This window comes from Alloalcanivorax mobilis, from assembly GCF_002864685.1.
GTDB classification, from domain to species: Bacteria; Pseudomonadota; Gammaproteobacteria; order Pseudomonadales; family Alcanivoracaceae; genus Alloalcanivorax; species Alloalcanivorax mobilis.
Genome location: NZ_NMQZ01000040.1, coordinates 1 through 53,847, shown reverse-complemented (window position 1 = coordinate 53,847; position 53,847 = coordinate 1). Strand labels below are relative to the sequence as shown.

General features: G+C 64.0%; 43 protein-coding genes. 24 read left to right on the top strand and 19 right to left on the bottom strand.

The features are described 5' to 3' along the window. Positions 1 to 107: 107 nt before the first annotated feature. Both CGS25_RS15990 and CGS25_RS15985 read right to left on the bottom strand, forming a co-directional pair. Complete coding sequence (locus tag CGS25_RS15990; protein WP_101676074.1) at positions 108 to 1,037, bottom strand: electron transfer flavoprotein subunit alpha/FixB family protein; 930 nt, start codon at positions 1,035 to 1,037, stop codon at positions 108 to 110. Next, positions 1,037 to 1,786 (bottom strand): electron transfer flavoprotein subunit beta/FixA family protein, encoded by a 750-nt coding sequence (locus tag CGS25_RS15985; RefSeq protein ID WP_089032391.1) that lies wholly within the window; start codon positions 1,784 to 1,786, stop codon positions 1,037 to 1,039. Before CGS25_RS15985 ends, CGS25_RS15990 begins: the two co-directional genes overlap by 1 nt. A gap of 635 nt (positions 1,787 to 2,421) precedes the next feature. On the opposite strand from CGS25_RS15985, the gene CGS25_RS15980 reads away from it, so the two are divergent. Then, positions 2,422 to 4,077 (top strand): electron transfer flavoprotein-ubiquinone oxidoreductase, encoded by a 1,656-nt coding sequence (locus CGS25_RS15980; protein ID WP_101676073.1) that lies wholly within the window; start codon positions 2,422 to 2,424, stop codon positions 4,075 to 4,077. Between the two features lie 142 nt (positions 4,078 to 4,219). On the opposite strand, the gene CGS25_RS15975 is transcribed toward CGS25_RS15980, so the two are convergent. From CGS25_RS15975 to CGS25_RS15960, 4 genes are all read right to left on the bottom strand, one after another. Further along, the gene (locus tag CGS25_RS15975) at positions 4,220 to 5,020 is read right to left on the bottom strand and encodes an alpha/beta fold hydrolase (RefSeq protein ID WP_157933855.1); all 801 of its coding nucleotides are present in this window, start codon (positions 5,018 to 5,020) and stop codon (positions 4,220 to 4,222) included. 174 nt (positions 5,021 to 5,194) lie between these two features. Continuing rightward, complete coding sequence (locus tag CGS25_RS15970; RefSeq protein WP_101676071.1) at positions 5,195 to 5,662, bottom strand: hypothetical protein; 468 nt, start codon at positions 5,660 to 5,662, stop codon at positions 5,195 to 5,197. Next, the gene (fdhF, locus tag CGS25_RS15965) at positions 5,662 to 8,631 is read right to left on the bottom strand and encodes a formate dehydrogenase subunit alpha (protein ID WP_101676070.1); all 2,970 of its coding nucleotides are present in this window, start codon (positions 8,629 to 8,631) and stop codon (positions 5,662 to 5,664) included. The genes CGS25_RS15970 and fdhF overlap by 1 nt, the downstream gene beginning before the upstream one ends. A gap of 193 nt (positions 8,632 to 8,824) precedes the next feature. Continuing rightward, positions 8,825 to 9,025 (bottom strand): hypothetical protein, encoded by a 201-nt coding sequence (locus CGS25_RS15960; protein ID WP_101676069.1) that lies wholly within the window; start codon positions 9,023 to 9,025, stop codon positions 8,825 to 8,827. 123 nt (positions 9,026 to 9,148) lie between these two features. Here CGS25_RS15960 and CGS25_RS15955 point away from each other — a divergent pair, with 123 nt between their 5' ends. Continuing rightward, on the top strand, positions 9,149 to 10,051 hold the full coding sequence (locus tag CGS25_RS15955; RefSeq protein WP_089032397.1) for a LysR substrate-binding domain-containing protein: 903 nt from the start codon (positions 9,149 to 9,151) through the stop codon (positions 10,049 to 10,051). Positions 10,052 to 10,089: 38 nt separating this feature from the next. Here CGS25_RS15955 and CGS25_RS15950 read toward each other — a convergent pair whose 3' ends face one another. Both CGS25_RS15950 and CGS25_RS15945 read right to left on the bottom strand, forming a co-directional pair. Continuing rightward, entirely contained in the window at positions 10,090 to 11,631 is a 1,542-nt protein-coding gene (locus CGS25_RS15950; RefSeq protein ID WP_089032398.1) for a bifunctional GNAT family N-acetyltransferase/carbon-nitrogen hydrolase family protein, read from the bottom strand. 19 nt (positions 11,632 to 11,650) lie between these two features. Further along, complete coding sequence (locus tag CGS25_RS15945; protein ID WP_089032399.1) at positions 11,651 to 12,025, bottom strand: hypothetical protein; 375 nt, start codon at positions 12,023 to 12,025, stop codon at positions 11,651 to 11,653. Between the two features lie 33 nt (positions 12,026 to 12,058). Here CGS25_RS15945 and CGS25_RS19320 point away from each other — a divergent pair, with 33 nt between their 5' ends. After that, complete coding sequence (locus CGS25_RS19320; protein ID WP_269800700.1) at positions 12,059 to 12,193, top strand: hypothetical protein; 135 nt, start codon at positions 12,059 to 12,061, stop codon at positions 12,191 to 12,193. On the opposite strand, the gene CGS25_RS15940 is transcribed toward CGS25_RS19320, so the two are convergent. Continuing rightward, the gene (locus CGS25_RS15940) at positions 12,190 to 14,373 is read right to left on the bottom strand and encodes an IgaA/UmoB family intracellular growth attenuator (RefSeq protein WP_157933854.1); all 2,184 of its coding nucleotides are present in this window, start codon (positions 14,371 to 14,373) and stop codon (positions 12,190 to 12,192) included. The genes CGS25_RS19320 and CGS25_RS15940 overlap by 4 nt on opposite strands. 160 nt (positions 14,374 to 14,533) lie before the next feature. Here CGS25_RS15940 and CGS25_RS15935 point away from each other — a divergent pair, with 160 nt between their 5' ends. Then, positions 14,534 to 15,607, top strand: coding sequence for a 3-deoxy-7-phosphoheptulonate synthase (locus CGS25_RS15935; protein WP_089032401.1), 1,074 nt, complete (start codon positions 14,534 to 14,536; stop codon positions 15,605 to 15,607). 277 nt (positions 15,608 to 15,884) lie between these two features. Further along, positions 15,885 to 17,132 (top strand): OmpP1/FadL family transporter, encoded by a 1,248-nt coding sequence (locus tag CGS25_RS15930; RefSeq protein ID WP_089032402.1) that lies wholly within the window; start codon positions 15,885 to 15,887, stop codon positions 17,130 to 17,132. A gap of 174 nt (positions 17,133 to 17,306) precedes the next feature. Here CGS25_RS15930 and CGS25_RS15925 read toward each other — a convergent pair whose 3' ends face one another. After that, a complete protein-coding gene (locus tag CGS25_RS15925) occupies positions 17,307 to 18,164 on the bottom strand; it encodes a peroxiredoxin family protein (RefSeq protein WP_157933853.1) in 858 nt (285 codons plus the stop codon). 174 nt (positions 18,165 to 18,338) lie between these two features. Between CGS25_RS15925 and CGS25_RS15920 the strand changes: the two genes are divergently transcribed. Next, positions 18,339 to 19,172 (top strand): ion transporter, encoded by an 834-nt coding sequence (locus tag CGS25_RS15920; RefSeq protein ID WP_101676066.1) that lies wholly within the window; start codon positions 18,339 to 18,341, stop codon positions 19,170 to 19,172. Positions 19,173 to 19,187: 15 nt separating this feature from the next. Here the strand turns inward: CGS25_RS15920 and CGS25_RS15915 are convergent, their stop codons facing one another. The 4 genes from CGS25_RS15915 to nirB are packed head-to-tail and all read right to left on the bottom strand — an operon-like array spanning position 19,188 to position 25,918. Further along, entirely contained in the window at positions 19,188 to 21,806 is a 2,619-nt protein-coding gene (locus CGS25_RS15915; RefSeq protein ID WP_101676065.1) for a nitrate reductase, read from the bottom strand. Further along, a complete protein-coding gene (locus tag CGS25_RS15910; RefSeq protein ID WP_101676064.1) occupies positions 21,803 to 23,020 on the bottom strand; it encodes an NAD(P)/FAD-dependent oxidoreductase in 1,218 nt (405 codons plus the stop codon). The genes CGS25_RS15915 and CGS25_RS15910 overlap by 4 nt, the downstream gene beginning before the upstream one ends. After that, positions 23,013 to 23,399, bottom strand: coding sequence for a nitrite reductase small subunit NirD (nirD, locus tag CGS25_RS15905; protein ID WP_089032407.1), 387 nt, complete (start codon positions 23,397 to 23,399; stop codon positions 23,013 to 23,015). Before nirD ends, CGS25_RS15910 begins: the two co-directional genes overlap by 8 nt. Further along, positions 23,396 to 25,918: a nitrite reductase large subunit NirB gene (gene nirB / locus CGS25_RS15900; protein WP_101676063.1), complete on the bottom strand. Its 2,523-nt coding sequence runs from the start codon at positions 25,916 to 25,918 to the stop codon at positions 23,396 to 23,398. The genes nirD and nirB overlap by 4 nt, the downstream gene beginning before the upstream one ends. A 344-nt stretch (positions 25,919 to 26,262) precedes the next feature. On the opposite strand from nirB, the gene CGS25_RS15895 reads away from it, so the two are divergent. Together CGS25_RS15895 and CGS25_RS15890 are read left to right on the top strand one after the other, a co-directional pair. Beyond that, positions 26,263 to 27,732, top strand: coding sequence for a NarK family nitrate/nitrite MFS transporter (locus CGS25_RS15895; protein WP_101676062.1), 1,470 nt, complete (start codon positions 26,263 to 26,265; stop codon positions 27,730 to 27,732). Continuing rightward, positions 27,732 to 29,399 carry a bifunctional protein-serine/threonine kinase/phosphatase gene (locus CGS25_RS15890; RefSeq protein ID WP_101676061.1) on the top strand — a complete coding sequence of 556 codons (1,668 nt, stop codon included), beginning with the start codon at positions 27,732 to 27,734 and terminating at the stop codon, positions 29,397 to 29,399. Before CGS25_RS15895 ends, CGS25_RS15890 begins: the two co-directional genes overlap by 1 nt. A gap of 30 nt (positions 29,400 to 29,429) precedes the next feature. Here the strand turns inward: CGS25_RS15890 and CGS25_RS15885 are convergent, their stop codons facing one another. Next, positions 29,430 to 29,990 carry a DUF1285 domain-containing protein gene (locus CGS25_RS15885; protein ID WP_101676060.1) on the bottom strand — a complete coding sequence of 187 codons (561 nt, stop codon included), beginning with the start codon at positions 29,988 to 29,990 and terminating at the stop codon, positions 29,430 to 29,432. 50 nt (positions 29,991 to 30,040) lie between these two features. Then, positions 30,041 to 30,673, bottom strand: coding sequence for a TetR/AcrR family transcriptional regulator (locus CGS25_RS15880; RefSeq protein WP_089032412.1), 633 nt, complete (start codon positions 30,671 to 30,673; stop codon positions 30,041 to 30,043). Between the two features lie 223 nt (positions 30,674 to 30,896). On the opposite strand from CGS25_RS15880, the gene CGS25_RS15875 reads away from it, so the two are divergent. Both CGS25_RS15875 and CGS25_RS15870 read left to right on the top strand, forming a co-directional pair. Further along, the gene (locus CGS25_RS15875; protein WP_101676059.1) at positions 30,897 to 32,009 is read left to right on the top strand and encodes an aminotransferase class V-fold PLP-dependent enzyme; all 1,113 of its coding nucleotides are present in this window, start codon (positions 30,897 to 30,899) and stop codon (positions 32,007 to 32,009) included. A gap of 119 nt (positions 32,010 to 32,128) precedes the next feature. Beyond that, a complete protein-coding gene (locus CGS25_RS15870) occupies positions 32,129 to 32,947 on the top strand; it encodes a hypothetical protein (RefSeq protein WP_089032414.1) in 819 nt (272 codons plus the stop codon). Positions 32,948 to 32,949: 2 nt separating this feature from the next. On the opposite strand, the gene CGS25_RS15865 is transcribed toward CGS25_RS15870, so the two are convergent. Beyond that, positions 32,950 to 34,563, bottom strand: a complete 1,614-nt coding sequence (locus CGS25_RS15865) for a serine protease (protein ID WP_232802446.1) — start codon at positions 34,561 to 34,563, stop codon at positions 32,950 to 32,952. A gap of 476 nt (positions 34,564 to 35,039) precedes the next feature. Here CGS25_RS15865 and proP point away from each other — a divergent pair, with 476 nt between their 5' ends. Then, positions 35,040 to 36,524, top strand: coding sequence for a glycine betaine/L-proline transporter ProP (gene proP / locus CGS25_RS15860; protein WP_089032416.1), 1,485 nt, complete (start codon positions 35,040 to 35,042; stop codon positions 36,522 to 36,524). Positions 36,525 to 36,581: 57 nt separating this feature from the next. On the opposite strand, the gene sodC is transcribed toward proP, so the two are convergent. Further along, positions 36,582 to 37,109 (bottom strand): superoxide dismutase [Cu-Zn] SodC, encoded by a 528-nt coding sequence (sodC, locus tag CGS25_RS15855; protein ID WP_255406644.1) that lies wholly within the window; start codon positions 37,107 to 37,109, stop codon positions 36,582 to 36,584. Between the two features lie 444 nt (positions 37,110 to 37,553). Between sodC and CGS25_RS15850 the strand changes: the two genes are divergently transcribed. From CGS25_RS15850 to CGS25_RS15790, 13 genes are all read left to right on the top strand, one after another. Next, on the top strand, positions 37,554 to 39,677 hold the full coding sequence (locus tag CGS25_RS15850) for a catalase (protein ID WP_101676057.1): 2,124 nt from the start codon (positions 37,554 to 37,556) through the stop codon (positions 39,675 to 39,677). A gap of 108 nt (positions 39,678 to 39,785) precedes the next feature. Beyond that, entirely contained in the window at positions 39,786 to 40,457 is a 672-nt protein-coding gene (locus CGS25_RS15845) for a cytochrome c3 family protein (protein WP_101676056.1), read from the top strand. Continuing rightward, positions 40,445 to 43,468 carry a TAT-variant-translocated molybdopterin oxidoreductase gene (locus tag CGS25_RS15840; RefSeq protein WP_101676055.1) on the top strand — a complete coding sequence of 1,008 codons (3,024 nt, stop codon included), beginning with the start codon at positions 40,445 to 40,447 and terminating at the stop codon, positions 43,466 to 43,468. The genes CGS25_RS15845 and CGS25_RS15840 overlap by 13 nt, the downstream gene beginning before the upstream one ends. Next, on the top strand, positions 43,465 to 44,850 hold the full coding sequence (nrfD, locus tag CGS25_RS15835) for an NrfD/PsrC family molybdoenzyme membrane anchor subunit (protein WP_089032421.1): 1,386 nt from the start codon (positions 43,465 to 43,467) through the stop codon (positions 44,848 to 44,850). The genes CGS25_RS15840 and nrfD overlap by 4 nt, the downstream gene beginning before the upstream one ends. Then, a complete protein-coding gene (locus CGS25_RS15830; protein WP_101676054.1) occupies positions 44,843 to 45,376 on the top strand; it encodes a DUF3341 domain-containing protein in 534 nt (177 codons plus the stop codon). The genes nrfD and CGS25_RS15830 overlap by 8 nt, the downstream gene beginning before the upstream one ends. Beyond that, the gene (locus CGS25_RS15825; protein ID WP_101676053.1) at positions 45,373 to 45,942 is read left to right on the top strand and encodes a c-type cytochrome; all 570 of its coding nucleotides are present in this window, start codon (positions 45,373 to 45,375) and stop codon (positions 45,940 to 45,942) included. Before CGS25_RS15830 ends, CGS25_RS15825 begins: the two co-directional genes overlap by 4 nt. Beyond that, a complete protein-coding gene (locus CGS25_RS15820) occupies positions 45,939 to 47,030 on the top strand; it encodes a hypothetical protein (protein WP_157933852.1) in 1,092 nt (363 codons plus the stop codon). Before CGS25_RS15825 ends, CGS25_RS15820 begins: the two co-directional genes overlap by 4 nt. Continuing rightward, positions 47,023 to 47,427 carry a hypothetical protein gene (locus tag CGS25_RS15815; RefSeq protein ID WP_157933851.1) on the top strand — a complete coding sequence of 135 codons (405 nt, stop codon included), beginning with the start codon at positions 47,023 to 47,025 and terminating at the stop codon, positions 47,425 to 47,427. Before CGS25_RS15820 ends, CGS25_RS15815 begins: the two co-directional genes overlap by 8 nt. Then, the gene (locus tag CGS25_RS15810; RefSeq protein WP_157933850.1) at positions 47,424 to 48,254 is read left to right on the top strand and encodes an SCO family protein; all 831 of its coding nucleotides are present in this window, start codon (positions 47,424 to 47,426) and stop codon (positions 48,252 to 48,254) included. Before CGS25_RS15815 ends, CGS25_RS15810 begins: the two co-directional genes overlap by 4 nt. Next, positions 48,247 to 49,227 (top strand): cytochrome c oxidase subunit II, encoded by a 981-nt coding sequence (gene coxB / locus CGS25_RS15805; RefSeq protein WP_198588826.1) that lies wholly within the window; start codon positions 48,247 to 48,249, stop codon positions 49,225 to 49,227. Before CGS25_RS15810 ends, coxB begins: the two co-directional genes overlap by 8 nt. Continuing rightward, positions 49,224 to 50,837: a cytochrome c oxidase subunit I gene (ctaD, locus tag CGS25_RS15800; RefSeq protein WP_089032428.1), complete on the top strand. Its 1,614-nt coding sequence runs from the start codon at positions 49,224 to 49,226 to the stop codon at positions 50,835 to 50,837. The genes coxB and ctaD overlap by 4 nt, the downstream gene beginning before the upstream one ends. Continuing rightward, positions 50,821 to 51,480, top strand: coding sequence for a cytochrome c oxidase subunit 3 (locus CGS25_RS15795; RefSeq protein WP_101676050.1), 660 nt, complete (start codon positions 50,821 to 50,823; stop codon positions 51,478 to 51,480). The genes ctaD and CGS25_RS15795 overlap by 17 nt, the downstream gene beginning before the upstream one ends. A gap of 2 nt (positions 51,481 to 51,482) precedes the next feature. Continuing rightward, positions 51,483 to 51,779, top strand: a complete 297-nt coding sequence (locus tag CGS25_RS15790; RefSeq protein WP_101676049.1) for a cytochrome C oxidase subunit IV family protein — start codon at positions 51,483 to 51,485, stop codon at positions 51,777 to 51,779. A gap of 32 nt (positions 51,780 to 51,811) precedes the next feature. Here the strand turns inward: CGS25_RS15790 and CGS25_RS15785 are convergent, their stop codons facing one another. Then, positions 51,812 to 53,476: an FMN-binding glutamate synthase family protein gene (locus CGS25_RS15785; RefSeq protein ID WP_089032431.1), complete on the bottom strand. Its 1,665-nt coding sequence runs from the start codon at positions 53,474 to 53,476 to the stop codon at positions 51,812 to 51,814. Positions 53,477 to 53,847 lie beyond the last annotated feature (371 nt).

Below are 53,847 nucleotides of genomic sequence, written 5' to 3'. Positions count from 1 at the left end.
CTGGCGTCCGGCGTCTGGCGTCCGGCGTCCGGCGTCCGGCGTCCGGCGTGATACGCCAAAAAAAAACCCGGCGCGGGGCCGGGCTTTTTTTTATCAGAACGAGGCGATCAGAGCTTGCTGTCGAGCTCGGGAACCGCTTCGAACAGGTCCGCCACCAGGCCGTAATCCGCCACCTGGAAAATCGGGGCTTCTTCGTCCTTGTTGATGGCGACAATCACCTTGGAGTCCTTCATGCCGGCAAGATGCTGGATCGCACCGGAGATGCCCACGGCGATGTAGAGCTGCGGCGCCACGATCTTGCCGGTCTGCCCGACCTGCATGTCGTTGGGCACGAAGCCGGCGTCCACGGCGGCGCGGGACGCACCAACGGCGGCGCCCAGCTTGTCGGCAACCTTGTAGAGAATCTCAAAGTTGTCGCCGTTGCCCATGCCACGGCCACCGGAAATCACGATGTCGGCGGCGGTCAGCTCGGGGCGGTCGGACTTGGCCAGCTCTTCACCGATAAAGGTGGAGAGGCCGGAATCCTTGACCACGTCCAGGTTTTCCACCGAGGCGGAACCGCCTTCGGCGGCCACGCCATCAAAGGAAGTACCGCGCACGGTGATCACTTTCTTGGCGTCGGTGCACTTCACGGTGGCAATGGCGTTGCCAGCGTAGATCGGGCGGCGGAACGTATCGCCATCGACCACGTCGGAGATCTCGGAGATCTGGGCCACGTCCAGCAGCGCGGCGACGCGCGGCGCGAAGTTCTTACCGGTGGTGGTGGCGGCGGCCAGGATATGGCTGTAATCCGCGCCCACTTCAGCGACCAGGTCAGCGATGTTTTCGGCCAGTTGATGCTCGTAGGCATCGTTGTCCGCGCACAGTACCTTGCTGACGCCTTCCGCCTTGGCGGCGGCTTCGGCGACGGCGCCGCAGCCTTTACCAGCGACCAGCACGGTGATGTCGCCGTCCAGTTCCTTGGCGGCGGCGAGAACGCTCAGGGTGACCGGGTTGAGCGTGGCGTTGTCGTGTTCGGCGTAAACTAAAACACTCATCAGATCACCTTCGCTTCGTTCTTCAGTTTGTCGACCAGCTCGTCCACGGAGCCCACCATCACGCCCGCTTTACGCTCGGCCGGCGTTTCCACCTTCTCGATCGTCACGCGCGGGGTCAGGTCAACGCCCAGGTCCGCCGGGGACTTCACGTCCATCGGCTTCTTCTTGGCTTTCATGATGTTCGGCAGGGAAGCGTAACGGGGCTCGTTGAGGCGCAGGTCGGTGGTCACCACCGCCGGCAGCTTCAGCTCGATGGTCTGCAGGCCGCCGTCGATTTCACGGGTCACCTTGACCTTGCCTTCTTCCACATTCACCTCGGAGGCGAACGTACCCTGAGCCATGCCGGTCAGCGCGGCCAGCATCTGGCCGGTCTGGTTGTTGTCGTCGTCGATCGCCTGTTTGCCAAGGATAACCAGCTCGGGCTTCTCTTCGTCGACAATCGCCTTCAGCGCCTTGGCGATACCCAGCGGCTGGGTTGCTTCATCGGTCTCGACCAGGATCGAGCGATCCGCGCCCAGCGCCATGGCGGTGCGCAGTTGTTCCTGAGCGGCCTTGGGACCGACGGAGACGGCCACGATTTCGGTGACCACGCCTTTCTCTTTCAGACGAACCGCCTCTTCAACGGCGATTTCGCAGAAAGGGTTCATGGCCATTTTCACATTGGCGAGATCAACACCGGAGTGGTCTGCCTTAACGCGAACCTTAACGTTGTAGTCAATGACTCGCTTGATGGGTACAAGAACCTTCATAGGATCCTCGGAATCTTCCACTTGGTGACTTAAGTAGTCCCCGTCCAGAGACGGCGACGGCCGGCATTGCCGGACTCGCCCTGCGATTGCGACACGACGGGGTCTGGAAGCCCACCCCGGGTTGTCGCAATCACACGCCCCATGTCGCTCTCGCTGCGGCATCTTTCAGGACGGAAACTATGAAGGAGGCGAGACGACGATGAACGTCGGGGGCCCCGCGCGAGAGCCGGTATCTTGAACGCTGCCCCACGGAAAATCAATAGAACAAGGCTCTCCCAAATGACCTAAGCAGATGATTTTGCTGCCAATTGTTACCTTGTTTCATGACTCATCAGTCGGCCAAGTCCTTGTAAATCAAACACCTGGCGTCGCATAATCCAAACGGTTGTTTGAGTATATGTGAAACTTGATTCCATAATATGGTGAAATGGGTGCCCGTAGCAGAATCCGCGCGGGCAGCGGGCCATCGGGACGCGTCAGTCAATAGACTTATCGCACCGTTCCTTTATACTCCGCGCCACCCCCAAGAACCTCCGCCTTATGCCGATGCCGCGCTGTATTGCGCGGCCCGTGGCGCGAGGTTTCCGGCCGGCCCGGTCCGGGCCGTAACAGAACCGCTAGCTAGGAGACAGGCTGTGGAACGCGAATCTATGGAAGTCGACGTAGTCATCGTCGGCGCCGGTCCGTCCGGTCTGGCAACCGCTTGCCGCCTGGGCCAGATCGCCCAGGAAAGCGGCCAGGAACTCAGCGTCGTAGTGGTAGAGAAAGGCTCCGAGGTCGGTGCCCATATTCTCTCCGGTGCCGTGCTGGAACCCCGTGCCCTGAACGAACTCTTCCCCAACTGGAAAGAACTGGGCGCGCCCCTGAACAGCCCGGTTGATGGTGACGAAATCTATTACTTCACCGGCGTCGACAAAGGCAGCAAAGTACCCGGCCCGTTTGCCCCCAAGACCATGCACAACGAGGGCAACTACGTTATCTCCCTGGGTAATCTGTGCCGCTGGCTGGCCGAGCAGGCCGAAGGCCTGGGCATTGAAATCTTCCCCGGTTTCGCCGCCACCGAGGTGCTCTACAACGAAGATGGCTCGGTAAAAGGCATCGCCACCGGCGATTCCGGCATCGACCACAACGGCGAGAAGAAGCCCAGCTACACCCCGGGCATGGAACTGCACGCCAAGTACACCGTGTTCTCCGAAGGCTGCCGTGGCCACCTCGGCAAGCAGCTGATGGAGAAGTTCAACCTGCGCGAAGGCGCCGACCCGCAACACTATGGCATCGGCATCAAAGAGTTGTGGGAAATCGACCCGGCCAAGCACAAACAGGGGCTGGTCATCCACACCGCCGGCTGGCCGCTGAGCGAATCCGGCTCGCCAGGGGGTGGCTTCCTGTACCACATGGAAGACAACCAGGTGACCCTGGGTCTGATCACCGATCTCGCCTACTCCAACCCGCACGTCTCGCCGTTCGACGAGATGCAACGTTGGAAACTGCACCCGGAAATCAAAAAATATCTGGAAGGCGGCAAACGCGTCAGTTACGGCGCCCGTGCGATTTCCAAAGGCGGTCTTCAATCCCTGCCGAAGATGACCTTCCCCGGCGGCATTCTGGTCGGTTGCGACGCCGGCACGCTGAACTTCGCCAAAATCAAAGGCAACCACACCGCCATGAAGTCCGGCATGATGGCCGCCGAAGTGATCAGCGAAGCGATCAAAGGCGAGCGCGCCAACGATGAGCTGAGCGAATACAAAAGCGTGTTTGAAAACAGCTGGGTCTACGAAGAACTGCATCAGCAGCGCAACTTCGGCCCCGCCCAGCATAAGTTCGGTAATTTCCTGGGCTCCGCGTTCGCGTTTGTCGACATCAATATCTTCAACGGCAAACTGCCGCTGACCATGCACGACACCACCCCGGATCATGACACTCTGAAACCGGCGGACCAGTGCAAGAAAATCGACTACCCGAAACCGGACGGCAAACTGACCTTCAACAAACTGGATTCGGTGTTTCTCTCCAACACCAACCACGAAGAAGATCAGCCCTGTCACTTGCAGTTGAAAGACCCGAGTATTCCGATCGAATACAACCTGCCCAAGTACAACGAACCGGCGCAGCGTTACTGCCCGGCGGGTGTGTACGAGGTGGTGGAAGACGAAACCAGTGGCGAAAAGCGCTTCCAGATCAACGCGCAGAACTGTGTCCACTGTAAGACCTGCGACATCAAGGACCCCACCCAGAACATCAACTGGGTGCCGCCGGAAGGCACCGGCGGACCGAACTACCCGAATATGTGATTCGGGGTCGCGATAAAAAAGAGGCGCTCTTCGGAGCGCCTCTTTTTTAATGGCAGTTTTCAGTTTTCAGTTCCAGAATGGCACCACCCTGCTCCACTGAAAACTGAAAACTGAAAACTGAACACTGAAACTCCCCCCCTCTTTATCGTCGCAGATACGCGAGAACATGCCGTGCCACTTGGTCGGGTCGTTCGGAGGTCAGCGCGTGGCCGGTGCCGGCAATCTCCACGTAGGTGACCTGCTCGCCCAACTCCGCCCGCAGGGCCTTGCCGGCTTTGTCCGGCGGTGCGATGAAATCCTCGGCGGGCTGCACCAGCAGAAACGGCTTGCCGCCGGCCCGCTTAAAGAACTCCCCGTCGATGCCCGCCACCGCCCGCGACTGGGCGCGCATCAGCTGCGGATACCAGCCGTGCAGCCACACCGAGGGGTCATTGCCGGCCGCGAAAAAGGCGCGCTCAATGGCCCGCAGGCGCTGCTCGTCAGGCAGCGAGAGGTCCACCGAATCACGTAGCACCTGCTTCTGTTCATCGCTCATGGGGAAATTGCCGCCGGCGGCGAGCAGCACCAGATGATCGACCCGCCGCGGGTAAAGCGTCGCGAACGTGCGCGCCAGGCGGTTGCCAAAGGCGTGGCCGATCACGGTCAGTCGGTCAATGTCCACTGCATCCAGCACCACGGCGATGTCTCCGGCAAGCGCCTGCATTGACACCGACCCCGGCGTCAGATCCCCCTCGCTGGCGCCGATGCCACGCGGCTGAATCAACACGACCCGGTAACCCGCTTCCACCAGACGCTCGGTCAGGGTGCACCGATACTCGCCGGTGTAATCCTCAACGCCACGGCCCAGCGACGGCAGAATCGTGATGACATCGCCCTCGCCCTGACCGTGAATGCGCACATGGCTGGCCACCTCGCCGTGCCGGACAATCTGCTCGTGTAACACCGTGAACTCCTTTCTGGAAAGACGCCGCGCGCCGGAAAGGATTAATATACTCTCATTAAAAATGACCGCACAGCCAGTGCCAGCCGATGCGCCAACGCCCCGGAATGCGGGGCGCCACGGGGCCGGCTCCGCGTGGTTCAGGGCGCCGGCATTGGCAGGGAGAATGAAGGATGGCTAGTCGTGTCGCTTGGCGGCGGGCTTTTCTTCCTTCTCATGAAGGCACTGCGCGAAGCCACGTAATCCTTCCAATAGAGGGCTCAGCCCGCTCCAGAGCGCCTCATCGTGAAGCAGCTTATAGGTTCCTGTGAGCCCTGGCGCCCTACTCCGCTGTCGCTCATCAGCAGCGGTTTCCATGCGCTCCAGGCCTTCGGTGACGGCACGGCTTAGAACCGCCAGACGCTCCGGCGGCACCTTGCCCAACGCCATAACCAGTAATGAGACGTTCTGCATTACGTTGCGGGACTGTGGCTGGTTGGCACCGGCCAGAACGATTCTGGAGACATCGGTGGACGCTTCCAGAAAGTCGTTGGCAATACGAAGCACGCCGTGCTTGTGCAGATTGTTCAGCAGCCGGTCCAGTTCTTGCCGTGCTTCATCCGGCGCGGCGGGTGCCGGCACTTCATAATGAATTCCCGTGGCCATCAGAATTTCTCCGGGTTGCGGGCCTGGCCCGGTGGTTGAACGTAATCCTGGCGCTGCCATTTGCGCTCCGTGAGCACCCCGCTCTGTGGTGTCGCCTTCCAAAAGCGGTGGTTGGTCGGCGGCAGCGGCGGCGGCCCGTCTACCTGCACCACTTCCATACGGGCGGCAATTTCCTTGTACGCCGGGGTGTCGCTGTCCTTGTCCGCATCGTTGGAGGTGAGGATATTGATGGCGTGTTCGTTATCGGTGGCGTTTTCCGGCACATAGACCTCGTTGCCGGTAACCCGGTCGGTGACCAGAACATGAACGCTGATTTCACCGTAAGGGCTGATCAGCTTGACCAGGCTGCCGGTCTTCACGCCTCGCCGCGCCGCCAGATCCGGTGACACCTCCACGAAATTACCGGGCACCAGACTGCGCAAGCCCCGCGACCGGTGCGTCAGGTTGCCTTCATGGAAGGTCTCCAGAAGCCGGCCGTTGTTAACATGAATGTCATAGGTCTCATCCAGCTTTTCGCCGGGCGGGTAGAAGTCGAGAGCGTGCAATTTCGCCTTGCCATCGGCAAAGGGGTAACCGTCCATGTACAGGTGAGGGGTGTCGGTGCCGTCAGCGGCCACTGGCCACTGCAGGGATTTGAAGCCTTCCAACCGGTCGTAACTGACCCCCGCGAACATCGGCGCCAGCGATGCCGCTTCGTCCATGATTTCCGAGGGATTCTGGTAATCCCAGGGCGCGCCGAGCGCACCGGCCACCTCGGTCAGAATCAGCCAATCGGGCTTGCAGCCGGGCAGCGGTTCCATGACCTGATAAAGGCGCTGAAAGCGGCGTTCGGTATTGACGAAGGTGCCTTCCTTCTCAACGCTGGGCGCGCCGGGCAGCACCACGTCCGCCTGTTCACAGGTGCGCGTGAAGAAAATGTCCTGCACCACCAGAAAATCCAGTTTATCGAAGGCTTCCTGCACGTAATTGGCGTCGGCATCAACGATCGCCATTTCCTCGCCCATGACATACAGCGAACGAATCTTATCGTCGTGAATCGCCTGCACCATGGTGTGGTTGTTATAGCCCTTTCCGGAAGGAATCTTCACACCCCAGGCCTTCTCGTAGCGCTCGCGGACCGCATCGTCGGCGACGAATTCGTAACCGGGGAAGCGGCCGGGCATGGCGCCGAAGTCACTGGCGCCCTGCACGTTGTTGTGTCCGCGCATCGGGTAACAGCCGGTGTTCGGCCTGCCCGAGTTGCCGGTCACCAGCATCAGGTTGGCCAGCGCCGTGGACACGTCGGAGCCGTTCACATGCTGGGTCACGCCCATCGCCCAGATCGCGCAGGCGCTCTTGGCCGTGGCGATCATGCGCGCCAGCCCGGCCAGCCTTTGCGCTTCGATTCCGGTGATTTCCTCGGCGTATTCCAAGGTGAACGATTCCAGACTGCGGATGTACTCCTCCACCTTATTGACTTTGGCGTCGAGGAATTCCCGGTCTTCCAGGCCGTTATCGAAAAGGTATTTGATGATCGCGCTGATCCAGACCAGATCGGTGCCCGGCCGGGGGTGGATGTGCTCATCGGCCCGTTCGACCATTTCATTGCGGCGCAAGTCGGCCACAATGTGCTTCTGGCCGCGGTGCTTCTGCGCCTGCTTCAGCCGGGTCGCGATCACCGGATGACTTTCCGCGGTGTTCGAGCCGACAATGATCAGCAACTCGGCACCGGCCAAATCGGAAATCGACCCCTCGTCGCCGCCGTAGCCCACCGTGCGCCATAATCCCTGGGTCGCCGGTGACTGGCAGTAGCGGGAGCAGTTATCGATGTTGTTGGTGCCGATCACGGCGCGGGCCAGCTTTTGCATCAGATAGGATTCCTCGCTGGTGCACTTGCTGGAGGACACAAAAGACAACGCATCGGGGCCATGCTGCTCTTTGATCTCGTTGAAACGGTGGGCGATCAGCCGATAGGCTTCCTCCCAGCTTGCTTCGCGGAACTGGCCGTTATCACGGATCAGTGGCGTGGTCAGGCGGTCTTCCGAGTTGACAAAATCCCAGCCGAACTTGCCTTTCACACAGGTGGAGATGCCATTTACCGGCGCCTCTTCCACCGGCTGAACCTTGAGGATTTTACGGTCGCGGGTCCACATCTCGAAGGCGCAGCCCACACCACAATAGGTGCATACCGTCTTGGTCCGTTTGATTTCTGGCTGGCGCCAGGCGCTGTCGATTTCCGAAAGTCCGAAGATCAGCGGAAAGCCGACGGTGGGCTCGACCGCCTTGATCAAATCAATAGCCGGTCGTTTCAGCGAGGCAGGCATGGCGGTCAACGGCCCTGCCTCACCGAGCATGGTTTTCTCCATCAAGGCATTGCAGGGGCAGACCGTTACGCAGTGGCCGCAGGACACACAGCTGGACTCGTTGGCGACTTCGCCGCCATCCCATAGCACGCGCGGGTCATCGCTTTGCCAGTCGATGCTCAGTGTTTCCGTGACCTGAATATTCTGACACGCCTCCACGCAACGCCCGCAAAGAATGCATTGGTCCGCGTCGTAACGGTAAAACGGATGGCTGTCATCGACCTCGTAAGGTTTTTGTCGATAGGGGTAACGCTGGTAAGGGATTTCCATTTCCCGCACCACGTTATGAACCTGGCAATCACCATTGTTGTTTTCACACACCGAACAATACAGCTCGTGGCGGGCGACGATACGGTCCGCCCCTTCACGGCGTGCCTGCTCAGCCTGCTCGTCGTTAACACCGATGCGCAGGCCGTCGCGTGCTTTGAGGCTGCAACCGCGCTGCAACTGGCCATCGGCGACAACCCAGCAGATATCGCAGGTCTGAAGGGCGCCCAGAGTCGCGTCGTAGCAAATGTGGGGGAGACTGATTTGGTGGCCGGCGAGAAATTCGATCAGTGGTATGTCGGCCGGGCCGACCAGCTTTCTGTCGTCCACGGTGACCGTGCAGAGCTGAGAGTCTGGCATGACAGGCTGCTCCCTGGCGTTGCGCCGATGCGCCACTCAGAGGCACACCGGCCAGTCCGTTGAGTGGTTCTGTCAGCCTAGTCCAGGGGGCCCCGCCGGCGCAAAGCGGCCAGCCGCCGGCCCCGCCGTTCGTCAAACACTGCGTTTCCCGGTATTTGCTGTCATTTCCATGTGAGTCTCCGGTGATGACCGATCAGCATTTTACCTGTTTTTTCCTTTCCTCCAGGGCGCCCCTGCGCCGTGCCAGGCTCTCGCGGCGCCGCCGCCACCAGGCCCGCACCCGGCGCTCCATTGAGTTCAGCAGTTTCAGGGGTGGCATCGCTGGCATATAGAAGACCGGCTCCGGCACTTCCGGGTCCGTTTTATCCCGTCGCTGTTGTTCGCCTGGTTTCATCGCTCTCTCCTTGTCAAAGCACGCCGTGAGGCTGTGCGGAAAGAGTGAGGCCGTTTCTTTGTTCAATCCAACGAAAAGAATTACATTACTCTTTCAGATTTTCTGAACACAGGGAGAATCCCCATGCCGCATCAGCCGCCAAGCCGGGCGCCCTTGCTGGACAACGACGTGCTGCGAAGCTTTGTCGCCATTGCCGAGAGCGGCAGCTTTACCCGCGCCGCGCAGCAGGTGTTTCGCACGCCCTCGGCGTTGAGTATGCAGATCAAGGGCTTGGAAAAGACGCTCGGGCACGCTCTGTTCGTGCGCGAGGCCCGGCAGGTGCGGTTAACCGCCCATGGCGAGATTCTGCTGGGTTATGGCCGTCGTCTGCTCAAGCTCAACGAGGAGGCGATCGCCCGTTTTCTCGCACCGCCCTTGAGCGGCACCGTGCGGCTGGGCTCGCCGGATGACGTCAGCACCCGTATCTTGCCGGAGGTGCTGATGCGGTTCGCCCAGTCCCATCCGGCGGTGCAGGTGGACGTGGTGGCCGGTCGCAGTGTCGAGCTTGCCGAGCGTCTGCGGCACGGCGAGTTGCACCTGGCGCTGGTCACCCTGGGCATGGACGACGTCGACGGCAGCCAGGCGCAGGTGGTGCACAGTGAGCCGCTGGTGTGGGCAGGAAGGCGCGCCGGCGCTGCCCGGCACCGCTCGCCGTTGCCGCTGTCGCTGGCCAGTCATGGCTGCGCCTGGCGGCGCATGGCGCTGGATGCGCTGGACGGCGCCGGCATTGAGTATCGCGTGGCTTACAGCAGTGAACACTGCGCCGGCCAGGAAGCGGCGATGCTCGCCGACCTGGCGGTGGCGCCCTTCCCCGCCAGCCTGGTGCAAGCGCCACTGACGGCGCTGGGCCCGGACGCCGGGCTGCCACCGCTGGGCCACTATCAGATTGGCCTGTTGCGCCACCACGCCGAGCCGGCCAGCGAGGAGCTGGCGCGGCACATCGTCGAGGCGTTTCGAAACCTGCCCTCTAGGGTCGCGGCGGGCTAGAGAGCCTCCTCAATCACTCTCTGATGATTTCGGCTTTCCTAAGGATCAAGCTCTTCCTTGCCTTTCCACACCAGGCTGTACAGATCCCGGCGTCGGTCACGCTGGTTGGTGACCGAGCCTTCGCTGTGCAACAGCTTGAGCTTCTCGAGATCGACATCGGCGAACAGCAGCATCTCGGTGTTGGGCACCGATTCGCCAATGATGCCATCGTGGGGAAAGTAGAAATCACTGGGCGAAAACACCGACGATTGCGCGTACTGGATGTCCACGTTATCGACCCGTGGCAGATTGCCGACGCTGCCGGAAATCGCCACGTAGCATTCGTTCTCAATGGCGCGCGCCTGGGCGCAATGGCGCACCCGCAGGTAACCGTTCTTGGTGTCGGTCCAGAACGGTACGAACAGGATTTCCATGCCCTGCTCGGCGAGCAGACGACCCAGTTCCGGAAACTCCACGTCGTAGCAGATCAAAATACCGATGCGGCCGGCGTCGGTGTCGAAGATGCGCAGGCCATCGCCGCCCTGAATCGCCCAATCCTTGCGCTCGTGAGGCGTAATATGGATTTTTTTCTGCGCTTCCACCGAGCCATCGCGGCGCATCAGATAGCCGACATTGTACATGCGGCCGTCTTCTTCCAACGGCATCGACCCACCGATGATGTTGATGTTGTAGCTGACCGCCATGTCCGCCAGGGCATCCCGGATCTCTTCAGTGAAGCTGGCCAGATAGCGCACGGCCTCCACCGAATTGAGATCGGTCTTCAGGCCCATCAGCGGGGCGCTGAAAAATTCCGGCAGCACGGCGAAATCGGCGCGGTAGTCGGACAGCGAATCGATAAAGAATTCCACCTGACTGACCAGATCCTCCACTGAGCGCACCGCGCGCATGCGCCGTTGCACCACGCCGATGCGCACCACCGAACGACGCGGCCAGGTGCCTTCGTCTTCCGGCTGATAGAGGATGTTGTCCCATTCCAGCAGGGTGGCGTAGCCACGGGAGCTTTCGTCTTCGGGCAGATACTTGGTGAGCAGCCGCTTGACGTCGAAACCGTTGGAAAGCTGGAAGGTCAGGATGGGATCGTAAATGGCGCGCGCTTCGACCTCGGCGATGTAGTCGGTGACCGGCATTTTGTCGGCGTAATCCTTGTAACCGGGCAAACGACCACCGGCCAGAATGGCACGCAGATTCTCATCGCGGCACAGCTCCTTGCGCGCCTCGTACAGGCGGCGGCCCAGCCGATAGCCCCGATACTCCTGATCCACGAACACATCCAGCCCGTAGAGCGCGTCGCCCTTCTTGCTGTGCGAGCGGACCTTGTCGTCGGTGATCAGGTCTTCATAGCGGTGCGGGTTGGAGAACCGGTCGTAGCTGACCTTGATGGTCAACGCGGTGGCCACCAGCTCGCCGTTGTCCTCGATCGCCAACTGCCCCTCGGGAAACAGGCGAATCAGGGTGCTGACGGTGTCCTCCGGCCAAGCGCCACCGATATCGTGATAAACCTGATCCATCAGTTTCGCCAGGGCGGGATAATCATCGCGGCGCAGTTGCCGCAAGCGCAGTCGGGTACTTTCTTCGGCCATGCTTCACTCCAGAATCGGCTCAGGCATTCAAAGGCGGAAAGGGGATCAGCCAGCAGCAATCCCGATTGTGCAGCGCATCCAGGTTGCGCGGATACAAGGCAACGCCGTCGGGGCGGATAAACAGGGCGGCGCCGGAACGCAGGCCGATAAAACCGGACACCTGCTCAACCACGTAGCCGCCGGGTTCACGGAATTCACTGCGCAGAGGTTCGGGAATCGCTTCGTAACCCACCAGACCGTTGGCCAGCGGGTCGTCCACCGCGCGCCGGTCACGGTACAGACCGATCGCGTCGGCGCCGATCAGCAGCACCATTCCCTGGTGAAAATGCAGCAGATTGACCGGCCCCCGGTCCGGCAATGACAGGACTTCCTGCCGTGAGATTATGTTGTCCATAAAGCTCCAGTTTAACGGGGAGCCGCGAGGCCCATGCAGGAAAAGATTGTAATACTTACCGGCGCCAGAATCTCGGCGGAGTCCGGGATAAACACCTTCCACCGCCACCGGCAGGGCCGCGCCACCGAGCTGGTGCCGGCGCAGGTGAGCGCTCTGATCGCCGCCTAGCGTTGATCGGCACTCCAGCCATACAGCTCCGCCAGCGCCTGTTGACGGCGCCGCCGGGTCATCCGAAAACGCCATGCCAGTGGCGCGTGCACCAGCAACAGGGCGGCGGCCAGCAGCAGCCACGCCGATCGCACCAGCGCCGGCCACGGCTGATCCAGCCGCTGGCGGGTATCGACTTCCAGCCGCACGGCGCCGTCGGCGGTCTCGCCGCGGCGCACCACCACGCCATCGATCTGGAACCGGGTTTGCCCGCTCGCACCGGCCAAAGCAACCATTTGCCGCCACACCTGGCCGGCGCTCTGCTCGCTCGGCGCGCCCTGCCGGATTGGCTCCGGCACCTGGATCACGACGCCGCCGGTCTGCGAGTCGATGATCTCATCGGCCAACCGCCGAACCGCCTTATCGGCGCGCTGGAACCCCGCTTCGCGGGCGTAACCGAGCAGCTTATCGACGTGGTGATGAAGGATCACACCGGGCATCGGCTGGCCGGCCTCGTCAGGCGTTCCCTGAGCGTCGTTTTGCGCCGCGTCGGTCGACGCGCGAAGCACCGCATCATGAAAAGCGGCCCAGTCCCCGGGTTGGGATTCGCGCGGCAGTTTCACCACCTTGACCATCTCCCAGCGCAGCAGATCGCAGGGCCGCGCCGAGCGGTACTGCGACATCGCCTCCGGGCAGGCCCGGTCCACCAGGGCGACCACCGCGGGCAAATCCTTCACCAGCATCGGCCGGGTCTTGGGGTCGCGGTTGCCCTGTAACAGGGCCAGCATCTCCAGGCGCGGGTCGCGGCTAAGATTCAGAAACTCACCGTCGATCAATGCCTGCGCGGTCTCGTCATTCAGTTTCGTGTCGCCGGCGGGCTGCGCGCCCCCCCAGCGAATCCGGCGGCAATCGACGAGCGGCGCGCCGCCCTCCCGCCGCACCTGGCAACGACCGCTGCCGCGCAGGCTGACCGGCGTCGCGTAACCCGGCGGTTGCGCCATCAGCGCTTCCGCATCGCCATACTGTCGGGGGCCGTGTTGCGTCAGCGCGCTCCACGCCAACGCCAGATCCGCCGAGGGCGCGGCGGACGCCAGCAAGGCACCGAGCAACGCCAGGCCACCCAATATCGCCAGAGTCAGGTGCCGTCCCCAGAACACCGGCGGCACCTGGCGAACCTCTTTATCCAGTGACAAATGCCGGTCCCAGCGCACCACGCCATGGTCGTCCACGCGCAGCTCCGCCTCCACCGTGCGGCCTTCTTCCAGCTGCACGTGGGGCCGCCAATGGGCAGGCAGATCGAACGGCAGTTTGTCGCCCAGGGTAACGCCGGCGCTGACCGCCTGGCCGCCTTCCTCAAGGCGGATCAAATGCAGGTCCAGCGCGCCCGACACCACGTTCACCTTGCGCGCCGGGCCCGGCTTCCAAGGCCGCCAGAACAGCCACAGGGCCAGGGCGATCGAGATCAGCCCGCCGGCCAGCCACAACGGCCGGCTGCCATCCAGTTGCGACCAACTGGCGATCCACAGGCCCGCGAACCCGAGCAGCCAGAACAGCCCGGACAACAGCCCCAGGCCACGTCCTTCGCGGGCAAAGATCTCCGCCTCGGTTTCATCGCGCTGGTCGACGATGTCCACCCGCCGGCGGCGCGCTTCGTCATCGCTCTGCGCGCCGTCGTCGACATCGAACACATCGCCGATCTCCCCGCGCACGCCGCTCTGCCACTGGTCATCCGCCTGGGCGCGGCGCTGATCGCGCTCGCGGCCCTCCAGCAAAATGAATTCATCATTGAGCCGGACCACCGCGGCCAGGTTATCGGCGAACACCACCTCGGCCCGATTGTCCTGGGTCAGGAACAGGCGCGCGTCATAGGGCAGCAGCACCTCGACACCGCCAATCGTGTCGTGCAGCGTTTTGTTGCCGTTGCTCTCCAGGCCGTGCTGCTGGTAGGCGCCCTCCAGAACGAACACCTCTTCGCTGTCCAGCGTCAGCGCCTTGCCGGGCTTTTCCGGACGGCGCAGATGCGGCAGCAGCGCCTCGCGCTCACCCGGATCCAGCCGGCGGATCGACACCGACTCTCGCTGCAATGACGAAAGCGCCTGCCTGGACTGGCGGCGGCGACTTTTGTAGCCAATCAGGCTGTAAAGGGAAATGCCGACAACGGCCAACAGAAAAAGGATTTTGAGCAACGCCAGAAGTGCCACGAAAAAGTCCATCTTATCGGGGAAAAGCGGCATCCTATCCGATCATTCCGGTCATTTCAGGACCTGGCGCAAACCCTGGCGTGGCCCGTTATTTCTTCGCCAGGGTGATTGGGCTAGACTGCCGGGTTCACCACCACGAACAACAGGCTAGCCGCGCACCATGACTCAGAAACAGGTAGACGATCTCAATATCCAATCCCAGACGGTGCTGATCACGCCGCGGGCTCTGAAAGAAAAGCTGCCGCTCAGCGACGCCGCCCGTGACACCGTGCTGAACGGCCGGCAGACCCTTCGCGACATTTTGGATCGCAAGGACCCGCGCCTGTTCGTGGTGATCGGCCCGTGTTCGATTCACGACCCCCGCGCGGCCCTGGAGTACGCCGCCCGCCTGCGCAAGCTGGCCGATGAAGTCGACGATGCCCTGTATCTGGTGCTGCGCGTGTATTTCGAGAAGCCGCGTACCACGGTGGGCTGGAAGGGCCTGATCAACGACCCGTACATGAACGACTCGTTCAAGGTCGAGGAAGGCCTGCACATCGCCCGCAAGCTGCTGCTCGACGTGGCCGAGCTGGGGCTGCCGGCGGCCACCGAAGCGCTCGACCCGACCACCCCGCAATACCTGCAGGACCTGATCGCCTGGTCGGCGATTGGCGCGCGCACCACCGAAAGCCAGACACACCGGGAAATGTCGTCTGGTCTGTCCAGCCCGGTGGGCTTCAAGAACGGCACCGACGGCAGCCTGGACGTGGCCGTCAACGCCATGCTCAGCGTGCTGCACCCGCACCGTTTCCTGGGCATCGACCCGGATGGCCGGGTGGCGCTCACCACCACCAGCGGCAACCCTTACGCGCACGTGGTGCTGCGCGGCGGCGGTGGCAAACCGAACTACGACTCCGTGTCCGTGTCGCTGGCGGAAAGCGCCCTGGCCAAAGCCGGCGTGTCCACCAACATCATGGTGGATTGCTCCCACGCCAACTCCAACAAAGACCCTAATCTGCAACCCCTGGTGATGGAAAACATCGGCAACCAGATTCTCGAGGGCAACACCTCGATCATCGGGCTGATGGTGGAATCCCACCTCAAACAGGGCAGCCAGAAAATTCCCGAAAACCTGGAAGACCTGGAGTACGGCGTTTCGGTCACCGACGGCTGCATCAGTTGGGACACCACCGAGCGCAGCGTCCGCGACCTAGCCGACAAAGTCCGCGACACCCTCGCCCAACGCGGCCGCTGATCCACCACGGCACCCGCCGGCCTCCCACCACCACAAGAGGCCGGCGCCCTCCCTCCCCGTCTGAACACTGAAAACTGAACACTGAAAACTTGGTATACACCCCCTCCCATTCTATTTCCTTTAGAAATCAATACGTTCCCGTTGGGAAACAAGCCGTTTCCCGATTTTACATTTGATTTCTTGCCAGATCGCGCCGGATAGCCGCATCTTTTCCACTGTTATTTCTTGTAACGCCCTGCTATTGTGCCGGCGCATTTTTTCTCAGGGAAACTTATTAATGAAAAAAATCTACCTGAAATCCGCCTTAGCCCTCGCCGTAACCGCCGCCTCCTGCCAGGCCCTGGCCAACGGTATCGCTCTAAACGAACAAAGCGCCAGCAGCGCCGGCACGGCCTACGCCGGGCGCGCCTCCACCGCCCGTGACGCCAGCATTCTGTATGGCAACCCGGCCGGCCTGAGCCGTCTGGAGCGCACCCAGATCAGTGCCGGTGGTGCCTTTATCCACGCCAAGACCGACATCAGCAACGCCCAGGCCCAGGGCGCGGTGCCGTTCACCGGCACCAACGACGGCGACATGGTGCCGGATTCCGGCGTTCCGTTCGCCTACTTCGCCACGCCACTGGAAGGCAACTGGCACTTCGGCGTTGGCCTGTACGCCCCGTTCGGCGTGGCCGGCGATTACGAAGACAGCTTCCTGGGCCGCTACGAAGGCCTCAAAAGCGAAGTTCAGGTGGTAACCCTGCAACCCACCCTCAGCTACGCGTTCAATGATCGCGTGTCGGTGGGCATCGGCCCGACCTTCAACCGCATCGAAGGCACCCTGACCGCCGGCGTTAACCCGGCGTTCCCGGACGGCAAGGCCGACATCGAAGGCCACGACAGCGCGGTCGGCTATAACGTCGGCCTGCTGGTGGCACTGACCGACCAACTGGATTGGGGCGTGACCTACCACTCCAAGGTTGAATACACGCTCAACGGCAACACCGATCTGACCGGCGTTCCCCTGCCCGGCCTGAACGGCCATTACAGCGCCAAGCTGGACATCACCATGCCGGAATCCGTGGACACCTCGTTCACCTATCGGCTGGACGACCAGTGGACCCTGTTCGCCGGCGCCACCTGGACGCGCTGGAGCCGCCTGAAGGAATTCGCGGTGGAGAACAGCGGCGTGAACGCCGCCTACCAGCCGCTGTTCGGTACCGTGCGTGAAGAGCTGAACTGGGAAGACACCCTCTCCGTCGCCGTCGGCACCGCCTACCAGCTCAATCCGGAATGGCAACTGCGCGCCGGTTTCGCCCTGGACCCGTCGCCGACCAGCAACGAAGACCGCACCGTGCGCATCCCGGTGAGCAATCGCAAGATCGCCACCCTCGGCGCCGGCTGGGCCCCGACCCGCAACCTCAGTGTTGACGTTGCCTACGCCTACCTGTGGGAAAGCAAAGGCTCGGTCAACCAGGACACCTACAGCGCCGACTTCGAAAACTCCGCCCACGGTGTCAGCGGCCAGGTCACCTACCGCTTCTGATCCATACGCCGTAACGCAAAAAAGCCCCGGTCCGTTGTTCTGGCCGGGGCTTTTTTGTTTAGGGACAACACGCTTGCACGCAGCACGCAGCACGCTTACACGCTCAGTCAAAAACCCGGCTGCCGCGCCGCTTGGGGGCGCGGGCTCCTCTTCAGCGTGCTGCGTGCCGCGCGGTCAGCGCGTCGCCAGAGTCATGCTGTCCAGCACGCGCAGGAAGGTGGTGGGTTCGGCTTGCACGCGGTGGCTTTCCGCCCGATCCACGTAGCGGATTTCGCCGCGCGCATCGATGATGATCAGGGTCGGCATCACCGTGTCGGCGCAGTGGCCGAACAGCTCCAGCCCCAATGGCGTGCCGCCGGCGTCGACGATGTTCAGGTCGCGGGCGGCGCTCAGATCGGCGTCCACCCACCATTCCATCGCCAATCCCAGGCGCCGCGCCAATCGGCCGGTGCGTTTCAGCGGTTGCGCGCTGATCAGCACAATGCGCGCGCCACGGCGCTCAAGCTGAACACGGCGGCGCGCCAATTCGCGGATCTGCGCCATCCCCACCGGGCACCAGTTGCCGCGAAAAAACAACAGCACCGCCGGCGCGCCCAGCAGCGAGGTGGACGACACCGGCGCGCCGCTGAGGTCCCGGAACACCACCGGGGGCAGCTGCTGCCCCGGGCGCGGACCACGCTCATGTTGCGTGCGCAACGGGTGATACCAGAACAGGCTGGCGCACAGGCCGGCCAGGCCGATCGCCGTGTACAACCACGCCAGCGGCCGCGGGTCGCCCAGCGACAGCACGCCCAAGAGAGTACACGCCGCCCCCGCCCAGCAGGTCACCGTGGCCGCCGGCAACCAGGGGTGAATGCGCGCCGGTCCACGGCTGACCAGACACCCCAACAGCATCAACACCGGCAGGTTGACCATTACCACGCCCAGCCATAACCAATGGCCATCGCGCCAGCCCAGCCACAACGCGTGGGCGCAAATCAATAAGGCCAGAAGCGGATACAAGGATATGAACAACGCCTTCACGCGGGCCATCGATCCCCCCTTTTCTTTTATCCGGTGTTTTTTTATCCGGTCGGTTGATTGCTTCGAAACCGTTTTATTTTTCATCGTCGGCCGGCGCCGCGCGGACAAATACCAGACTAAGTGGTCAGCGTCCTGGGAACAAGCCACAATACGCCGATCATTTTGTCGCGCTCACGGAGATACATGAATCGGGAACGCCCTTCACTGCGTGATCGTTGGTGGCACATCATCTTCGGCACCGACACCGAAGCCGGTCGACGTTTCGATCAACTGCTGATCGTCGCCATTCTCGCCAGCGTGGTGGCGGTGATGCTCGACAGCGTTGCTTCTATCCATGAACGCTACGGCGTCTGGCTGTACGGCATTGAGTGGTTTTTTACTTTGCTGTTCACCGTCGAGTACGGCATTCGCCTGTGGGTGAGCGAGCGCCCGGCGCGCTACGCGCGCAGTTTCTTCGGCGTGGTCGATCTGCTGTCGGTGATCCCCACCTATCTGAGCCTGCTGATTCCGGGCACCAATTTCCTGCTCACCATTCGCGCACTGCGTGTGCTCAGGGTATTCCGGGTATTGAAGCTGGCCGCTTTCATGAGCGAGGCCAATCAGCTCGGCGCCGCGCTGATTCGCACCCGCCGCAAGATCGCCGTGTTCATGTTTTCCGTGCTGGTGGTGATCGTGATCTTCGGCAGCCTGATGTACGTGGTCGAAGGGCCGGTCAATGGATTCACCAGTATTCCTCGCAGCATTTACTGGGCCATTGTCACCGTCACCACCGTGGGCTACGGCGACATTTCCCCGCAAACGCCGCTGGGCCAGGTGGTGGCGTCGTTGGCGATGATCACTGGTTACGCCATCATCGCCGTGCCCACCGGCATTATTACCGCGGAAATTTCCGCCGCCCACGTGGCGCGCCGCTATCAACGCGAGTGCCCCGGTTGCCACCGCCACGATCACGATCCGGATGCACGCTTCTGTAAGCAATGCGGCAGCGATTTGCCGAAGCCGGACATCGGCGCCTGAGCGGAATCGCGCTGCTCAATCGGCCACGAAACGCTTCAACTCTGGAATACAGGACCCGCAGTTGGTCCCCGCGCGGCAGCTCAATCCCAGTTCGGACACCGTGCGTGCCCCCTGCTCCACCGCCGCCCGGAGTTGCCCCTCGCGAACCTGAAAACAGGTGCACACCACCACGCCCAGGTCGACGCCGCCGTCACCAGGGTCGCCCAACAACAACCCCGCGCGCTGCCCATCGGCCACCGGCTGAGCCAGGCAACCGGCCAGCCATTCAAGGTTTGCGTGCACCGGCTCGGGTGCCAGCGCCAGCCAGGCGATGATCCGGTTGTGCCGATCCAGGGCAACGCGCCGGTGATGACCGGCGGCGCTGTCATCCAGGCTCAGCCAGTGCTCCGCCTCCGGCAGCCAGGCCATGAAGGTGGTCTCGTCCGGCATCGCCTGACCGGCAAGCTGATATCGCCAATGGTGGGCATCAACGGGTACCCGGGCCCAGTAATCCACCGCCGGCGCCGCCATGGCGCCAAGCAGCAGGCCGTGCCAGCGCGGTTGCCATGGCTGGATCATCGCCGGGGTGTGCTTGAAGGCGGGCTGACCAGAATGCGGGTCGGTCAGCGCCGGCACCAGGGCGTCCACCCGGGCGCGGCCGGTGAAGCGATCGGTCCAGTGCAGCGGCATAAACAGCGCCTGCTCGGCCAGCCCGTCATCGAAGCGCACCTTAACCAGCGCTTCGCCGGCGGCGCTACGCACCCGGGCGTAACCGCCTTGCTCCAGGCCGAAGCGGGCGGCGGTCCGCGGTGCGATTTCCACGAAGGGCTCATCGCGATGGCTGAACAGCATTGGCGCGCGCCCGGTGCGGGTCATGGTGTGCCACTGGTCGCGCAGGCGGCCACTGTTCAGTGTCAGCGGCAGCTCGGCACTCCGGCACTCGGCCGGGGGCGGCGCGCAGGGAATCAGCCGGGCACGGCCATCGGCGGTGCTGAAGCGGGCGTCGGAGAAACAACGCTCCGATTCCCCGAATGGCCAGCGGCGCGGTGTCCATTGCTGATAGCCGCTGTCGGTGAGCGCGGCGGCGGCGGTGAGATCCAGGCATTTGCCAAAGCGCCGGGCAAGCCCGGTCATGGCCGCGTATTCGCGGAAAATCTGCGCCGGGTGGCGGTAGTCGAAGGCGTCCGCGAAGCCCAGCCGCTTTGCCACCTGACAAAGAGCCCACCAGTCCGGACGCGCCTCGCCGGGCGCGGCGAGGAAACTTCGCTGCCGGCTGATCACCCGTTCCGAGTTGGTCACGGTGCCGTCTTTCTCGCCCCAGGCCAGGGCCGGCAAGGCAATGTCGGCGCATTCCAGCGTGTCGGTGTCGCTCACGCAATCGGACACCACCACGGTGTCGCAGGCGCGCAGCGCGGCGCGCACCCGGTCGGCCTCGGGCAGCGAATCCACCGGGTTGGTGGCGATGATCCACACCGCCTTGACGGTGCCCGCCTCGATGGCGCGGAACAGATCCACCGCCATCAGACCCGGTCGCCGGGCCAGGGCCGGAGCGCCCCAGAAGTCGGCCACCGCCTGATGGTGCGCCGGATTGTCCAGTTCCAGATGCACGGCCAGTTGGTTGGCCAACCCACCGACTTCGCGGCCGCCCATGGCGTTGGGCTGCCCGGTGATCGAGAACGGCCCGGCGCCGGGGCGGCCCACCCGCCCGGTGGCAAGGTGGGCGTTGATGATGGCGTTGCCCTGGTCGGTGCCGTTGCGGGCCTGATTGATGCCCTGGGAGAACAGCGTCACGGTGCGCCCGGTGGCCGCGAACCATTGGTAGAAGCACTCCAGGTCGGCCTGCGCCAGGCCCAATTGCGCGGCCAGCCCAGACCAGCTGCCCAGCCCGTCACGAGCCTGCGCGAGGGTGGCGTCGAAGCCCCGGGTATGAGCCTCAAGATAGGCCCGGTCCACGGCCTGGTGTTGATCCAGCCACGCCAGCAGGCCGTTGAACAGAGCCACGTCCTGGCCCGGCCGGATCGGCAAATGCAGGTCGGCCAGGTCGCAGGTGGCGGTGCGCCGCGGGTCGATCACCACGATTTTCATTGCCGGGCGGCGCTTCTTTTCCGCCGCCAGACGCTGGTACACGATGGGGTGCGCCCAGGCCGTGTTGGAGCCCGTCAGCACCACCAGATCCGCCAGCTCCAGATCCTGATAACAGCCGGGCACCACGTCTTCGCCGAAGGCGCGCTTGTGGGCGACCACCGCGCTGCTCATGCACAGCCGCGAATTGGTGTCGATGTTGGCGCTGCCAATAAACCCCTTCATCAGTTTATTGGCGACGTAATAATCCTCGGTGAGCAATTGGCCGGACACGTACAACGCCACCGCGTCCGGACCGTGCTCATCAATGACGCGGCGGAAACGCTCCGCCACTTCATCCAGGGCGCGCTCCCAACTGACGGTGCGATCACCGATGCGCGGGCTCAGCAGGCGGCCGTGTTCACCCAGGGTTTCCAGCAGGCTGGAGCCCTTGACGCACAATCGTCCGCGATTGGCGGGGTGGTCCGGGTCGCCGCGCAGGTTGTCGCCGTCGCTGATCAACCCGCAGCCCACCCCGCAGTAGGGGCAAGTGCTGCGCACCGGCTCGCCGGCGTGCGGGATGGTTTGCCTCATGCCGCCACGTCGCCACAGGCGGCGGCGCCAAATGGCAACGTCAGACGCAAGGCGCCCAGGTCGCGCCCTTCCCGCCACAGGCGCTCGTAGAAGGGTCCGTCACTGACATCGCCGTACAACACCAACCCGGCCAAGCGGCCGTCGCGCAGCAGCAGGCGCCGATAGCCGCCCGCCGGGTCCTGCACGGTGATCACCTCACCTTCGCCCTCGAAATCACCGGCCGACAGCACATCAATGCCGGCGATCTTCAGGCGCGTCACGGTGCCTTCGAAACGGTAGCGACGGTGACCCAGTTCGGCGAGATGGCTGGCGCACACTCGTGCCTGCTCGAACAAGGGCGCCACCAGGCCGAAGGTGCGCCCGCGGTGCTCCACGCATTCACCAATCGCGTAGATGCGTGGATCGAAGGTCTGCAAGGTATCGTCCACGCGGATGCCGCGGGCGCCCACCGCCAGCCCGCAATCCCTCGCCAATTGCGCGCGCGGCACGATGCCGATGGCCTGCACCACCACGTCCGCCGGCAACCGCCGGCCATCGGTGAGGCGCACCGCCGCCACCTTCCCATGGCCGTCGTCCTCCAGGGCGGCGGGCCGCTGGCCCAGCACGAACGCCAGACCGCGTTGCTGCAAATCCCGTTGAAGCCGGGCGCCGGCCACCGCATCCAGTTGCTGATTAAGCAGATGGGAGCGGCCGTGCACCAGGGTCACCGAGTGCCCCCGGCGCAACAGCGCCTCAGCCGCTTCCAGGCCAAGAAAGCCACCGCCCACCACCACCACACGGCAACGGGGCAACGCCAGCAGATGGCGGGCATCGCGCAGGTCACGAAAGCCCAGCACGCCGTTCAGATCGGCGCCCGGCACCGGCAAGGATCGCGGCGCCGCGCCGGTGGCCAACACCAGGCGATGATAGGCAAACTCGCGGCCATCGGCGGTGTGCACCCGCCGCCGAGTGCGGTCGATGCGTGTGACCGGGGTGCCGGTAATCAGCTCGATACCCCGCTCCTGGTACCAGGCGCGGGGATGGGTGAGCAGGGTCGCTTCGTCGGTGCCGCCCGCCAGCAGCGGCGACAACATTACGCGGTTATAGCCACCGCCGGGTTCATCTCCGATCACGGTGATGCGATACCGACTCGGTGTCAGCCGGTTCAGTTCTTCAAGCAGGCGGCAGGCGGCCATGCCATTGCCCACCACCACCAGCGCCGGCCGTTCACCCATGGCGCACCGGCGACGCCGCGATTTCCACCCGATCGCCGGCGAGCCGCACGGGGAACACCTGCAAACGTACCTCGGCGTCCTCGATGCACTCGCCGGTCTCCAGACAAAAGTGCTGCTTGTACAACGGCGAGGCCACCACCCGGCGGCCGGCCACGGAGCCGAGCAGGCCGCGTGCCAGCACATTGGCGTGGCTGAACGGGTCGTGGTTGTCCAGCGCGAACAGCCGGTCATCGCGGGTGCGAAACAACGCCACCTGGCGTTGCGCCAAACGCACCCCAACGCCGGTTTCCGGCACGATCTCCTCAAGCCGGCACACCGGTTGCCAGGTGTCCACGGTGCCCTGCCGCGATGCGGGTTTATCGATGATTGTCTCGCTCATGATTCCACCAGTTCGATGCGTTCGTGGGGATAGGCCGGACGGCGCTGTTCACGTTCGCGCACATAGGCCAGTTCGTTGTCCGGAGTAGCGTCGTTGATAAAGTGGCGGAAGCGCTTCAGCTTTTCCTCATCCTGCAGAGTGGTTTTCCACTCGCACTGGTAGGTGTCGACGATGTGCGCCATCTGCGCTTCCAATTCGTCGGCCAGCCCCAGGCTGTCGTCGAGGATCACTTCACGCAGGTACTCCAGCCCGCCCTCCAGGCTCTCGCGCCAAACACTGGTGCGTTGCAGGCGATCGGCGGTGCGGATGTAGAACATCAGGAAGCGATCAATGGTGCGCAGCAACTGGTCGTCGTCCAGATCCGAGGCAAACAGCTCGGCGTGGCGCGGCCGCATACCGCCGTTGCCGCACACGTACAGGTTCCAGCCCTTCTCGGTGGCGATCACGCCGATGTCCTTGCTTTGCGCTTCGGCGCATTCCCGGGTGCAACCGCTGACACCCAGCTTGATCTTGTGCGGGCTGCGCAGCCCCCGGTAGCGTTCCTCCAGGCGAATCGCCATGGCCACCGAATCCTGAACGCCATAACGGCACCAGGTGGAACCGACACAGGATTTAACCGTGCGCATGGCCTTGCCATAGGCATGGCCGGACTCGAAGCCCGCCGCCACCAGTTCCGACCAGATCGCCGGCAATTGATCGACCCGCGCGCCAAACAGATCAACGCGCTGGCCACCGGTGATCTTGGTGTACAAATCGTATTTCTTCGCCACCTGACCAATGGTGATCAGCTTGTCCGGGGTAATCTCACCACCAGGCACCCGTGGCACCACCGAATAGGTGCCGTCGCGCTGCATGTTGGCGAGGAAATAGTCGTTGGTGTCCTGCAGGCCGGCCAGTTCCGGCGTCAGCACATACTGGTTCCAGCAGGAGGCGAAAATCGACGCCACCGTGGGCTTGCACAGATCGCAGCCGTCGCCCTCACCGTAGCGTTCAAGCAGGGCGTCGAAGCTGTCGATGCCTTCCACGCGCACCAGGTGGTAAAGCGCCTGACGGGAATAGGCGAAGTGTTCGCACAGATGGTTGTTGACCTCCAGGCCGCGCTTGGCCAGTTCGCTGTCGAGCACTTGTTTGACCAACGTCGCGCAACCGCCGCAGGTGGTGGCGGCGCGGGTGTCGCTTTTGAGATCCGCGACACTGGTGCAGCCGGCGTCGATCGCCTGGCACAACGCGCCCTTGGAGACATTATTGCAAGAACAGATTTGCGCGCTGTCCGGCAGCGCGTCGGCGCCCAACAACGGCGCGCCAGCGCCGGCCGGCGCCACCAGCGCAGCCGGATCGCCAGGCAGATCGATGCTGTTCAGACACAGCTGCAGAAGGTCGCCGTAGTCGCTGGCGTCGCCCACCAGCACCGCCCCCAACAACTTTTTGCCACAGGCACTGACCACCGCCTTTTTGTAGACGCCGGCACTCTGATCCAGGAACACCGCGCTGCGCGAGCCCGGCGTGCTGCCATGGGCGTCACCGATGGAAGCCACGTCCACGCCCATCAGTTTCAGTTTGGTGCTCATGTCCGCGCCCTGGAATCCGGATTCGCCCTGGCCACACAGGTGATCCGCCGCGCACTCCGCCATCTGATAGCCCGGCGCCACCAGGCCGAACACCCGCTCACTCCACAGCGCCACTTCACCAATCGCCTGAATCGCCGGGTCGCTGGTCACGCAGTGGTCGTCGATCATCACGCCACCGCGCTCACCGACCGTCAGTTCGCAGGCACGGGCCAGGGTGTCCTGGGGGCGAATGCCAGCGGAAAAGATGATTACGTCGGTTTCCAGATGGCGGTCGCCGAACACCATGCGATGACGGTGCTGCTCGCCGTCGGTGATCGCTTGTGTGCCCGTGCCAGCGTGCACGGTGACACCCAGCGCTTCGATCTTTTCGCGCAGCAACGCACCGCCCATCTCATCCACCTGTACCGCCATCAGGCGCGGGGCGAATTCCACCACATGGGTTTCCAGACCCAGGTCGTGCAATGCCTTGGCCGCTTCCAGGCCAAGCAGGCCACCGCCGATCACCGCTCCCACGCGCGCGCCCTCGGCGGCTTGAATAATGGCGTCAAGGTCCTCCAGCGTGCGATAGACAAAGCAGCCGGCGCGGTCATTGCCGTCAATCGGCGGCACGAACGGATAGGAGCCGGTGGCCAGCACCAGGCGATCATAGCCCAGACGCTCACCGGTCTCGGTGGTCACGGTACGGGCCTGGCGGTCGATGCCGCTGACCCGGGTATCCAGTTTCAGGGTAATGCCGTGGGCTTCCATAAAGCCCGACGGCGTCAGCGATAACGCGTCCGCGTCCCGCTCGGTGAAATAGCGGGTCAGACCGACCCGGTCGTAGGCGGGCCGGGATTCGCCGCACAACACGGTGACGTCAAAACGGCTGAGGCCGTCTCGGGCCACCAGTGCTTCCAGAAAACGCTGACCCACCATGCCGTGGCCGATCAGTAACAATTGCTGTTTGTTCATGGCTAACGCCCCTGTTGCGACTCGCATTCAAATGAACAACGAGCAAAGGGCGTGCCATTCCCGCAAAGCCGCTTAATCCCTGCCATCCATGCGTCGATACCCGGGTCCGGCAGCGGAGTGGCGAGCAAAATCAGGGCGGACGGGCCCCAGCACGATGCAAAGGCGCACTGATTGCGTGCACTTTTTCGTGCACCTCAAGCGCGCACTTTTTGCCCGCCGATTGCGCACCCACGGCGTGCACGGCCGGCCCCGGCGGGCCAGAAGCCTTGTTTTCAGTGCTATTTCGTCCATGGCATGGGGTTTGCTCCAACGTTCGGGTCCGTATCCTTCGCAAGGGAACCGTTATGTCCGAGCCCCGCTTGAATCCGCTGGCCCTGTCGGCACCGCGCATCCGGCTGCTGCATCTGTCGTGGATCGCGTTCTTTATTACTTTCATGGTGTGGTTCTCCCACGCGCCTCTGATGGGCACCATTCGCGATGCCTTCAACCTCAGCAGCGAGCAGGTCAAAGCCCTGCTGATTCTGAACGTGGCTTTGACCATCCCGGCCCGCGTGGTGATCGGCTCGCTGGTGGACCGCTTCGGCCCCAGGCTGGTCTACGGCGTGCTGCTGATGCTGGCGGCGCTGCCCTGCTTCGCCTTTGCCCTGGCGCAAAGCTACACGCAGCTCGCCATCACCCGTCTGCTTCTCGGCTTTGTTGGTGCCGGTTTCGTGGTCGGTATCCGCTTGATCGGCGAGTGGTTCCCGGCCCGCGAAGTGGGGCTGGCCGAAGGTGTCTATGGCGGCTGGGGCAATTTCGGTTCCGCCGCCGCCGCCATGACCCTGCCCACCGTGGCGATGCTGTACGGCGGCGACGACGGCTGGCGCTGGGCCATCGCCAGCACCGGTGTGGTGGCGTTTCTTTACGGCCTGGTGTTTCTCTGGCGCGCCCGCGACACCCCCAAGGGCAGCGCCTACTTCAAGCCCAAACGCGCCGGCGCGTTGGAAGTCACCAGCCGCCGCGATCTGTTCTTCTATCTGGCCATGAGCGTGCCGCTGTACGGCGCCCTGCTGCTGATTATCTGGCGACTTGGCCCCAATAATCTGAACCTGTATGGCGACACCGCTGAACTGGTGATGGCGGCCCTGGTGGTGGCCCTGGCGATGGTGCAGATGTGGCAGGCCTGGCGGGTCAATCGCGAGCACCTCGCGCAAGGGGTGCATGAGCGTGACCGCTATTCGTTCAAACAGGTGGCCATTCTTGATCTCGCCTATCTGGTGACCTTCGGCTCGGAGCTGGCGGTGGTGTCCATGTTGCCACTGTTTTTCACCGACACCTTCCAACTGGAGCCGGTGCTGGCCGGCCTGCTGGCGTCGGGCTACGCGTTCATGAACCTGGTTGCCCGCCCCGGCGGCGGCTGGCTCTCGGACCGTTTCGGGCGCAAGAAGTCCCTGGCCATTCTGCTGGTCGGCCTGATCGCCGGCTACCTGGTGCTCAGCCAGATCACCAGTGGCTGGCCGCTGGTGCTGGCGGTGCTGGCGACCATGGGCTGCTCGTTCTTCGTGCAAGCCGGCGAAGGCGCGGTGTTCGCCACCGTGCCGCTGATCAAGCGCCGTCTCACTGGCCAGATCGCCGGCATGGTCGGCGCCTACGGCAACGCCGGAGCGGTGATGTTTCTCACCGTGCTGACCTTCGTCGACAACAGCACCTTCTTCCTGGTGATCGCCGCGGCGGCCGCCGTGACGCTGCTGGCGGTGCGCTTTCTCGATGAGCCGCGCGGACACATCGCCGAAGTGGATGAACACGGGCAGGTGCAGCTGATCGAGGTGGGCTGATGGCGCCACTGACGACACTGACGGTACGCGCCGGCCAGCAGTCGCGGGGCGGGCGCAAGCCGCTCAACGCGGACGCCGTGGCGCTGCGGCTGCCGGCCACGCAGGACCCCGCCCTGCGCACCAAGGGCGTGGTGGCGGCGCTCGCCGACGGTCTCTCCAGCGCCGGTCGCGGGCGCGAAGCGGCGGAATCCTGCGTGCTCGGATTTACCAGCGACTATTACGCCACGCCGGCACTGTGGAGCGTGCCGCGCAGCGCCCAGCGCGTGCTGGACGCGCTCAACCGCTGGTTGTACCGGCAAACGCAGGCTGGCGAAGCGCACCTGTGCACGCTGTCTATCCTGGTATTGCGTGGCGCCAGCGCGCACCTGTTTCAGGTCGGCGACTCACGCATCTGGCGCTGGCGCGCCGGCCACATTGAGTGCCTCACCCGGGATCATCAACGGCAGCTGAACGGCCGGCCGGTACTGACCCGCGCCATGGGCTGCGACAGCCGTTTGGAGGTCGACTACTGCCACCACCCGTTGCGCCCCGGAGATCGCTTTCTGCTGACCAGCGACGGCGTGCACGACGCCCTGTCCAGTGACGAACTGGCGCAGCGCATCGGCGATCAGAACGACCCCGACACGCAAGCCCGGCGGCTGCTGGACGACGCGCTCGCCGCCGGCGCCAGCGACAACCTGAGTTGTCAGGTGCTGTGGGTGGACATGCCCGGCCAGGCCGGCGCCGAGGAAAGCGTGCGCCTGCTCGGTGAGCGGCCGCTGCCACCGTCACTGAGCGTTGGCCAGAGCCTGGATGACCTCACCGTGCTGCGCCAATTGCACGCCAGCCCGCGCAGCCATCTCTACCTGGTCCGTGATGCGCACGGCGGCACCGGCGTGCTCAAGGCGCCGTCGGTGAATCTGGAAGACGATCTTGAGGCGCTGCGCCGCTTCGCCCAGGAGGGCTGGCTACTGGGGCGCCTGCGAGGGCCGCATTTTCCACGCCTGCTGGCGACGCCCCGACCGCCCAGTTGCCTGTATCTGTATTTGCAATGGATTGACGGTGCCACCCTGGCGCAATGGTGGCGGCAGCGCCCGGACGCGCCGGTGGAGGAGAGACTCTATCTCGCCGATCAACTGCTTAACGGGCTGCGCGCCCTGCACCGCAGCGATGTGATCCACGACGATCTGAAACCGGATAATCTGATGATCGACCGGCACGGGTTGCTGCGTCTGATCGACCTGGGCGGTGCCCATTGCCGGGGCGGCGATCAACCGGTGTCCGCTTTGCCCCAGGGCACCCGCCCTTACACCGCGCCGGAACGCGCCACCGGCGGCGCCCCCAGCGAAGCCAGCGACCAGTTCGCCGCCGCCGTGGTGATTCACGAACTGCTGACCGGCACGCTGCCCTGGCAAGGGCAGTACCAACGCCGGGCGCGCGATCCGTTACCACCGCTCACACGGCACAACCGATTCATACCGGACGGCGTGCAGGGCGCGCTGGCCCGAGCCCTTTCGATACGCCCGGAACAACGCTTTCACGACGTCGCCGAATTCCGCGCCGCGTTGCGCGATCCCGGCACCGTCAGCGCGCCACCACGGCGCGACCCGATCGGCCAGCTGCGCTTCTGGCGAGGCGCCAGCGCCATGCTGTTGTTGCTGCTGCTGTTGAGTGTCTTGGCCAAATAGCGCGGCCCGGCGGGCCGCGCGAATCGGAAATCACAACCGGCCGAGTTCGAAACTTACCCCATCGGAATCAATCAGCAGGCGGCTGCTTTCACCCTGTTTCTCCTGGCGGGCCCACTCCACCAGTTGATAGAAAACATTGCGCGAAATCAGCGCCTCGAGATTATCGCGCACGTGCAGATACGGGGTCGGCTCGCCGCTGGCCGGGTCGGTTTCCACCCGGATCGGATGGCGCTCACCGGCCACCACGTGGCTGTCCACGTTGGTAGTGAACACCAGTTTATCGGCACCGTCGCCACTGACGAATTCGACCTGGGTGGCCACGAACGGCGCCACCTCGACCTGGATGCGCAGCTTCTCCACCGGCGTGACCAGGAAATAATCGTCGCCCTCGCGCAGCAGAATGGTGGAAAACAGCTTCACCATGCGGTGCCGCTCAATCATCGAGCCCTGATAGAACCATTGGCCTTCCCGGTCGATGCGCATGTCGATGTCGTCTTCGCGCTCCGGGTGCCATTGGTGCACCGGCGGCAGACCCTGTTCGTCCTTTTCCGCTTTTTCCAGAAGCGCGATCAGTTCGTCGGTTTTCGCCATTGGTCTCTCCTTGACAGCCCCGGCCCTGGCGGCCCGAGCCGACGGCCGGTTTATTTGCCGCGCTGGCCGCGATTGCCCATGCGGATACCGATTTCCACCAGGAAATCGAGAAAATCGTCCTTGTCTTCAATCAAACGCTGATAGAACGGCGATTGCATCAACGCCACCGCGCCGTGCGCCAGCGCCCAGGCGCTGCAGATATGATAGATCGCCGGCACATCCTCCAGACTGCCCTCCTGCACCCGCGCCTTGACGATGTGCGTGAGCCGTTCGAAATTGGACTCGCGAATGCGATGCAGTTTCTCCACCAGATCCGGTACCGCGTGATCCTTGATCACCTTGTTTTCCAGGCGGTCAAACAGCTGGTAACGCTGCGGGTCACTGATGCGAAAGCGAAAGTATTCCCGCGCCAGGGTTTCTTTGTCGTCGGTTTCGGAAATGTCGTTGAACAGCTCGGCCAGGTCTTCCTCGTAGCGCAGCATCAACAGCAAATAGATTTCGTTCTTGGTCTCGAAATGCTTGTAGATGGTGCCTTTGCCGATCCCCACCCGGTCGGCGATCATTTCCACCGTGACGCGGTCTTCCCCGAATTCCAGAAACAGCGCCAGCGCGGCGTCGAGAATCTGTTGCTCGCGTTGCCGAAACTCCTGCGCCTTGCGCGTGGCCTTTTCCAGATCCGCCATTGATTTCTCCTTATACGGTGACCCACGAGTCTAACCTATCCGGCCGGTGTCCACGAAGGGCGCGGCGGCGGATTCGGCATACTCCGTTCAGAGGGCTACAATCATTCGGGCTGCAACAGCCGTGCCCGGCCAGAATCGCATACGGCCAGGGGAACCTCTGAACCACGCCCTGCAACGATGATCTGCGACGATGATCTGCGAAGATGATAACAAAGGAGCTTCCATGGTGGACCTGCAAGCGGAATTTCCCCTGCGCGACGATGTGCTTTATCTCAACCACGCGGCGGTGGCGCCCTGGCCACGCCGTACCCGGGACGCGGTGCTCGCGTTCGCCGACGAAAACATCCACCAGGGGGCCCGTGATTACCCACGCTGGGGTGAGGTGGAGCAGCGCCTGCGTGAGCACCTCGCCTGGCTGATCGGTGGGGTCGACAGCCGCGATGTGGCGCTGCTGAAAAACACCTCGGAGGGGCTTTCGGTGATCGCCGAGGGGCTCGACTGGCAGGCCGGCGATCAGGTGGTGATCAGCGACCAGGAATTTCCCTCCAACCGGATTCCCTGGCAGGCGCTCGGCGACCGTGGCGTGGAGGTGGTGTCGGTGGATGTGGCCGGCGACGACCCAGAACGGGCGCTGATTGAGGCGTTCACCGAACGCACCCGGCTGGTGTCGATCTCGTCGGTGCAATACGGCACCGGCATTCGCATGGATCTGCCGCGCATCGGCGCCGCCTGCCGGCAGCGCGGCGTGCTGTTTTGCGTGGATGCGATCCAGAGTCTCGGCGCGGTGGCCTTCGATGCCCACGCCGCGCAGGCGGATTTCGTGGTCGCCGACGGCCATAAATGGATGCTCGGCCCGGAGGGCGTGGCGTTGTTCTACTGCCACCCCGACGCCCGAGAGCGGCTGCGGCTGCGCCAGTTCGGCTGGCACATGATCGCCAACGCCGGCGATTACGGACGCAGCGACTGGCGACCCGCCGACGACGCCCGGCGCTTCGAATGCGGCAGCCCCAATATGCTCGGCGTGCACGCCCTGGAAGCGTCGCTGTCGTTGCTGCGGGAGTTGGGCATGGCCGAGGTGGAGCAACGTTTGGGAGAGCGCGTCGATCATCTGTACGCGGCCCTGCAAGACGCCGGCGCCACTCTGCTGAGCCCGGCGCAGCCGGCCCGGCGTGCCGGCATTGTCACCTTCCGACTGGGCAGCGAAGCGCCCGGCACCACCCGCCAGCGCCTGCAGGCCGGGGGCGTGGTGTGCGCGGAGCGCGGCGGTGGCGTGCGTCTGTCACCGCATTTCTACACTGACTACCGGGTCATCGACCGCGCCGTGGCGCTATTGTAGGATAGCCGCAGTGACGTCGGGCGCGTTGAGCGCCCGTCAGCCGGGCGATGTGGCCGATGCCACGCGCCTGCTCGGCCGGCCTACCGCGCCGGGCATTTCTTTCATCACCGCCGGATTCCATGAACCCTCAACGACTCTACGAATGGCTCGCTGAACGTCTTCAGCGCCAGCCGGAAAGCAAGGACTGGCCGCTCGGCGACCTCGCCACCCAGCGCGCCCGGCTGCAGCCCTGTGACGTGCTGCTGGTGGACGGCGAGAGCCGCCTGGACCAGCGCCTGAAGATGATCTCCACCAGCCGTTTTTCGCGCGCACTGCTTTATATCGGCCGCCCTCATGACCTGGCCGACCCGGCGCTCAGGGCCCTGCTGGCGGACTACCTGCCCTGCGAGCCGGACACCCAGCTGGTGCTTGATGCCAGCCTGGAGCGGGGCTTGCGGGTGCGCGATCTGAGTCATCTGGATGGCTTGCATCTGCGCGTGTGCCGGGCACAGAACCTGGCCGCCGAAGAACGCCAGGACGCCCTGCGCTTCGCCATCAGCCGCCTGGGCAGCGGCTCGCAGCACTCCTGGAGTGCCCTGGCGTTGCTCTGGTTGCTGCCCTGGCGGTTACTGGGCCGCTCCTGGCGCCGGCGGTTGTTCAACCATTGGGCCAACGATCTGTTGCGGGTGATCACCGGCACCACCGCCGGCGAGGCGTTCGCTTTTATTCAGTTCCCGGTGCACCCGCTGGTCAAGGAGGCGAGCAATGGCTCGCGCTTGCTGCGGCTGCAACCGCGTGTGTTCCATGCCGCCGATTTCGATCACTCGCCCTACTTCGATGTGATCAAAGTGCCGTTTTTGCTGCAACAGATTCCCGCCGGCTTCACCGCCATTCCCTGGAAGGGCAATGCCGGCGCCCTGGCCGCCGAGCCGGAACGGCACCTCTCGCTGGTCGATTGAGGTCAGGCGTACGCCCGGCGCCGTACCCATAAACCCGACAACGCCGCCAGCAACCACAGCCCGCTGGCGCCACCGCCACCACCGCCGCCACCACTACCGTCATTCTGCGCGCGGGGGGCCTCCGTCGCCGCGCTGGCCGGGTTGGCGAACGCGCGGGTGTCGCCGGTGGGGAAATCCCCCTCCCGGCCGCCGCCGTCCACCTGCACCCGGCCAGCGCCCGCCCCGCTCAGGGTGAGGGTGCGGGTCAGGCTCTGCCCACGGGCCAGATCGCCCAGCTCGCAGCGTATCGGCCGCGTGCCCACGCAACCGGCCGGCAAGGTTCGCCAATCCCAGCCGGCCGGCAACAGCACACTGACCCATACCCCATGCGCATCGCGGTGCGTGGCCCGGTTGCTGACCCGCGCCTGAAGCCGCACATCGTCGCCGGCCAGCGCCACCGATGCCTGCACCGCCAAGTCGGGCAGATCGCTGAACACGGCCTGGAACGTCTCGTTGTCGGCGCTGTAGTAGTCGTGGCTGTCACTGATCGGCGTGACCCGGATCTGGCTGGCATAGCGGCCACCCCCGGCGGCGCTGAGCCGCAGCGTCTGGCTGCCACTGCTGGCCCCCAGCGTGACGGAATCGCCACCGCTGCAATCACTGTAGCCGTCGCCGGCCCGGCAGCCGAGATCGTCGGCGCGCACCCGCAGCCCGGCGTCGTGGAACAGCCGCAGGCCCACCCGCTCGGCGCCGTTGACCAGGCTCAGGTTGGTGATGCGGGATTGCAGCACGATCGATTCGCCGATGCCGGCGTACAGCGCGTCCGCCTCACTGAGGCTTTCCAGATCCACCATCGCGCCCCGCGAAGTGCGCTCGATCCAATCCAGATAGCGGTTCACCCGGGTGTACACCGCCGGGGCGCCGCTGGCGCACTGCTCGGTGCCATAGCTGGTCACGCCGGCCAACCAGGCGTGGCCGTCTTTTTGATAGATCAGCGGCCCGCCGCTGTCTCCCCGGCAGGTGTCCCGGGTGGCGGCCGGGTCAACCGCGCAAAGCTGTCCACTGCCCAGGTTGTTCCAATAGCGCGCGCAGCGCTGTGGGGAAACATAATCCAGTGCCGCCTGCTGCAAGGTGTCGGAGAGCGCGCTGTTCTCCGTGCGCCCCCAGCCCAGCGCCAGCAACGCGTCAGCGGTGTCACTGCTTTCCAGGGCGCGCATTTCCGCGGCCTTGGCCAGATCCAGGGGCCTCTGCCCGGAGGGCGATGCCAGCTCCAGCAGAGCCAGATCGTTGTGATAGACATCGCCCCGGTAGCCTTCGTGCACGTGCACGGCGCGCACCGCCAGCCGCTCCGGCGCATCGCGGGTGCGATCCAGATGCCCCAAAGAGACAAACAGCACCGCCGGCGATTGCGTTGCGCCGTCGCTGGTGCGCACGCAATGGGCGGCGGTCAGCACCCAGGCCGGCGCCACCAGGGTGCCGCCGCACAAGGTGGCACCCTGGCGCGGGTCGCCGGAACGGCTGATTTCCAGCTCCGCCATCCAGGGACGGGCTTCGCCCACACTCACCCCGCCAATGATTCTCGGCGTGGCCATGTCCGAAGCCACCGCGATGGCGCTCCAAGCCAGTAAACACGCCATTAAAAGTGCTTTGAAAAGAGTTGCGATGCCCATTGATCCCCCGGTTGTAATACCTTATTCGTACCGGAGGCCATACTATTGAACGGCAAATGACAAAAACAACCTACTCTTTTGATATCACATTGATATCAGTCAAAAGTGTGACAAAGGTTTGCCCGATGCCGTGCACCGACGCACATCCGCGCCGCCGGTGGCGCGTTAGAAGAACGGGTCGGACGGCGGACGCTTACCCCCCAAGCAGGCCGCTTGGACGCAAAGGCTCATTGCGTCGCCGCAATGCCTTGGGTGATGGGGTCTTATGTCGGCGTTTGGCGTTTGGCGTTTGGCGTCCGGCGTCCGGCGTCCGGCGACAGGCGTCCGGCGGCAGGCGTCCGATGGCGGGCAAAAGGGCAACAAACTTGATAAACACGGCACGAGCGGGTATTGCTGCTGGTGCGGTCCTCGACCCCTTTTTCCGTAGCAGCCCGGAATCGCCCATGCCATCCAGTTCCAGCAACGCCCGGACCTCGCGCCTGGCCCGCCATTTCACCCGTCGACCTGTTACCGTGGACGACGTCACCATCATCGATACCAGCGTGCTCAAACGGGCGGTCGGCGCCGCCGCGCTTGGCAACGCCATGGAGTGGTTCGATTTCGCCATCTACGGTTATCTGGCGGCGGTGATGGGGGCGGTCTTCTTCCCTTCGGAAAGCCCCCAGGTCCAGCTTCTGTACAGCTTCGGCGCGTTCGCGGTGGCGTTTCTGGTGCGACCGCTGGGCGGGCTGTTTTTCGGCCCGCTGGGCGACCGGGTGGGCCGTCAGCAGGTGCTGGCGGCGACCATGATCATGATGGCGATCAGCACTTTCAGCATCGGGCTGATCCCCAGCCATGAAAGCATCGGTGTCTGGGCACCGCTGTTGCTGTTGCTGGCACGCCTGGTACAGGGGTTCTCCACCGGCGGTGAATACGGCGGTGCCGCCACCTTCATCGCCGAATACGCACCGGACCGGAAACGCGGCTTTCTCGGCAGTTGGCTTGAGGTGGGCACCCTGGGCGGCTTCGTGCTCGGTGCCGGCCTGGTGAACGGCCTGACCTGGTGGCTGGGCAGCGACGCGTTGCACGCCTGGGCCTGGCGCATTCCTTTCCTGGTCGCCGGCCCGCTCGGCCTGGTGGGCTTGTATCTGCGTTTGAAGCTGGAAGAGACACCCGCATTCCGGCAGCAACTCAAGGAACACAGCGGCGAACAGGGCGCCCCCATCAACCAGCAGTTGCGCGATATTCTCAGCGCGAACCGGCGGCCGATGCTGCTCTGCCTGGGCCTGGTGTTCATGCTCAACATCGCCGATTACATGCTGCTCTCGTACATGCCCAGCTATCTCACCGCCACGCTGGGCTACAGCGAAACCGGGGGGCTGTTCGTGGTGGTGGTCGCGATGCTGTGCATGATGGTGATTACCCCGTTCGTGGGCGCGCTGTCCGACCGCATCGGGCGGCGGCCAATCTGGATCACCGCCTGCGTGGGGTTCTTTTTCCTGTCGGTGCCCTGTTTCATGCTGATCGGCAGCGGCGATCTGCTGTGGGTGTTCGGCGGCTTGCTGGTACTCGGCGTGCTGTTGGTGTGCCTGCTCAGTATCGTCGCCTCCACCCTGCCGGCGCTGTTTCCCACCGCGATCCGTTATGGCGGTCTGGCGATCGCCTATAACCTGTCCACCGCGCTGTTTGGCGGCACCGCGCCACTGCTGGCCACCTGGCTGGTGGACACCAGCGGCGATCATTACATGCCGGCGTTTTATCTGATGCTCGCCTCGCTGGTCGGGTTCGTGGCGATCTGGTACAGCGACGAAAGCGCGCGCCAGCCGTTGCAGGGCTCGCCGCCGGCGGCGGCCTCGCGGGCGGAAGCCCGGGAAATCGTGGCGGAGATGCGGGAACAACAGCCGGCCGCGCCAAAACAATCGACACCGGCCTCGACACCGGGAGGGTAATCCGGCGCCTGATGGCGCCAGATTGTTGGCCGAGGGACATAGCCCCGGGTGGGGAAATTACTTGATGATGCCGCAGGCCACGCGGGCCCCGCCGCCGCCCAGCGGTTTGGGCTGGTCGGAGTAGTTGTCGCCGCCTTCGTGGATCATCACCGCGCGCCCTTTCAGGTCGCTCATCTCCAGCCTCGGCGCCAGCACCGGCGTCACCGCCTGGCCGTCGTCGTTGACGTAGAGCGCGGGCAGATCACCCAGATGGCCCTCTCCCCAGGGCGTGCCGTGATGGCCCGCCTTGTCCGGATCGTAGTGGCCACCCGCGGCCACCGCCGCGGCCATGTCACCGTCTTTCTTGGCCGGCTCGCAGGAGGGGTTCTGATGCAGATGGAAGCCGTGCGGACCTTCATCGAGATTTTTCAGATCCGGCGTGAACACCACGCCGTACTCGCTCTGCTCGGCCTTGATGCTGCCGATCGGATCGCTCACGCCGTCGCTGTCCACGGCGTACATGTTAATGGTGGTGGTGGCCGCCTGAGCGCCGCCGATCATGGCGCCGGCGAATACACCGAGCAAAATACGCTGGTGGAATTGCATGAACATGCTCCTTCGCTGTCCGTGAAATGTGTAAACGCCGCGTGGGTACGCCGCGCACGCCTGTCCCGGCGTTCCCTTACTGTACCTTACCCGGACACCGAAGCACGCCCTGGGCGGCGAACCGTTGAACTTTTCAGCGCTTTTTTTATATTTTTACCTTTGTGGTTTTTTGATGGGAAAGGCTAATGAAAAAACACTACCCACCCTGCGAAAGCCCGCACTAAAGAATGGCATGGCACACTTTCCGGCGTGTTTTTATTCCTTATTATTATCAATTAAAAGATTTGGCCCTGTCATGTGGAATTGCCCTGCCCTCGACTTCACCCCGTTTGATCGAACAGGCGCCTCCGCGCTCCGATGAACGGGTTGTGAAGCCGCGTCGCCCGGCCCTAGTCTTGATCGGGCTTTACCCGCGGTGAACCCAACAGCAGGAGGCAGGCACCCATGGCCAAGAAGGCAAAGGCACCCAACAACACCCCTAACGGCACCCGCAAAAACAGCAAGATCGGTGATCAGAAAATCAGCCGCGGCCACGGCGGTGAAACCCACCAGCTGGCCGGGGGCGAGGTCCCTACCTTAACCACCAAGCAGGGCACGCCCGTCGCCGACGACCAGAATACCCTGCGCATTGGGGAACGCGGCCCCGCCGCTCTGGAAGATTTTCATTTTCGTGAGAAACTGTTCCATTTCGACCACGAACGGATTCCGGAACGGGTGGTGCACGCGCGTGGCTTCGCCGCCCATGGCTTTTTCGAAACCTACGATTCGCTCAAATCGCTGACCCGCGCCGACCTGTTCCAAACCAAGGGCCAGCGCACGCCGGCCTTCGTGCGTTTCTCCACGGTGGCCGGCAGCAAGGGCTCCGGCGATCTGGCCCGGGACGTACGCGGTTTCGCCGTCAAGCTCTACACCCAGGAAGGCAACTGGGACATCGTTGGCAACAACATTCCGGTGTTCTTTATTCAGGATGCGATCAAGTTTCCCGATCTGATCCACGCCGCCAAGGAAGAACCGGATCGCGGCTTTCCCCAGGCGCAAACCGCCCACGACAATTTTTGGGACTTTATCTCGCTGACGCCGGAAAGCATGAACATGGCGTTGTGGATCATGTCCGACCGCACCATTCCCCGTTCGCTGCGCTTCATGGAAGGGTTTGGCGTTCACAGCTTCCGGATGGTCAACGCGCGCGGTGAATCCAGCTATGTGAAATTTCACTGGAAGCCCAAGCTGGGTATGCAATCGGTGGTGTGGAATGAGGCGCTCAAGATCAACGGCATGGACCCGGACTTCCATCGCCGCGACATGTGGGGCGCCATCGAAGCCGGCGACTACCCGGAATGGGAGCTGGGCCTGCAGATTTTCGATGAAGCGTTCGCCGAGCAATTCGAGTTCGACATTCTCGACCCCACCAAGATCATTCCCGAAGAGCAGGTGCCGGTGACGCCGGTGGGCCGGCTGGTGCTGGATCGCAACGTGGACAATTTCTTCGCCGAAACCGAACAGGTGGCGTTCTGTACCCAGAACATCGTGCCCGGCATCGATTTCACCAACGATCCGTTACTTCAAGGCCGCAACTTCTCCTACCTGGACACCCAGTTGAAGCGGCTCGGCGGCCCCAACTTCACGCACATCCCGGTGAACGCCCCGAAATGCCCATTCCACACGCTGCAGCAGGATGGGCACATGGCGATGGAAAACCCTCGCGGGCGCGCCAACTATGAGCCCAACTCCTGGGGCGGCGCCGAAGGCGGCCCCCGCGAAGACCCGAAAAAGGGCTTCCAGAGCTGGCCCGCCGAAGAGGCCGGCACCAAGGCACGGTTGCGGCCGGAGAGCTTCGCCGACCATTACAGCCAGGCGCGCCAGTTCTACCTCAGCCAGACCGACGTGGAGCAACAGCACATCGCCGACGCCTTTACCTTCGAACTGAGCAAGGTGGAAACGCTGGCGATTCGTGAACGCATGGTCTCGCACTTGTTGAACGTGGACGCCGGGCTGGCGAAGACCGTGGCCGGCAATCTGCGCATCAAGCGCATGCCGCGCCCGGCGGACGCTGCCCGGCCTACCCGTGAAGATCTGCCTGCCTCGCCGGCGTTGAGCATTCTGCTGAACAGCGCCAATACCTTTAAAGGCCGCAAGATCGGTGCTTTGGTGACCGACGGCGTCGATGTGGCACTGGTCGAGGGGCTGAAGAAAGCCGCGGAGAAAGAAGGCGCCATGGTGGCCTTCGTGGCGCCTTCGGTGGGCGGCGTGGAACTCAGTGACGGCAGTTGGTTGGAAGCCGACGAAAAAATCGACGGCGGGCCCTCCGTGGTGTTCGACGCGGTGGTCGTGCTTGCCTCGAAAAAAGGCGCATCCGAGCTGGCGGGCATGCCGCCGGCGCGAGACTTTATCAGCGATGCCCTGGTGCATAAAAAATTCATCGGCTACAGCCCGGAAGCGCAAGCCCTGGTTCAGCGGGCCGGCCCCGACGATGAGCATGCGGAAGGCGTACTGGTACTGAAAAAACCGGCCGACACCGCCCGCTTTGTTCAGACCTGTCGGGCGCTGCGCTGCTGGCAACGGGCCTGATATCGCTGCGCCACGGTGAACAGCCATGTTGAATAATAACCGGGCCCGGCGCCGCGCCGCGGCCCTTCTTTTACCGCTGACCCGGCACGATAGGGATGGGGCCCAGCCATGCCACAGGTCTTTCGGCCCAGGGCCAACGCCCTGGCCTGGACAGTGCTGATCATTGCCGCCGCGCTGCTGGTCGTAGCGGTGTGTCTGGCGGCGCATTATTTCAGCTCGCCTTACTACAGCGGCGTGGATCGCACGCCGCCACAGCCGGTGCCGTTCAGCCATAAGCACCATGTCGGCGAGCTGGGGCTGGATTGCCGCTACTGCCACACTTCGGTTGAGGATTCCTCGTTCGCCGGCGTCCCGGAAAGCGAGGTCTGTATGACCTGTCACTCGCAACTGTGGACCAACGCCAGGCTGCTGGCGCCGGTGCGCGACAGTCTCAAAAACGACCGGCCACTGCGTTGGCAACGCGTTCATGATCTGCCGGACTATGTGCATTTCGATCACAGCGCCCACGTTAACCATGGCGTGCCTTGCCAGGCCTGCCACGGGCGCGTCGATGAAATGCCGCTGACCACCCAGAAGAAAACCCTGTTCATGCAATTCTGCCTGGATTGCCACCGCAATCCGGCGCCGCATCTGCGACCACCGGACGCGGTGTTCGAGATCGGCTGGCAACCCGCCGGCGTGCCCTCCGAAGCTCGCCAACGCTATGGCGAACGCCTGATGGCGCGCTATCACACCCCCACCACGGAACGTCTCACGGACTGCAGCCTATGCCATCAATAATTGCCCGCCAGAGCGATCATATCGACATCGCCGAGTTGCGCCGCAGATTAGCCGGCCGCCGCGGGCGTCCTTACTGGCGCAGTCTGGAAGAACTGGCCGACGCGCCCGGTTTTCAACAACTGCTGGAGGAAGAATTCCCACGTCTGGCGCCCCTGTGGCAAGGGCGGGTTTCCCGCCGTGGTCTGCTGGGTCTGATGGCGGCGTCGCTGGCGCTGGGCGGGCTGAGCGCCTGCAAACCGCAACCGGCGGAGCGGATCGCGCCCTACACCCGCCGCCCGGAAGACCTGATCCCCGGCCAGCCGCGCTGGTATGCCTCGGCGCTGACGCTGGATGGCTACGCCCGTGGCGTGCTGGTCAAAACCTTCGAAGGGCGGCCGGTGAAGATCGAGGGGCTGCCTCTGCATCCGGCCAGCCTGGGCGCCACCGACAGCATCGCCCAAGCGGAGATTCTCGGCCTGTACGACCCGGACCGCTCCCAGGCGGTGCATTACCAGGGCAACGCCAGCGGCTACCACGTTTTTCTGCGGCAACTGCGGGCCCGGGCGGCGCGCTGGGGCGGCGACGAACATCGCCTGTGCCTGTTGACCGGACCGGTCAGTTCACCCAGCCAGCTGACGTTGATCGAGAGCCTGCGTCAGCGCTACCCGGGGCTGCGCTGGTACAGCCATCAGCCGGTCTCCCGTCAGGCTGTGTACCAGGGGACCCGGCAGGCGTTCGGCGAAGCCCTGGAGCCGCGTTATCGTTTGCATCAAGCGCGGGTGGTGCTGACTCTGGACGCCGATCTCCTCGGCCAGGGTGGCGCCAAACTGGCCCATGCCCGCGCCCTGTTCGGCGGGCGTCGGCCAGCGCCGCGCGGGCCGATTCGCAACCGCCTGTATTGCATCGAAAGCACGCCCACCATCACCGGCGCCAGCAGCGATCATCGACTTGGCATCGAGGCCGATCGCATCAGCGCGGTGGCGGCGGCGCTGGCCGCGCGCCTTGGCGTGCCGGGCCTGAACAACGCGCCCACTCCATCGGGAGTCGACCCGGCCTGGCTGGACGCCCTCGCCGCCGATCTTGAGGACGCCGGCGCTCACGCCGTGGTGATCGCCGGCGACCATCAGCCGGCGTCACTTCATGCTCTGACCCATTTGCTCAATCACCGGCTCGGCGCCATTGGCACCAGCGTCGATTACGCCGAGCCAGTGCTTGGCCAGGCCGACGGCGATCTCACCGCGCTCAGCGAAGCGATTGATCAGGGCAACGTGGATGGCCTGCTGATGCTGGGCACCAATCCGCTCTACAGCGCTCCGCCTTCGCTGCAGTTCGAGCAGCGCCTGGCGCGCGTGCCCTTCACCGTTCACTGCGGCCAGTACCGGGACGAAACCGGGCGCGCGGCGCTTTGGCATTTGCCCCTGGCGCACCCGTTGGAAAGCTGGGACGACGCCCGCGCCTTCGACGGCAGCGTCGCGCTTATGCAGCCCACCATCGTGCCCATGTTCGGCGGCTTTACCGCACAGCAGGTGCTTGCCAGCTTCGCCGGTGACGCCCCGAGCGATGCCCGCCAGGCACACCGGAACGTCTGGCGGCGCCTGCTCGGCGACCACGATTTCGACGCACGCTGGCGCGCCGCACTGCAGCGTGGCTGGCTTGAAGACAGCGCCAGCGCCGCGCGTACCCCCACGCCGGCAGCGCAGGACGGTACGCTTGCCGCCACCGTCACCGGGCTCGGCGACGACGGTCTGATTCTGCAACTTCGCCCCGACCCGGTGTTACATGACGGCCACTACGCCAACAACGGCTGGCTGCAGGAACTGCCACGACCAATCACGCAACTGACCTGGGACGGCGCCGCGCTGATCGCCCCGGCCCTGGCCGAAAAGAGAGGGCTGCGCGAAGGCGAGAAAGTGACCCTGGCGCTGGCCGGCCAGCGGCTGTCGGTGCCGGTCTGGATTCAACCCGGGCAGCCAGCGGACGCGGTCACCCTGTTTCTTGGCCAGGGCCGCCGCGCGGCCGGCCGGGTCGGCAACGGCGTGGGCGTCAACGCCAGCGAACTGATGACCAGTGAAGGCGGCTACGATCGGCGCGGCCTGACCCTGCACAGCGAACAGGTGCGCTGGCCGCTGGCCAGTACGCAGCAGCATCACGCCATGGAGGGCCGCGACGTGCTTCGCGAAGCGACCTTGGAAGAGTTCCACCTGCAACCGGATTTCGCCCAACCGCCCAGCGAAGCGCCAATCTCCCGGTACCCGGAACACGACTATCCCGGGCACGCCTGGGGCATCAGCGTCGATCTGAGCAGTTGCTTCGGCTGCAATGCGTGCATCACCGCCTGCCAGGCGGAGAACAACATTCCCATCGTCGGCAAGGAAGAGGTCATGCGCGGGCGCGAGATGCACTGGCTGCGCGTCGACCGCTACTTCTCCGGCGCGCCGGACGCGCCACGAATGACCTTCCAGCCGGTGCCGTGCATGCATTGCGAAAAGGCGCCTTGCGAGTACGTGTGCCCGGTTGAAGCGACCCAGCACAGCAGCGAAGGCCTCAACGACATGGTCTACAACCGCTGTGTGGGCACCCGCTATTGCTCGCAGAATTGCCCGTATAAAGTGCGCCGTTTCAACTGGTTTCATTACACCGCGCAGGACACCGGGCTGGCCACCCCGGCCGCCGCCCACAACCCGGATGTGACCGTGCGCAGCCGCGGAGTGATGGAGAAATGCACCTACTGCGTGCAACGGATCAATCAAGCGCACATTCAGGCGCGCAATGAAAACCGGGACATCGCCGACGGCGAAGTCACCACCGCCTGCCAGCAGGTGTGCCCCAGCCAGGCGATCACCTTTGGCGACATCAACGACCCGCGCAGCGCGGTCAGCACCGCCAAGGCCAGCCCCCTTAATTACGCCATGCTCGGGGAACTCAACACCCGTCCGCGGACCACCTATCTGGCCGGCGTGCGCAACCCCAACCCGGCCATCGACGCCCTGCAGGCCAACGACGCGGCGGGCGGCGAGGAGGGCCCGGCGTGACCCGCGACGACGCGCCCCTGGCACCGGCACGGCTGGACAGTGCCACCCTCACCGATCGGGTGGCGGCCGTGGTGTTGCCCGCCCGCGCGCCACGGGCGTGGTGGCTGGCGTTGTTGTTGTCGGCGTTGCTTTCGCTGTTGTTTCTGACCGGCGTGGTCTATGTGTTGAGCGTCGGTGTCGGCGCTTTTGGCTTGAACATTCCAGTGGCCTGGGGCTTTCCGATCATCAATACGATCTGGTGGATCGGCATCGCCCACGCCGGCACCTTGATTTCGGCGGTGCTGTTGCTGACCCGCCAGGATTGGCGCGCTTCGATCAACCGGGGCGCGGAGGCGATGGCGATGTTCGCGATCGTGTTGGCCGGCAGCTACCCGCTGTTGCACCTGGGCCGGCCCTGGTTCGCGTATTTTCTTCTGCCGTATCCCAACATCATGGATCTGTGGCCACAATGGCGCAGCCCACTGGTGTGGGATTTTTTCGCCATCGGCAGCTACCTGCTGTTCACCATGAGTTTCCTCTACCTGAGCCTGCTCCCCGATCTCGCCACCCTGCGCGACCGCGCCCGCCACCGTGTTCAGCAACTGTTCTATGGCACCCTGGCGCTGGGCTGGCGTAACTCGGCGCGGCACTGGGCCCGCTACGAGCAGGCCAACCGGGTGCTGGCGGTAATCGCCGCGCCCATCGTGGTGTCGGTCACCGGCACCATTTCCATGGATCTGTCGGTGAGCATTGTCCCCGGCTTCCACTTCACCATCTTTCCGCCCTATTTCGTGGCCGGCGCGCTCTATTCCGGCTTCGCCACCACCGCCATCATCGCCATTATTCTGCGCAGCCTGTTCGGCTTCCGGGACGTCATCACCCGGGCGCATCTGAACCGCCTCGGCATCATGATGCTGTGCTTCGTGCTGGTGGTCGATTACGCCTACATGTGTGAAATCTTCACCGCCTTCTACACCGGCGAAGACTTCTATCGCAGCGTCTACTTTGATCGCTGGACCGGCCCTTATGCGCCCTACTACTGGGGCATGATCCTGTGCAACGTGGTGCTGGCCCAGGGCCTGTGGTTTCGCCGTTTGCGCGAAAGCGTGCCGGGTTTGCTGTGTCTGGCGCTGATCGCCGACATCGGCATGTGGCTGGAACGTTTTCAGATCGTTATCACCAGTACGCACAAGGATTACATGCCCAGCGCCTGGGACACCGTCACCCCGACCCGCTGGGACTGGTTGATCTACGCCGGCTCCATCGGCGTGTTCTTCTTTCTGTTGCTGCTTTTCATGAAACTCATGCCGGCCATTTCCATGCACGACATGCGCGACATGCTGCACCGGCGCCGGCACCGCCAGCCAAAGGGCAACCCACGGCGGGAGCGCAGCCATGAGTGAAATTCGCATTCATGGTTTGCTCGCTCGCTTCGCCGATACCGAGACCCTGCTGCTCGCCACCCGCGCGCTGCGTGGCGCCGGCTACACCCATCTGGATGCCTATTCGCCCCATCCCGTGCAGGGCTTGTCCGAAGCGCTCGCCATTGAGGACCACCGGGTGCCGGTGATCGCCCTGATCTGCGCGGTGCTGGCCGGCGCCGCCACGCTCGCGCTGCAGGTGTACGCCTCCTTGGATTATCCGTTCAACGTGGGCGGCAAACCGGTGGTCAGTTGGCCGGCTTACGTGATTGTCACCTTCGCCATGAGCATGGTCGGCGCCACCCTGGGGGCGCTGTTCTCGATGCTGTTGCTGAACGGCTTTCCCAAACCGTACCACCCCTTGTTCAACATCGCGGAGTTCAGCGACGCCTCCCGGGATGGCTTCTTCCTGTGCCTGCAGAGCAGCGATCCGCGTTTCGATGCACGGCGCGGTCGCGCCCTGCTGGAGCACCAGGGCGCGCTGCGCGTCTGGGAGGTGCCACAATGACGCTCCGAGCTTGCCGCCACCGGCGCGCCGGCACGGCGGCTGCGCTGATCCTGCTGAGTCTGTTGCTGAGCGCCTGCGAACAACCGGACATGGCCAATCAGCCACGCCTGGACACCTACCAGAGCGACAGCGGCTTCGCCGATGGCATGGCGGCGCGGCCGATCCCCGAAGGCACCGTGCACCGCGACCAGGCACTGAATGAACGGCCCACCCACAACCCGGCACCGATCAACCGGGGAACGTTGCACCGTGGCCGGCAACAGTTCGAGATCTTCTGCGCGCCCTGCCACGGCCGCAACGGCAGCGGCCAGGGGGTGATCGTGCAGCGCGGCTTCCCGGCCCCACCCAGCTATCACCTGCCGCGCCTGCGTCAGGCCAGCGACGCCCATTTCTATGATGTCATCACCCACGGCTACGGTGTGATGTATCCCTATGCCAGCCGCATCCGGCCCGCTGACCGCTGGGCAATCGTCACTTATATTCGCGCCCTGCAGCTGAGCCGCAACGCGCGCATCGACGACGTGCCCGAGGCGCTCCGGCCACGGCTTCGGGAGGCGCCACCATGAGCAGGATGTCCGCGAAGTCCCTGCCCAGCGTGGTGGCGGCCACCGCCGCCGTGTTGACCCTGCTCGGTGCCATCCTGGATGGGCGCGGTTTCATGGCGGTCTGGCTGGTGGCGGCGGTCACCGGATTGGCCCTGCCGCTCGGCGCCATGGCGGTGCTGATGACGCACAATCTCACCGGCGGCCGCTGGGGCGAGCCGGTGCGCGCGCCCCTGAAAGCCACCATCGCCACCCTGCCGGTGATGCTGGCGCTGTTCGTGCCGCTGCTGTTCAACGCCGACCTGGTGTTTGCCTGGGTGGCACCGGCCACACCGCTGCCCGAGGTGGTCGAGGCCAAGCGTTTCTATCTCAACGCGCCTTTCCTGTATCTGCGCTTCGGCCTGTACGCGGTCATCTGGCTGACCCTGGCCGTGCGCCTGAACGTGTGGCGCGCGGAAATCAGCCGGCCGACTTCCGCCAGCGCCGGCGGCCTGGTGCTGTGGGGCATTACCCTGACCTTTTTCAGCTTCGACTGGCTGATGTCCCTGGAGCCCACCTGGTACTCGGACATTGTTGGCCTGATCTTCATGGGCTCGGTGCTGTCGATGGCCCCGGCGCTGATGCTGCTGTTGCCGCGGGTCTATATTCACGGCGACCGTGAACCGCTGCTGGAAGGCGCCCGCCGTGACCTGGCCCACTTGTGGCTGTGCGCCATTCTGTTCTGGGCGTTCGTGGCGTTCAGCCAGTATCTGATTATCTGGAGCGGCGACCTGCCCCATGAAATCCGCTGGTACGTTCATCGCAGCGCCGGGGTCTGGGCCGCGATGGCGGTGGTGATGATGCTGCTGTGCGCGGTGCTGCCCTTTGTCGCCCTGCTGCCCGCCGCGCCGAAACGCCGGGGCCGGCTGCTGGCCGGCCTGGCGGCCACAGTGCTGCTCGGTCACTGCGTTGAATTCGGCTGGCTGATTCTGCCCGCCTACCCGCCGGCGTCGGCGGCGCTGAGCTGGCGCGCGCCGGTGGCGCTGGTGGCGGTGTTCGCCGTGCAATGGATGTTGATCGATGTTCACCGCGCCCGAGCCCGGCGCCCGGCGGCGGAGCGCTTCCATGACTGAGCAGCGTTCAGCAAGCCGCCACCCACAACCCGGCTACGAGCCTCGCGATGTCAGCCCGCGCCTGCCGCTGTACACGGCGATTGCCGTGCTGACGTTACTGGCGGTGCTGCTGGGCGGCATCGCCCTGGCCTTTCACTTTCGCGAGGGCACCCGGCTCTCCACCCGGGTGGCGGCGTTCTTTTCGCTGCCCCTGGCGGACCCGCATGCGGCCCGCCTGCAGGCATCCCCCGACGACGATCTGCAGCGCATGCGTGCGCTCGGCAGCGCCGATCTGAACCGCTACGGCTGGGTGGACCGGGACGCCGGCGTCGTGCACATCCCGATCGAGGAAGCGATGACCCTCTACATCAAGCGCGCTCCGGGAACCGATGATGATCACTCCGAGGCGCAACCATGAAGCGCCCGGGAGCAATGCTAAGCCGCCTGGCGCGGGTCCAGGCGCTACTGTGCCTGCTCGTGATCGGTGCCGCCGGCCATGCCGCCAATCAGGATGAGGCGCTCAGCCAGGCCAGCGTCGATCAGAAACCCGGGGCCCAGGTGCCGCTGGCACTGCGTTTCACCAATAGCGAAGGGAAAAAAGTGAGCCTGGCACAATTGATCGATGGCAAACCAACCCTGCTGGAGTTGGCCTGGTACAGCTGCCCGAATCTGTGCGACCTGTCCCTGCGGCGTCTCGGCAGCCAGCTCAGCGACGTTAAGTATCGGCCCGGCGAGGACTACCAGGTGGTGACCGTCAGCATCGACCCAGGCGAAGGCCCCCGGCAGGCCGCCCATGCCCGCCGCATGCTCGATCAGAGCTACCACGACGGCGACGGGGGCGGCCGCTGGCATGTGCTCACCGGCGACCGTGCCGCCATCGACAAGCTGGCGGCGGCGATCGGCTTTCGCTACCAGTACCACGCCGCCAGCGGCCAGTTCGCGCACCCGGCCGGGCTGGCCGTGCTCACCGGCGCCGGCAAGGTGTCTTCCTACCTGCTGGGCCTGCTGTTCGATGGCCACGATCTTCAATTGGCATTAACCCACGCCGCCAAGGGCGAGCTGGGATCGGTCACTGACCAGATCGTTTTGCGCTGCTTCCATTTCGATCCGGCCAAGGGGGTCTACACCCTCGATGTATTGCGTGTGCTCAATATCGCCTGCCTGCTCACGGTACTGCTACTGGCGATTCTGATTGGCGGCCTGTTCTGGCGGCGCCGTGTGCACGGAGGGCGAGCTGATGATTGAAGCGGGCGATCCCTGGCAACTGTTGATGTTCCCCGAGGCGGCGTCCTCGATTTCTTCGCGGGTAGATCATCTGTTCTGGGCCATGGTGGTGACTTGCGGCCTGGTGGTGCTGCTGGTGTTCGTGCTGTTGCTGGTGTTCAGCATTCGTTACCGGCGCGGCTCACGCGCCGACCGCACTCCTTCGGCGCGCTTGAACAGCAACCACTGGCTGGAGATCGGCTGGTCGGTGCCGGTGCTGGTCGGCTTTCTGGTGTTCTTCGCCTGGGGCGCGGTGCTCTATCTCGATCTTTACGACCCGCCCGCGCCGGCGGACGGCAACGTGCGCGAAATCAACGTAATCGCCAAGCAATGGATGTGGAAGTTTCAGCACCCCGAGGGCGTGCGCGAGATCAACGATCTGCACCTGGCGGTGGGTCAGACGGTGCGTTTGCGAATGACCTCCCAGGACGTCATCCACAGCTTTTTCGTGCCCGCGTTTCGGATCAAACAGGACGTTCTACCGCGCACCTACACCGAGTTGCAGTTCACGCCCACCAAGGTCGGGCGCTTCCATTTGTTCTGCGCCGAATATTGCGGTTTACAGCACTCCGGCATGACCGGCGAAGTGGTGGTGATGTCGCCACCGGCGCTGCAAGGCTGGCTGGATCGCCAGGGGCAGACCCGTACTCCCGAGCAAGACGGCGCGCGCTTGTTTCGCAGCTATGGCTGCAGTGGCTGCCACGCCCCGGATTCGTCGGTGCATGCGCCGAATCTGGCCGGTCTGTACGGCAAACCGGTGCCGCTGGCCAACGGCACCACGGTGCGCGCCGACGCGCAATACATCCGTGATTCCATCCTGCTTCCGAGTAAACAGGTGGCCGCCGGCTACCCGGCGATCATGCCCTCTTTCCAAGGCCAGATCAGCGAGGCGGACGTGCTCAAACTGACCGCCTATATCCAATCCCTGACCGAGCAGGAGACCGATCCGCCATGAGCGCCCTATCCCGCACCGACGCCGCCGAGCCGGCCAGCTATCTGAACGCCGGTTACGGGCTCAAGAGCTGGCTGCTGACGCTCGATCACAAGCGCATCGCCTGGCTCTATTTCATCAGCATCACCGGGTTTTTCTTCCTGGGCGGCGCCGCCGCCACGCTGATTCGCCTGGAATTGCTGACACCGGCCGGCGACCTGCTCAGCGACAACGCCTACAACCAGATGTTCTCGTTGCACGGCATCGTCATGGTGTGGTTTTTCCTGATTCCGTCGATCCCCACCACGATGGGCAATTTCCTGCTGCCATTGATGCTGGGCGCGCGGGACATGGCGTTTCCGCGTTTGAACCTGCTGAGCTGGTATGTGTTTATTCTCGGCGGCCTGTTCACGCTGACCGCGGTGGTGGCCGGCGGCATTGATACCGGCTGGACCTTCTACACACCGTACAGCACCATGTTCTCCAACGGCGCGGTGCTGGCCGCCGCCACCGGTGTGTTTATCGTCGGCTTTTCCTCCATTCTCACCGGCATTAATTTTATTGTCACCACGCACAAAATGCGTGCCCCGGGGCTCACCTGGTTTCGCCTGCCGCTGTTCGTATGGGCGCAGTACGCCACCAGCGTCATCATGGTGCTGGCCACCCCGGTGCTGTCGGTGACGCTGGTGCTGCTGGGCATTGAGCGCGCCTTCGGCATCGGCATTTTCGACCCCGCTCTGGGCGGCGATCCGGTGCTGTTCGAGCATCTGTTCTGGTTCTACTCCCATCCGGCGGTGTACATCATGCTGCTGCCAGCGATGGGGGTGGTCAGCGAGTGCATCGCCTGTTTCGCCCACAAACGGATCTTTGGCTACAAAGTCATGGCGTTTTCGATTCTCGCCATCGCCCTGTTTGGCTTTCTGGTGTGGGGGCACCATATGTTCGTTTCCGGGCAGTCGATTTACGCCGGGGTGGCGTTTTCCCTGCTCAGCTTTCTGGTGTCGGTGCCCTCGGCACTGAAGATCTTTAACTGGATCGCCACGCTCTACAAAGGCCAGATCCGTTTCGACGCGCCGATGTTGTTCGCGCTGAGTTTTATCGGCTTGTTTCTGATTGGCGGGCTCACCGGCATCTTCGTGGCCACCCTGGCGCTGGATGTGCAAATGCACGACACCTACTTCGTGGTGGCGCATTTTCATTACGTGATGGTGGGCGGCATGGTCTCGGCGTACATGGCCGGTTTGCATTTCTGGTGGCCGAAAATCACCGGGCGGCTGTACCCGGAAATGTGGGCGCGCGTGTCCGCGATCATCGTGTTCGTCGGTTTCAATCTGACGTTCTTTCCGCAGTATATTCTTGGCTGGGCGGGCATGCCGCGCCGTTATCACGCCTACGCCGACGAATTCCAGCTGCTCAATGTGTTTTCGTCCGCCGGCGCCGGCCTGCTCGCGGTGGGCTACCTGCTGCCGTTGCTCTACCTGATCTGGTCGCTGCGTTACGGCGCCCGCGCCAGCGCTAACCCCTGGGACGCGCGCGGGCTGGAATGGACGGTCTCTTCACCGCCGCCGGTACACAATTTCGCTCGCGTTCCAAGGGTCGAACACGAGGCTTACGCCTATGACCAGCCGCAGTAATCGCACCACCGTGATCATCGCCCACCAGTTCGAGAGCGCCGATCAACAGCTCGACGCCGACCTGCTGGGCATGTGGCTGTTTCTGGTCACCGAACTGCTGTTGTTTTCCGGCGCCTTTCTGGCGTTCTCGGTCTATTACCATCAGTACAGCGAGGCGTTCAGCGCCGCCGCCGGCGAGCTGCACTGGCTGTTGGCCGGCTTCAACACCGCCCTGCTGCTCACCAGCGGCCTGACCGTGGCCCTGGCGGAACAGGCCGCGGTGGAAAACAACCGCCGCGCCACGCTCGGCCTGTTGGCGCTGACCATCGCGCTGGGCCTCGCTTTCCTGGCGCTCAAGGGCTACGAATACCACAGCGAATACCGGGCCGGCCTGATTCCGTTTCTGGATCAGCCGTTCGCGTTCGACGGCCCCGACCCGATCCATGCCATGCTGTTTTATAACTTTTACTTCACGCTCACCGGCCTGCACGCACTGCATATGATCATTGGGTTGTCAGCGATGGGCGTGATTCTGGTGTCCGGTTACCGCTGGCGCGACCGCCACCGGGTGGCCCGGCAGGTGCGCATCGCCGGGTTGTACTGGGCGTTCGTCGATATCGTCTGGGTGCTGGTGTACACCAGCCTGTATCTGGTGGGGCGCTGATCATGACCGATAAGCCACAAGCAAACGCCAAGGACGCCCGCGTGCGCCGCCACTTTTTTACGCTGTATCTTTTTTTGTTGGCCGCCCTGGCAATCAACATGGGTTCCACGCTGCTTGACCTGGGCGTCGTCGCGGTGCCCCTGCGCCTGGCCATGGCCGCTCTGATGGCGGCATCGATCGCGCTGATCTTCATGCGCCTGCGCGACAGCGCCGTGTTGGTGAGGCTGGTTGCCGCCACCAGCCTGTTATGGGTGGTGTTTTTGTTCGTGTTGAGTTTCTCGGACTATCTGACCCGTTAGGGCCTGCTTCAATGCGGCGTTCAACACGGCGTTCAATGCGGCGTCACCAGCTCCGACTTATGGTGCGAAGGGCCCACCGTATGGCGCGGCTTGAAACTGTCCGGGTCGGCGGCGTGCCACCAGTCCGCATAAGGGGTGGCATCCGCATCGGTGAGCAGGCTGTCGGGCGCCAGGAATGGATACAGCTTATCCAGGGTGACCATTTCCGTGGCGCTGTGGCGGTGAAACAGGTGGTGGGGATGCAGCTCCCCGGGGTGATCGAGACCGGCGGCGGCGATCAGTTCGGCGAGATGCTCCAGGGTGTGGAAATGAAAGTTGCGCACGCGCGGGGCTTTGTCGGCCACCACCAGGCCACGCTGGCGGCTCGGGTTCTGGGTGGCGACACCAGTGGGGCAACGGTCGGTGTGGCAGTTCTTGGTCTGCACGCAGCCCAGGGACAGCATGAAAGCGCGCGCCGCATTGCACCAGTCGGCCCCCAGCGCCAGATTGGCGGCCAGGGTGTAGGCGCTGTACACCTTACCGCTGGCGGCCAGGCGAATCTCACCGCGCAGGCCGGTGGCCACCAGAGCGTTGCGCACGAACAGCAGGCCCTCGCGCAACGGCATGCCGATGTGATCGGAAAATTCCTCCGGCGCCGCGCCGGTGCCACCTTCGGCGCCATCGACGACGATAAAATCCAGCCGCAGGCCGGTTTCCAGCATTGCCTTGCACAGCGCCAACACCTCCCAGGGGTGGCCGACGCACAATTTCACGCCCACCGGCTTGCCGCCGGCGTCCTCGCGCAGCGAGGCGGCGAATTCAATCAATTCGCGCGGCGTGGAGAACGCGGTGTGATAGGCCGGCGAAACGCAATCCTCACGCATGGGGATCTTGCGGGTGTCGGCGATTTCCCGGGTGATCTTGGCGGCCGGCAGCACGCCCCCATGGCCGGGCTTGGCGCCCTGGCTCAGTTTGATCTCGATCATCTTGACCTGATCCTGGCGCGCCTGCTTTTTAAACAGTTCGCGGTCAAAGCGGCCCTGATCGTCCCGGCAACCGAAGTAACCGCTGCCGATTTCCCACACCAGGTCGCCGCCGTGGCGGGTGTGATACGGGCTGACCCCGCCCTCGCCAGTGTCGTGGTAAAAGCCGCCCTGCCGGGCGCCCAGATTGAGCGCCTCGATGGCCGGCGCACTCAGTGAGCCGAAGCTCATCGCCGACACATTCAACAGCGACACGTCATAGGGCTGTGTGCACGCGGCGCCGCCCACGCGCACGCGGAAATCCGCGTTTGCTTTAGGGCGCGGCGCCATCGAGTGCGTCACCATCTGGTAGTCGCCGTCATAGACATTCAGATCGGTGCCAAACGGCTTGGCATCCACCGCGTTCTTGGCGCGCTGATAGATCAGCGAGCGCTCATCACGATTGTAGGGCCGCCCTTCGCGATCATTCTCGACGATGTACTGGCGCAGAAAAGGACGCAGGAATTCGAACATCCAGCGAAAGTGCGCCAGCAGCGGATAGTTGCGCATCAGCGTGTGGCGATGCTGGAACAGATCCCAGACACCCAGACCGGCGAGCAACCAGAGCACGCCGGCCAGCGGCCACAACCAGCCAATGTGAGGATGAAGAACCAGTGCGGTGGAGGTAATCAGGGCCAGCGCGATGGCGGCCAGCAGAGAGCCGAAACGGGCCAATCCGGAGGTGGTGCCGGACATCAATGCAATTCTCCCTAATGACGTGTCGTTGCCGCGAAACGCGGCTTTCATCACGCTAGCGCAAAGCCCGCACCGGCACCAAGGTTAAACGGTAAAAACTGGCGAAACATTGAGCGCCGGACGCGTGACGCCAGACGCCGGACGCTAGTTCCGCGTGCTTGATCGACGGAGACTCGGACGTCAGACTTTTGTGGAGCAGCGCAAGATCGCGCCCACTACCCCCTAATTTTTGGTTCATCGCGGATTGACGGGAAAGTGTTCCGCGTTATCGGGTTCGCTGGGCGGTGGCGGTGTTCTGAGGGTGAATCGAGGACAAGGTGGCCCCGCCCGGGACACGCTACGAGCACGTCCCTGTGCGCTCGGGTTTGGCC

Excerpts from the sequence above, each read along its gene's own strand:
- CGS25_RS15990 (WP_101676074.1), bottom strand. The coding sequence starts at position 1,037 with ATGAGTGTTTTAGTTTACGCCGAACACGACAACGCCACGCTCAACCCG.
- CGS25_RS15985 (WP_089032391.1), bottom strand. The coding sequence starts at position 1,786 with ATGAAGGTTCTTGTACCCATCAAGCGAGTCATTGACTACAACGTTAAG.
- CGS25_RS15970 (WP_101676071.1), bottom strand. The coding sequence starts at position 5,662 with ATGGCCACGGGAATTCATTATGAAGTGCCGGCACCCGCCGCGCCGGAT.
- fdhF (WP_101676070.1), bottom strand. The coding sequence starts at position 8,631 with ATGCCAGACTCTCAGCTCTGCACGGTCACCGTGGACGACAGAAAGCTG.
- CGS25_RS15960 (WP_101676069.1), bottom strand. The coding sequence starts at position 9,025 with ATGAAACCAGGCGAACAACAGCGACGGGATAAAACGGACCCGGAAGTG.
- CGS25_RS15955 (WP_089032397.1), top strand. The coding sequence starts at position 9,149 with ATGCCGCATCAGCCGCCAAGCCGGGCGCCCTTGCTGGACAACGACGTG.
- CGS25_RS15950 (WP_089032398.1), bottom strand. The coding sequence starts at position 11,631 with ATGGCCGAAGAAAGTACCCGACTGCGCTTGCGGCAACTGCGCCGCGAT.
- CGS25_RS15945 (WP_089032399.1), bottom strand. The coding sequence starts at position 12,025 with ATGGACAACATAATCTCACGGCAGGAAGTCCTGTCATTGCCGGACCGG.
- CGS25_RS19320 (WP_269800700.1), top strand. The coding sequence starts at position 12,059 with ATGCAGGAAAAGATTGTAATACTTACCGGCGCCAGAATCTCGGCGGAG.
- CGS25_RS15935 (WP_089032401.1), top strand. The coding sequence starts at position 14,534 with ATGACTCAGAAACAGGTAGACGATCTCAATATCCAATCCCAGACGGTG.
- CGS25_RS15930 (WP_089032402.1), top strand. The coding sequence starts at position 15,885 with ATGAAAAAAATCTACCTGAAATCCGCCTTAGCCCTCGCCGTAACCGCC.
- CGS25_RS15925 (WP_157933853.1), bottom strand. The coding sequence starts at position 18,164 with ATGGCCCGCGTGAAGGCGTTGTTCATATCCTTGTATCCGCTTCTGGCC.
- CGS25_RS15920 (WP_101676066.1), top strand. The coding sequence starts at position 18,339 with ATGAATCGGGAACGCCCTTCACTGCGTGATCGTTGGTGGCACATCATC.
- CGS25_RS15915 (WP_101676065.1), bottom strand. The coding sequence starts at position 21,806 with ATGAGGCAAACCATCCCGCACGCCGGCGAGCCGGTGCGCAGCACTTGC.
- CGS25_RS15910 (WP_101676064.1), bottom strand. The coding sequence starts at position 23,020 with ATGGGTGAACGGCCGGCGCTGGTGGTGGTGGGCAATGGCATGGCCGCC.
- nirD (WP_089032407.1), bottom strand. The coding sequence starts at position 23,399 with ATGAGCGAGACAATCATCGATAAACCCGCATCGCGGCAGGGCACCGTG.
- nirB (WP_101676063.1), bottom strand. The coding sequence starts at position 25,918 with ATGAACAAACAGCAATTGTTACTGATCGGCCACGGCATGGTGGGTCAG.
- CGS25_RS15895 (WP_101676062.1), top strand. The coding sequence starts at position 26,263 with ATGTCCGAGCCCCGCTTGAATCCGCTGGCCCTGTCGGCACCGCGCATC.
- CGS25_RS15890 (WP_101676061.1), top strand. The coding sequence starts at position 27,732 with ATGGCGCCACTGACGACACTGACGGTACGCGCCGGCCAGCAGTCGCGG.
- CGS25_RS15885 (WP_101676060.1), bottom strand. The coding sequence starts at position 29,990 with ATGGCGAAAACCGACGAACTGATCGCGCTTCTGGAAAAAGCGGAAAAG.
- CGS25_RS15880 (WP_089032412.1), bottom strand. The coding sequence starts at position 30,673 with ATGGCGGATCTGGAAAAGGCCACGCGCAAGGCGCAGGAGTTTCGGCAA.
- CGS25_RS15875 (WP_101676059.1), top strand. The coding sequence starts at position 30,897 with ATGGTGGACCTGCAAGCGGAATTTCCCCTGCGCGACGATGTGCTTTAT.
- CGS25_RS15870 (WP_089032414.1), top strand. The coding sequence starts at position 32,129 with ATGAACCCTCAACGACTCTACGAATGGCTCGCTGAACGTCTTCAGCGC.
- CGS25_RS15865 (WP_232802446.1), bottom strand. The coding sequence starts at position 34,563 with ATGGCGTGTTTACTGGCTTGGAGCGCCATCGCGGTGGCTTCGGACATG.
- proP (WP_089032416.1), top strand. The coding sequence starts at position 35,040 with ATGCCATCCAGTTCCAGCAACGCCCGGACCTCGCGCCTGGCCCGCCAT.
- sodC (WP_255406644.1), bottom strand. The coding sequence starts at position 37,109 with ATGCAATTCCACCAGCGTATTTTGCTCGGTGTATTCGCCGGCGCCATG.
- CGS25_RS15850 (WP_101676057.1), top strand. The coding sequence starts at position 37,554 with ATGGCCAAGAAGGCAAAGGCACCCAACAACACCCCTAACGGCACCCGC.
- CGS25_RS15845 (WP_101676056.1), top strand. The coding sequence starts at position 39,786 with ATGCCACAGGTCTTTCGGCCCAGGGCCAACGCCCTGGCCTGGACAGTG.
- CGS25_RS15840 (WP_101676055.1), top strand. The coding sequence starts at position 40,445 with ATGCCATCAATAATTGCCCGCCAGAGCGATCATATCGACATCGCCGAG.
- CGS25_RS15830 (WP_101676054.1), top strand. The coding sequence starts at position 44,843 with ATGAGTGAAATTCGCATTCATGGTTTGCTCGCTCGCTTCGCCGATACC.
- CGS25_RS15825 (WP_101676053.1), top strand. The coding sequence starts at position 45,373 with ATGACGCTCCGAGCTTGCCGCCACCGGCGCGCCGGCACGGCGGCTGCG.
- CGS25_RS15820 (WP_157933852.1), top strand. The coding sequence starts at position 45,939 with ATGAGCAGGATGTCCGCGAAGTCCCTGCCCAGCGTGGTGGCGGCCACC.
- CGS25_RS15815 (WP_157933851.1), top strand. The coding sequence starts at position 47,023 with ATGACTGAGCAGCGTTCAGCAAGCCGCCACCCACAACCCGGCTACGAG.
- CGS25_RS15810 (WP_157933850.1), top strand. The coding sequence starts at position 47,424 with ATGAAGCGCCCGGGAGCAATGCTAAGCCGCCTGGCGCGGGTCCAGGCG.
- coxB (WP_198588826.1), top strand. The coding sequence starts at position 48,247 with ATGATTGAAGCGGGCGATCCCTGGCAACTGTTGATGTTCCCCGAGGCG.
- ctaD (WP_089032428.1), top strand. The coding sequence starts at position 49,224 with ATGAGCGCCCTATCCCGCACCGACGCCGCCGAGCCGGCCAGCTATCTG.
- CGS25_RS15795 (WP_101676050.1), top strand. The coding sequence starts at position 50,821 with ATGACCAGCCGCAGTAATCGCACCACCGTGATCATCGCCCACCAGTTC.
- CGS25_RS15790 (WP_101676049.1), top strand. The coding sequence starts at position 51,483 with ATGACCGATAAGCCACAAGCAAACGCCAAGGACGCCCGCGTGCGCCGC.
- CGS25_RS15785 (WP_089032431.1), bottom strand. The coding sequence starts at position 53,476 with ATGTCCGGCACCACCTCCGGATTGGCCCGTTTCGGCTCTCTGCTGGCC.